Below are 49,658 nucleotides of genomic sequence, written 5' to 3'. Positions count from 1 at the left end.
TTTCACCCGCCCCGCCCCCGCGCTGGGGCACGATGATTAGCGCAAGTGGCGCAAATCTATGATCCCGCCCCAAGCTTATGTCATCATCGGCATCAAGAAGTCAGATCATCGCGCGCGACTGCCCAAAGCCGCGACGTGCTACAATAGGGTCAAAAGCGCGTTGCCGGATTGCGGCACGTCGCGGCTTGCAACGAGTCAACAGCATGTCGCGGGCATGGCGCCTTGGGAACCGGGCTAAACAGTGACGCGCCCCGTTCCGGGGCAGGACGCAGACGGCGCATCAGTCGAATAATCATGCGCCACCATCACGGGCGCGGTCGGTCTTTTGGCGCGCGGATCGGCGTTTCATCACGCGGGAACCAGTGGCGCGTGCGGTTGGCGAACCACACAAGCGACAGCATCACCGGCACCTCGACCAGCACCCCCACCACAGTGACCAGCGCAGCAATAGAGTTCAGGCCGAACAGGCCAATTGCCACCGCCACGGCCAGTTCAAAGAAATTCGATGTGCCAATCATCGCGCAGGGCGCCGCCACCTTATGGGGCACGCGCCACGCTTTTGCCGCCCAATAGGCGACAGCAAACATGCCGTAGGACTGGATCAGCAGCGGAATGGCGATGATCACAATAATCAAAGGCCGATCAAGGATCACATCACCCTGAAAACCGAACAACAGCACAACTGTAGCCAGAAGCCCCAGCACTGAGAAGGGTTTGACCCGCGCGGTAAACACCCCCACGGCCGCCTCGGCCTGGGCAGGGGCGCGCGCGCCGCGTGTCAGCCACAGCCGCGTCAGCACCCCCGCGCCCAGTGGCACCACGACATATAGCACCACCGACAGGACCAGCGTTTCCCACGGAACGGCTATGTCGGTGACGCCAAGCAAAAGCGCCACGATGGGCGCATAGGCAAAAACCATGATCACATCATTGAGCGACACCTGCACCAGCGTATAGTTCGGGTCCCCCCTGGTCAGCTGCGACCAGACGAATACCATGGCCGTGCACGGGGCCGCGCCCAACAGGATCATGCCCGCGATATACTGGCCGGCTGTGCCCGGTTCGATGAAGGGCGCGAAGAGATGCTCGAAAAACAGCACCCCCAGCGCCGCCATGGTGAAAGGCTTGATCAGCCAGTTGACTGCCAGCGTGATGATCAGCCCCTTGGGGCGTTCATGCACCCGCGCCAGGGACGTAAAATCAACCCCCACCATCATCGGATAGACCATGAACCAGATCAGCACCGCGACCACAAAATTGACCGAGCCGTATTCAAGCGCCGCAAGAAAAGCCACAAGCCCCGGCGCAATCTGGCCAAGCCCCAGCCCCGCAAGAATGGCAAGGGCAACCCAGACGGACAGGTAGCGCTCAAATACAGGCATGATGGTCTTCTTCTTTTTGTTCTTTTCAAGGACGGCAGCGGTTCAGGACCTCAGCATGCGGGTTCAGCCCCGCCAGCGCAAGCGCACTCAGACCTCCCCCCAACGCCGAAGCATCCAATACCATTGGTCGGGGTTCGCCATGATCCGCGCAGACAGGCTGTCATTGAATGCGCGGGTCATGGAAACCGCGTCAGTATGGGGGATTGGGGGTTCAAATTCCACCCGAAAGCTGTTCCCGTCATCCGCGCGAATTCCATATGCCGGGATCATGGGCAGGCCATATTTCAGGGACAATTGCGCGGCCGACAGGGATGTGAAGGCATCATGCCCCAGAAACGGCAATCTGATTCCTTCGGCGTATTTTTCATCCAGCAGAATGGACACAATGCCACCGCTGCGCAAATGCCGCACCAGCGCCATGGTTCCCACGCGGCCAGTGGCCAGAATGGGCTTGCCGCCCGCTTCGATACCAGCGCGCAACCGGCGCTCATAATGGCGGTTTTTGTTGGGACGATACACTGCGCCACTTTCCATCCCGTGCATCTTGATTACGGCGCGCACCGCTTCCCATTGCCCGAAATGGCCGGACACGATGATTGCCCCCTTGCCAGCGGCATGCGCCTGTTTCAGCGCCTCCAGTCCGGGGCCAGAGGCGTGGAATTTATGGTGCTGGGTCTGGAATTCGGCATCATGGTAAATCTCAAACAGGGTCCGGCCCATTTGCTTGCCCATCTCCTGCCCAAGCTTTGCGCGTTGGGCGCGCGGCATGTCGGGGAAAACCCGTCTGGCCTCGCGGTCAAAGCGCCGTCTGGCCGGGGGAAACCAGCGCATGACCACGCCCAATGTGGTCCCCAACCCGCGCGAACGCATGTCAAAGGCCCGCCACCGCAGAACAGTCAACGCCGACCACAGCGGGAAGTAGCGCACATGATGCAAAACTGATTTCAGGGATGTCGAGAACATGGCCTTATATGATCTGGTTTTGGGACAAAACCAACCCCAAACCCCACATCGCGCACAGGCAGTGCAAGCTAGGGCAATTCGTCTGACGCAATGACCGGAAAGAACACCCCGCCCGACCACAGCCCGAACCAGCGCGCGTCCTCATGCGTGGTATGGGTGCACAGGTCCACCATCCGGTAGAAACTTTTGCGGTCGATCAGGGCCTCCAGCCCGTTGCGGACCATGACATAGGGGGCGGGTTCGCCCGTTTCGCGGTCGCGCGCCATGCGCAATGGATGCGCCGCGCCCGCACTCAGCACATCCCCCACATTGGTGGTAAAGACCAATTCCTGATCCCTGCCCGCCCCTTCTACGCTGAAATCCACCGCGACAAACGGGGCGTCATCAACGGTGATTCCCACCTTTTCAACAGGGGTAACAAGGAAATATTTGCCATCTTCCAATTTCAGGATGGTCGAAAACAGCCGCACCAAGGCAGGCCGGCCAATGGGCGTGCCTTGATAAAACCATGTCCCGTCGCGGGCGATCCGCATGTCCAGATCCCCGCAAAACGGCGGATTCCACAAATGCACAGGGGGCAAACCCGCCCCGTTGCTGGCCGCTTGCGCGGCCTGCGCCAGCGCAGTTGCCGACGGGGTCACGCTATTTTGTTCATCAGATGTTTTTGTCATTGGCCGCCTATGCGATATGTCACATTCTGATAGATAGTAGTTTCACACGAAAAATCACCCGCAAGGAGCGCCCCGATGAGCACAGAAACAGACCTGATCGCCGCGATCGAGGCTTTGGGCGACAAACTGGCGCAGGCGCGGTCCAGCATCAACACCCGTTTTATTGGCCAGAAAAACGTTGTTGACCTAACGCTTACGGCAATGCTGTGTGGCGGGCACGGGCTGTTGATTGGCCTGCCGGGCTTGGGCAAGACGCGGCTGGTGGATACATTGTCCACTGTCATGGGCCTGAAGGGCAACCGCATCCAGTTCACCCCCGACCTGATGCCTGCCGACATTCTGGGGTCCGAGGTGCTGGACATCTCCGAGGATGGCAAACGCGCCTTTCGCTTCATCGAGGGGCCGATTTTTTGCCAGTTGCTGATGGCAGATGAAATCAACCGCGCCAGCCCCCGCACCCAGGCCGCGCTGTTGCAGGCCATGCAGGAAGGCGAAGTCACAGTGGCGGGCGCGCATCACAGGCTGGAACGCCCCTTCCATGTGTTGGCCACCCAGAACCCGATTGAACAAGAAGGCACCTACCCGCTGCCCGAAGCGCAGCTTGACAGGTTTCTGGTGCAGATTGATGTTGTCTATCCCGACCGCGACACGGAACGCGATATCCTGATGGCCACCACCGGGCTGCAGGATGGCACGGCCCATCAGGTGTTCAGCGCGGCTGAATTGCTGGACGCGCAGGCGCTGTTGCGCCGCATGCCCGTGGGCGCGGGCGTGGTGGATGCCATCCTTGATCTGGTGCGCGCCTGCCGCCCTGACGAACCCGAAGCCCATGACGCCGTGCGCGATTGTGTCAGCTGGGGGCCGGGGCCACGCGCGGCACAGGCCCTTATGCTGACGGTGCGCGCGCGCGCCCTGCTGGACGGGCGGCTTGCCCCCGGTCTGCATGATGTCGCAGCCATGGCGCGCCCGGTGCTGTCGCACCGCATGGCGCTGGGCTTTGCTGCGCGGGCGCGCGGGGAAAACCTGGGGGCCATCATTGACCGCGTCGCCGCAACCGCCACCCGACTGGAGGACGCGGCTTGACCGGTCCCCAAACCGAAACCCCACAAGCCATCCTGCGCAGCCGTGCCGAAGGGCTGGCCGCCCCGCTGCCTGCCCTGCTGGCACAAGCCGAACATCTGGCGCAATCCGTCCTGCCCGGTGCCCATGGGCGCAGGCGCGCGGGCGCAGGCGATGAATTCTGGCAATACCGGCCTGCAACTGCGTCCGATTGGGGCGCAAGGATCGACTGGCGGCGCTCGGCGCGGTCAGATACGCATTTTGTGCGCGAAACCGAATGGCAGGCCGCGCAGGCCGTCACCCTATGGGTGGACCAGTCGCAGGCCATGGCGTTCTCGGGCCACAAGTCCCGCGCGCCAAAGGCTGATCGCGCAAGGGTTCTGGCGCTTGCGCTGGCTGTGCTGTTGCTGAAAGGGGGCGAACGCGTGGGGCTTATGCCCGACATGCCGCCGCGCGCAGGGCGCGCGCAGCTTGACCCGCTTGCCGCGCATCTGGCGGGCGACACTGTGACCGATGACTACGGCACCCCGCCCATGTCCGTGCTGCCCGCCCACAGCCAGACCGTGTTCCTGTCCGACTTTCTGGGCGACCCCGCAGGGGTGCAAAGCGCCGTCGGGCGCGCAGCAGATCGCGGCGTGCGCGGCGCGCTGGTGCAGATTCTGGACCCGGCCGAGGAAGCGTTTCCCTATCAGGGCAGGTCCATCTTCACCTCCATGGGGGGGGGGATGCGGCATGAAACTCTGCGCGCTGCGGATTTGCGCGCCCGCTACCGCGACAGGCTGGCCGAACGCAAGGATATGCTGGCAGGGCTGGCGCGTGCGACTGGCTGGCATATGTTGACCCATCACACTGACCAGCCCGCAGGCCCGGCCCTTATGTGGCTGTGGCAACAGCTGGACGCAAGGCGGGCCATGTGATGGTGACATTTGGCCCGATCGGGTTTGCCACCCCTGCCCTGCTGCTGGCGTTGCTGGCACTTCCGCTGCTGTGGTGGCTGTTGCGCGCGGTGCCGCCTGCGCCCGTCATCCGGCGGTTTCCCGGCGTGGCGCTGCTGATCGGACTGAAGGACGAAACATCCGAAAGTGACCGGACACCGTGGTGGCTGCTGGTGCTGCGGGCATTGGCCGTAGCCGCGCTGATCCTTGCCTTTGCCGGCCCGGTGCTGAACCCGCAACCCGCGCGCGACGGCACCGGGCCTGTGTTGGTGCTGACAGATGCAAGCTGGGCCAGCGCGCGGGACTGGCCGCAGCGTCAGGCGCGCATGCGCGACATTGTTACCGAAGCAGGCCGCACGGGCCGTCCGGTGGCCGTGGTGGCGCTGACCGACCTGCCAGCGGGCGCATTGACCTTTCGCGCCGCAGATCACTGGCTGGAACGCCTGCCCGCGCTTGCGCCCGCGCCCTTCATCGCCGATACGGAAAACCTGCAGGCATGGGTTGATGCCCTGCCGGACATATTCGACAGCTATTGGCTGTCGGACGGGCTGGACCACGCCTACCGGCCCGCGCTGCTGGACGCGCTGCAGGCACGCGGCGATGTGACAGTGTTTGAAACATCGCGCCCCGTGCTGGCGCTGGCCCCGCCTGTGCTGCAAGATGGCGTGGTGCAGATTACCGCACACCGCCCCGCTGCCATGGGCGAACAGGACATCCAGATCACCGCCACCGGACGCGACCCTGCGGGGGTGGAACGGGTGCTGGCCACCGGCACAGCCCGCTTTGACGAGGACAGCACCACAGCCAAGCTGGACCTGACGCTACAGCCGGAATTGCGCAACCGGATCACACGTTTCCAGATCGCGGGCGAACGCAGCGCAGGCGCTGTGGCCTTGACTGATGATGCGCTGCAACGGCGCAAGGTTGGCTTGCTGACCGGCCGCGAAGGCCGCGAGGGGCTGGACCTGTTGTCGCCCTTTTTGTATCTGCGTCAGGCCCTTGGCCCCGTATCGGAACTCATCGAAAGCGCGTCTGTCGACGATCTGCTGCTGACGGCCCCCGATGCGCTGATCCTTGTCGATATTGCGCAATTGTCCGAAGTTGAATCCGCGCAAGTGCTGGATTTTGTCAATGATGGCGGGTTGCTGCTGCGCTTTGCGGGGCCGCGACTGGCGGCAAGTGATGTCGCGCGCGCCGATGAGGACCCGCTTTTGCCGGTGCGCCTGCGCATTGGCGGGCGCACAGTGGGCGGCGCCATGAGTTGGGGGGAACCCCGCCGTTTGCGCGATTTCGCGGCGGAATCGCCTTTTGCGGGGCTGTCTGTCCCTGATGATGTGACCATCAGCGCGCAGGTTCTGGCCCAGCCCGACCCCGGTCTGGCCGAACGCACCATCGCATCGCTTGCCGATGGCACACCGCTGGTGACGCGAAAATACAGTGGCAGCGGCCAAGTGGTGCTGATCCATACCACCGCCAATGCAGACTGGTCCAACCTGCCCTTGTCGGGCTTGTTTGTCGACATGCTGGAACGGCTTGCGCTGTCCACCCGCCCCGCTGCGCCCAGCGCGCAGGATCTGGCAGGCATGGACTGGCAACCCGCGCGCGCGCTGGACGGGTTCGGACAGGTGCATGACGCCAGCACCGCCCCCGTGGTGGCGGGCACTGCACTGGCGGCGCGTGCCTTCGGGCCGGACCTGCCCCCCGGCGTATATTCCAGCGCGGCGGGCAGTTTCGCGCTGAATATCGGCGCGCAGGACATGACCCTTCCCACCAGTCGCTGGCCCGCCTCGGTGGTGCTGGAACGCGACAGCGTGGCGCAGGAACGCGACCTGAAAGCGTGGTTTCTGCTGCTGGGGATCGGGGTCTTATGGCTGGATATTCTGGCCGCGCTGTGGCTTTCGGGGCGCTTGCGGCGCGGCAGCGGGGCAATAGCGGCGCTACTTGCGGGGGCGGTGTTGGCCATAATGTCCCCCCACCAGGCCAGCGCTGACGATGACCGGCTGGCACTGGCGGCCACATCGGATGTGGTGCTGGCCCATGTGCTGACGGGCGATGCGCGCATCGACACAGTTGCGCAGGCGGGCTTGCGCGGGTTGGGCCGGGTGTTATTCCAGCGCACATCTGTTGAACCGGCCAGCCCCATCGGGGTGGATCTGGAACGCGACGAACTGACCTTCTTTCCCTTCATCTACTGGCCCATCACAGAAGACACGCCCATTCCGTCAGACGCGGCCTATGCGAAACTGAACCGCTATTTGCGCGGCGGCGGGATGATCATGTTCGACACGCGCGATGCCGAACTGGCCGGGCTGACACGCACCACCCCCGAAGCGCGCCGCCTGCAGGCCATCGCCCGCCCGCTGGACATTCCGCCGCTGGAACCTGTGCCCGATGACCATGTGCTGACGCGCACCTTCTATCTGTTGCAGGAATTTCCGGGCCGCCATACCGGGCGCGATGTCTGGGTGGAAGCCGCCCCCCCCGATGCTGAACAGGCCGACGGCATGCCGTTTCGCAACCTCAATGACGGGGTGACACCGGTTATCATTGGCGGGCATGACTGGGCGTCGGCATGGGCTGTGGATGAAGCAGGCCAGCCGATGTTCCGCATTGGCATGGGCATAACCGGCGAACGGCAACGCGAGATTGCCTATCGCTTCGGGGTCAACCTGATTACCCATGTGCTGACCGGCAACTATAAATCCGATCAGGTGCATGTGCCCGCCCTGCTGGAAAGGCTGGGGCAATGACGGGCGGCGCGCAGGAAATCATCTTCGACCCGCTGGTGCCGGTGCTGGCGCTGTGGGTGCTGGCCGGGCTGGCCGCGGCGCTGGTTGCGCTGGCGCTGTGGCAGGGGTTGCGCGGCTGGTGGTTGCGCGGGCTGGCGGCGCTGGCGGTGCTGGCGGCGCTGGCCAATCCCTCCTTGCAGGACGAAACCCGCGACGCCTTGTCCGACATTGCATTGGTCATGGTGGATGACACAGCGTCAAACAGGATCGGGGGCCGCGATGCCCAGACCGAAGCGGCGCTGGCGCATCTGGAAGCCCGGTTGGGGGAACTGGCCGTGGATACACGCATTGTGCGGGTTGCGGACAGCACGGGCAACGCGGGCACGCAATTGAACACCGCCCTGGCCGAAGCGCTGGCGGACCTGCCACGCGACCGGCTGGCCGGTGTCTTTATCGTGTCTGACGGGCAGGTGCATGACGCAGACCTGCCGCTGTCGATGCCCGCGCCCGCACATTTGCTGCAAACTGGCCGCGCCAGCGACTGGGACCGCAGGCTGATCATTCGCAATGCGCCTGCATTTGCCATTATCGGGGAACCCGTCACCCTGACGCTGCGGATCGAGGATCAGGGCGCAGTTCCCGCCACCACTTCGCGCTTTACAACCCTGCGCTACGCCATTGACGGCGCCCCCGCACAGACCGCGACAGTGCCCACAGGCGAGGATCTGGAACTGACCGTCACGCTGGAGCGTGGCGGCATGAATGTCATCCAGTTCGAACTGGATGACGCGCCGGGCGAACTGACGGACCGCAACAACGCCGCCATTGTTCAGATCAACGGCGTGCGCGACCGGCTAAGCGTGCTTCTGGTGTCGGGCGAACCCAATGCAGGCCAGCGCACCTGGCGCAACCTGCTGAAATCCGACCCTGCCGTTGATCTGGTGCATTTTACAATTCTGCGCCCGCCGGACCGTCAGGACGGGGTGCCGGTTGATGAATTGTCGCTGATCGCCTTTCCTACACGCGAACTGTTTGTCGAGAAAATTGATGATTTCGACCTGATCATCTTTGACCGCTATCGTCGGCGGGGCATTCTGCCAAATGCCTATTTCAGCAATATCGCGCGCTATGTGGAAGAAGGCGGCGCGCTTTTGGTTGTGGGCGGGCCGGAACTGGCGGGCGCAGAGTCAATCTGGCGGTCCCCATTGGGGGATATATTCCCCGGCCAGCCCACGTCGCGGGTGATAGAACAAGGGTTCCGCCCTGAAGTGACGGAGCTGGGCCAGCGCCACCCTGTGACTGCGGGCCTTGAAGACCTGGCCCCTGTATCAGAGGATGGCACCCCCGCATGGGGGCGGTGGTTCCGTCAGGTTGAACTGGACCCGCAGCGCGGTCAGGTGGTCATGTCCGGTGTCGCGGACCGCCCGCTGCTGATGCTGGACCGCGTGGGCGCGGGCCGGATGGCGCTGCTGGCTTCCGACCAGACATGGCTTTGGGACCGGGGGTTTGAAGGGGGCGGGCCGCAACTGGAATTGCTGCGCAGGCTGGCCCACTGGATGATGGGTGAACCCGAACTGGAAGAAGAAACCCTGACCGCAACCGCCGAAGGAAACCGCATCACTGTTTTGCGCCGCAGCCTGCGCGACAATGTGGGGGCCGTCACGGTCACGGCACCGGACGGCACGCAAACTGTTCTGGACCTGACCGAGGATGCGCCGGGCGAATACCGCGCGCAACTGGACGCGCCGGAAACCGGGCTATACCGGCTGGATGACGGGGAACTGGACGCAGTGGTGGCCCTTGGCCCCAGCGCCCCAAGGGAATTTGAGCAAACCATCGCAACCGCCGAGCCGTTGCGCCCGGTGATTGATGCGCAGCGCGGCGGCGTTGTGCGGCTGGAAGATGGCGTGCCTGATTTGCGACTGGTGCGCGAAGGGCGGCTGGCTGCAGGGCGCGGATGGCTGGGGCTGACACCGCGTGACGCCTATATCACAACCGAATTGCGCAACACGGCCTTGTTGCCTGCTTGGCTGTGGCTGGCGTTGGCGGCGGGATTCGCGCTTGGCGCATGGCTGCGCGAGGGGCGCACTTAATCCGGGGGTGAATTATGGGAATTTGTGCTTAAACAGCCACAATTTCCATGCTGCGGGCTGTATTCCCTGCCCACTGCCATGGTGACGCTGCACGACGCCCGCTATATGGGGGGGCGAAGAACAGGTTCCGGACAACCGCAAACATATCAGGGGGCGTTCATTTGGCCGAGGCACCACCGATTGGTGAGAACGCGCGCACAGGCAGCGCCAAGCCTGCTTTCGGGCTGGAACAACAGGGCGATATCTGCGTTTTGCGCGGCGAACTGACCGTGCGCACCCTTGGCGCGGCCCTGCCCCGGATTCTGGCGCTGAAAGGTGATGCGCTGGTGCTGGACCTAAGCGGGCTGACACGGTTTGACACCTCTGGCGCGTGGGCATTGCTGAAGCTGCGCGAACAGCAGCAATCGGCGGGGCATGATGTCACGCTGCACGCCCAAAGCGCCGAACAAGAAGCGCTTATCACGCGCGTCGAACAGGCCATTCCCGACATGCCCGCCCCGGACAGCACACGGCACGGCATCCAGCATTACCTTGCGGTTGTCGGCAAGGCTGTGGTCGGTGTGGGCCGGTTTCTGGCGGAAATTCTGGCCATGCTGGGGGTGTTTCTGGCACGTCTGGCCTATCTGGCGCGCCATCCGTCGCAATTCCGGCTGACAGCGCTGATTTATCATGCCGATCAGGTGGGCTTGCGCGCAGTGCCCATTGTGTCGCTTATGGCCTTTCTGATCGGGGTTGTGCTGGCGTTTCAGGGGGCGGTGCAGTTGCGCCAGTTCGGCGCTGAAATTTTCGTGGTCGACCTGATTGCAATTTCCATCCTGCGCGAATTGGGCATTTTGCTGACCGCCATCATTGTGGCGGGGCGCACGGCGTCCAGCTTTACTGCCGCCATCGGGTCCATGAAAATGCGCGAGGAAATCGACGCCATGAACACGCTGGCCATCGACCCGGCCACAGTGCTGTTTGTGCCGCGCATTCTGGCACTTTTGATCACCCTGCCGATTTTGGGAATGATCGCCAATGTCATGGGCCTGTTTGGCGGAGCGCTGATGTCATGGATTGAACTGGGCATATCCCCCGCCATGTTCCTGACGCGCCTGATTGAGGATACCAGCATGGACCATGTGCTGGTGGGCTTCGTCAAAGCGCCGGTTTTCGCGCTTATCATCGGGGTGATCGGGTGCCATGCGGGCACGCAGGTGGGCGGCAATGCCGAAAGTCTGGGCCAGCAGACATCGGCCGCCGTGGTGCGCGCGATTTTTGCCGTCATCGTGGCCGATGCGCTGTTTTCCGTATTCTTCGCGATGATGGATATCTGATGGAACGTGACGTGGTCATCCGCCTTCGGGGCATACGCACGCAGTTTGGCACGCAGGTTGTCCATGATGACCTGAACCTTGATGTCTATCGCGGCGAGGTGTTGGGCGTTGTGGGCGGGTCGGGGACCGGTAAATCCGTGTTGTTGCGCTGCATTGCTGGACTGCGCCCGCCCCAGGCAGGGACGATCAGCATTTTCGGACAGGATGCGCTGCATTGCACGGAATCCCAGCGCCGCGCCATTGACCAGCGCATGGGCGTCATGTTTCAGGATGGCGCGCTGTTTTCCAGCCTGACCGTGCGCGAAAATGTGGAAGTGCCCATGCGCACAGTGCCGGGGCTAAGCGCGGATATGCGGCGCGACCTTGCAGACCTGAAAATCTCCATGGCGGGGTTGCCGTATATTGCGGGGGATAAATTCCCGTCCGAATTGTCCGGCGGCATGCGCAAACGCGCCGGTCTGGCGCGCGCGCTGGCGCTGGACCCCGAAATCGTGTTTCTGGACGAACCAACCGCCGGGCTGGACCCCATCGGCGCATCGGCTTTTGATGAATTGATAAACGGGCTGTCCCAAAGCATGGGGCTGACCGTGTTTCTGGTCACCCATGATCTGGACACGCTACATGCCACATGCGACCGGATTGCCGTTCTGGCCGAAAAGAGGGTGATGTATACCGGCACGATGTCCGATATGCTGAACGTTGACCACCCGTGGGTGCACGAGTATTTCCACGGGCCGCGCGCACGCGCCGCGCTGGATACGAAAGAAAGGATCGCCTGACGCATGGAAACGCGGGCAAATTACGTTCTGATCGGGGCTTTCGCGCTTGCGGGTTTTTTCGGTATTCTGGGGTTCTTTCTGGCGTTCAGCAAATACCAGTTCGACCGCCAGTTCGCCTATTACGAGGCGAATTTTGAAGCCGTCTCAGGTTTGTCGCGGTCTGCGGATGTGCGCTTCGCGGGGCTGCCGGTCGGGCAGGTTCTGGATGTCAGTCTGGCCCCTGACGGCCGCGTGCGCGTGATGCTGGAAGTGGACCGCACCACGCCCGTGCGCGCGGATTCCGTTGCCATTGTGGACAGTTCGGGCATTACCGGCGTGGCATTCGTGGCAATTTCCGCCGGTTCCCCGACGGCCCAATTGATCAACGACCGCGATGATGTGCCCCAATTACAGGTCGGGCGCTCCACCATCCAGTCGCTGACCGAAACCGCCCCGCGCATTCTCGAAGAAGCGCTGACCGTTGTTGAACAGGTCAACCAGTTGCTGGGCGATGAAAACCAAAGCCGCGTTGCAGGCATTCTGGACAACATAGAACGGTCTTCAAGCGATCTGTCTGCCGCGTTGGACAGCTTCGCAGGGTTTACCGACACCGTCGCGGCGGCCACGGAAACCTTCGCAGAATTCAGCGACAATCTGGCCCCCATCCTGCGACAGGCTGAAAATACGCTGGAAAGTCTGGAATTCGCCATCGACGAAATTGCCCTTGTCGCGACTGAAGCCCGCTACACTTTTGAGGCGGGAACCCAGACGCTGAATACCGCCGACACATTTGTGGCCGGTGAACTGACAGCCCTTGTGGCCGAACTGAGCGAAGCGGCCGCGTCAGTGCGTGCAGAACTGGAAGGGTTCAGTCAGGAAGCACAGGTCATGTTCGGCGAATTCACCCGCACCAGCAGCGCCGCGACCCAACGCATCGAGGCCCTGGACCCTGCCCTTGCACGGCTGGACCCGCTGCTTGCACGTGCCGACACCACCTTGCAAAGCGTCGAACGCATGTCCGACAATATTGACGGGCTGGTGACCGGCGACGGGGCCGCGCTGGTGGCGGAAGCGCGTGAAATGGTGGCCATCGCGCGCGATGCGACCACCGCCATTGCACGCGCTGCAGAAACCGACCTGCCCCTGATCATGGCCGATATTCGCGCCGCCACCGAAGAAATTCGCGGGGTTGTGGCCAATGTGGGCGACGACCTGTCCAGCGCGTCGGGGCAGATTGACGCCTTGTCGGGGGCGGGGCTGCGCACATTGGATCAGGTGACCGACACATTTGCCAATGCCAACACCACGCTGGACGCGATCAATCGCGCCTTGGCCACCGGCGAAAGCACCCTGCAAGCGGCAGAACGCGCCTTCGTGGGGGCCGACCGCGTGATCAACGAAGATATCAGCCAGATCACGGACGATCTGCGCGATGTTCTGGGCAGATTGGGCCGCGCAGTCGATTCGGTGGCCGAGGATATTCCCGGCGTGACCGCCGATTTGCGCCGCACTGCCGAAAGTGCTGCGCGCGCCTTCGATGATCTGGGGGCGATCATTCGTGACAGCGGCGCACCCGTGCGCGAATTCACCACAACGGGCCTGCCCAATATCAGCCAGCTGGCCCGCGAGACACGCGGTCTGATTTCGAATTTGGACCGGCTGACGCGCCAGATAGAACGTGACCCGACACGGTTTTTCCTGAACCGTCAGACACCGGAGTTCAGAAGATGACATTTTCCCGCAGACATATGCTGACCAGCACGCTTGCACTTACATTCCTGTCAGGCTGCGGGGCGGTTTCGGCGCTGAATCAGGCAACCACCCCGCTGGATGCCTATGATTTGCAAGCACCGCGCAACCTGCCGCAAGCGGGCCGGACGCTGGCGCGGTCACTGAGCATTGAACCGCCGACCACTTCGGGGGGGCTGGACACAGACCGCATCCTGATCAAGCCCAACGCGGTGCAGTCGCTGTATCTGCCGGGGGTCCGCTGGTCCGAGGATACGCCCCAGATGATGCAAACGCTGCTGCTGCGCGCCTTCGAGGACACGGGCGCGCTGTCCTATGTCGGGCGCCGCCCGCTGGGGGCAACGGGTGATTTCGCCCTGATCAGCGAGATCACGGATTTTCAGGCCGAACTTGGCGCAGATGGCACCAGCGTGGCAACACGCCTGCGGCTGACGGCGCGCATGGTGCGCGAAACCGACGCGCGCGTTCTGGCGCGGCGCAGCTTCACAGCCACCGCCCCCGCGCGGTCCAGTGACACATTGGACATTGTCGAAAGCTTCAACACTGCATCTGATGAATTAATCACCGATCTGGTGCGCTGGGGCCTGGAGGCTGTCGGCATACGCTTGCCAGCGGCGCAATAATTTTGCATGCCTGCGTGGGGGCTTCCTGCCCCCACCCCCCCGGGGATATTTTTCCCAGAATGAAAGAGCATCACGCCTGTGTTGAAATCCCTATATGACTGGACCTTGTCCCTTGCACGCCATCCGCATGCGTTATGGGCGCTGGCAATCGTGGCGTTTATCGAAAGTTCGGTATTCCCAATACCGCCAGATGTATTGATGGTTGCCATGATCGTGGCGCACCCGTCGCGGGCTTTTGTTATTGCGGGGGTGGCCACGGTTGCATCAGTGGCCGGCGGGATGGCCGGATATTTCATCGGCTATGGCGCGTTCGAGACGCTGGGCCGACCCGTGTTGGAATTTTATGGCAAGGACGCCTATTTTGAGGAGTTTCAGGCACGCTATAATGAATGGGGGGCCTGGGCGGTGCTGATCGCGGGGGTGACGCCCTTTCCCTACAAGGTGATCACCATTTTGTCAGGGGCGACCGCGCTTTCGCTGCCGGTGTTCATTGTGGCCTCGATTGTCGCGCGGGCGTTGCGGTTTTTCATCGTTGCGGCGCTGCTGTGGAAATTTGGCGCACCGATCCGTGATTTCATTGAACGCCGTCTGGGGCTTATGTTCACCTTGTTTGTGGTGCTGCTTCTGGGGGGCTTTCTGGTGGTGAGATATCTTTGATGCAAAGGCGGGTGCAGCTTCTGGCGCTGGGGGGATCCCTGGGATTGTTGCTGGGGGCCCTGGCGTTCCAGTATATTGGCGGCATGGCCCCTTGCGCGCTGTGCATCTGGCAGCGCTGGCCGCATGTTGTGGCGCTATTGGGCGTGGGCACGCTGGTCTGGCCCAACCCGGTATTGGCCCTGGTCGGGGCGGCGGGGGCGGCCACGTCTGGTGCGATTGGCGTCTACCACACAGGGGTTGAACGCAGCTGGTGGGAAGGCCCGTCAAGCTGCACCGCGGGGGGCGATTTGTCGGGGATGAGTGCGCAGGAGTTGCTGGACCAGATCATGGCCGCGCCCGTGGTGCGCTGCGACGAGGTGCCCTGGGACATGCTTGGCCTGTCCATGGCAAGCTGGAATGCGCTGTTGTCCTTTGGGATTGCCGCGCTGTGGCTGGCCAGTCTGCGGCTGCGCAGCTGACGCGCCAAAGCGTTTCACACAGGTGGCAGCGCATGCTGCAGGCGTCTGATGTTTTGCGGGGGCGCGAGAACGCCCTTCAGGTTATGCGCTGGCGGCGTGTTGGGAATTCGCCCACCCGGAATTCCCCCACGACATGGCGCCATTCCCCCGCACGCAGCTGTTTGCGATGGGTGAAGCGCACGCAATGCAGCGGGCCATCGATGCTGGCTTGCCAGAATTCGATGAAGTCAAACAGGCGCGGATAGTCCGGCGCAAGGTCATACTCCTGCCAGACAAAAGTGTTGAGGACATGCATATGGTCAGGCATGCGATAGATCATTTCCGCAGTGGTCAGGCCGTAGCCTTTGAGCATGAGTTCGACGGGGGATGTGTCCATTTCAGGCCTCTTGGTGTTGCCGATAATAAAATCATGCCAAGAGAATAATAATAATCAATAAAAACATGCTGTTGTCAGTGTCTGGGGGCGGCTGCCAAGGGGGGCGGCTTTGCGGCATTGCACCCCACATCATGGTTCTGGTAAGGTGGCATCACCGAGATATAGTGAAGACCCAAACCGCGCGAGGATCAGGTGAGCGATAGCCCCGAAACCCCTGAAAATATTGACGAAACCCCAGACGGTGGCCATAGCGGCCCAAGTGTTTCGATCACGCAGGAAATGCGCGCGTCCTATCTTGATTACGCGATGAGCGTGATTGTCAGCCGGGCCATTCCCGATTTGCGGGATGGGTTAAAACCTGTGCACCGGCGTATTTTGTATGCCATGCATGACACTGGCAACACCCATGACAAGCCTTATCGCAAATCTGCCCGCGCCGTGGGCGAGGTGATGGGCACCTATCACCCGCATGGGGACAGCGCGATTTATGACGCATTGGTGCGCATGGCGCAGCCGTTTTCCATGTCGCTGCCGCTGCTGGACGGGCAAGGCAATTTCGGGTCCATGGATGGTGATAACGCCGCCGCGATGCGCTATACCGAAGTGCGCATGGACAAGGCTGCAGGCGCGTTGCTGGCCGATATTGACAAGGACACTGTCGATTTTCAGCTGAACTATGACGGGCGCGACAAGGAACCGACTGTGTTGCCCGCGCGCTTTCCCAATATGCTGGTCAATGGCGCGGGCGGTATTGCCGTGGGCATGGCCACGAATATTCCGCCGCATAATCTGGGCGAGGTGGTGGATGCCACGCTTGCGCTGATTGACGACCCTGACCTGTCATCCGAAGCGTTGATGCAATATATTCCGGCGCCGGATTTCCCCACAGGCGGGCTTATTCTGGGGCGGGCAGGTGCGCGCAAGGCTTATCTGGAAGGGCGCGGGTCCGTGGTCATTCGCGCCAAGACCCATATTGAGGAAGTGCGCAAGGACCGTTTCGCCATTATTGTGGATGAGATCCCCTATCAGGTGAACAAATCGACCATGGTCGAGAAAATTGCCGATGCGGTGCGCGAAAAGAAGATCGAAGGCATTTCGTCTGTTGCGGATGAATCCGACCGTATCGGTGTGCGGGTTGTCGTGGAACTGAAGCGCGATGCCACGCCTGATGTGGTGCTGAACCAGTTGTTCCGCTTCACGCCCATGCAAACCAGTTTCGGCTGCAACATGCTGGCGCTGAATGGCGGGCGGCCAGAACAGCTTATGTTGCGCGACTTCCTGACCGCCTTCATCGGGTTCCGCGAAGAAGTGGTGACGCGCCGCACGGCCTATGAGTTGAACAAGGCGCGCGAACGCAGCCATGTGCTGTGTGGTCTGGCCGTGGCCGTGTCCAATGTAGACGAGGTGGTGGCAACCATTCGCGCGTCTGCCGACCCCGCCGAGGCCCGCGAGAAGCTGATGACGCGGCGCTGGCCTGCGATGGATATTGCGCCCTATATCCGCCTGATTGACGACCCCAGTCACACGATGAACGAAGACGGCACCTATAACCTGTCGGAAATTCAGGCCCGCGCCATTTTGGAACTGCGCTTGCAACGCCTGACGGCCATGGGCGTCAAGGAAGTGACCGACGAGTTGGAAAGCCTTGCGGCCAAGATCAAGGATTATCTGGATATTCTGCGATCCCGCGCGCGGGTGATGGAAATTATCGGGACCGAATTGCGCGACGTGCGCGAGGCGTTTGCCGTGCCGCGCCGCACCGAGATCGTCGATTGGGCCGGCGATATGGATGACGAAGACCTGATCGAGCGTGAAGACATGGTCGTGACCATCACCAGCGGCGGCTATATCAAGCGCACGCCTTTGGCCGATTTCCGCGCGCAGCGGCGGGGCGGCAAGGGCCTGTCGGGCATGGCCACGAAGGATGATGATGTCGTCACGCAGTTGTTTGTGGCCAATACCCACACGCAGCTTTTGTTCTTCACCACGGACGGCATGGCCTATAAGCTGAAGACATGGCGCCTGCCGCTGGGGGGGCGCACAACGCGCGGCAAGGCGATGGTCAACATCCTGCCGATTGCCACAGGTGTCAGCATTGCCGCCATCATGCCGGTGGAACGCCCGGAAGAAGAATGGGAAAACCTGCAAATCATTTTTGCCACTTCGGACGGGTCCGTGCGGCGCAATGCATTGTCGGATTTCGTGAATGTCATGCGCAACGGCAAGATTGCCATGAAACTGCCCGAAAGTGTCAGTCTGGTGAACGCGCGGATTTGCGATGAAGATGACGATGTCATGCTGGTGACCGCATCAGGCCGGGCAATCCGGTTCCGCACCACAGAAGTGCGCGTGTTCAAAGGGCGCGATTCAACCGGCGTGCGCGGTGTCCGGCTGGGCGATGGGGACAGCGTTGTGTCCATGGCCGTAATCCGCCATTTCGAGGCCAGCCCGGAAGAACGCGCCACCTACTTGAAAATGCGCCGCGCCATGGCAGGCGTGACCGAGGATGACGGCGATGATGACGATGAAGACGCCGCTGAAGGGGCGCTGTCACCCGAACGCTATGCCGAAATGTCAGCCTGCGAGGATTTGATCCTGACCATTTCCGAAAAAGGCACCGGCAAGTTATCCTCCAGCCACAATTACCCTGTGCGTGGACGGGGCGGCATGGGGGTTGCGGCGATGGACCGCGCCATGCGCGGGGGCGCGCTTGTGGCGTGCTTCCCTGTCGATGCGCATGACCAGATTATGCTGGCCACGTCGAAAGGGCAGTCCATCCGCGTTCCGGTGCAGGGCATTTCCTTCCGCTCACGCGCGGCCGGGGGGGTCAAGGTGTTCAACACCTCGAACGGCGAACTGGTGGTGTCGGTGGCGCGCGTCGCCGAAACGGGCGACGAGTCCGACGACACCGGCATCGCACAGGGCCCAGAGGATGCTCAGGAAACTTGAAGCTGCGCTGGACGACTGCGCAAGGCAACGCATAACCCGGACCTATGGGCAACTGGCCGAACAGTTACAAATTGACGGTCCGGGCCGGATTGCCAAACTGACGGCGGCTTTGGAAACCCTGATGGAAAAGGATGCGAAAGCCCTGCAACCGCTGCGCGCGGCGCTGGTTGTGGGGCGCACCACGGGGGGGCTGCCTGCGCGGGGTTTTTTCCAGAAAGCGCAGGCGCTTGGCCTGTGTGAAAACCCGCTATCCCCTGTGTCCGCGCAGGCGTTCCACGCCCGACAAGTGCACGATCTGTTTGCAATAGCTGCCGACTGGCCGCCAAAAGCATAAGATTTCAATAAAATCCGATGTAACCTGCATTGCGTTGACGTGGGCCTGCCGCAAAGGTGACATGATGCGCTGGCTTGCTGCGCTGCAAGACATGCCGAAAGGCTGGCAAGGCAGAAAGCAAAAGGGTTTTCGTGAGATGTATCCTAAGTATATGAAAAAATTCATATTTTGTGAATCCGGCGCAGTCACGGTGGATTGGGTGGTGTTGACGGCGGCACTTGTCGGACTGGGCGTTTCCGTCATTGCCTATGTGTCAACCGGCACGCTTGATCTGGCCGAAAAAATTGAACAGGACCTGACACCGCAGGAATAGCACCACGGCCCCCGGAACGGGCGCACGCCCTGCGCAAAGCTTTGTTAGGAACTTCATGCCAGTATGCGCAGACGTAATTAAGGGGGTGGATATGAACCATTATATTTGCATGATAGACTTGAAACCGAACGCGCATCCGCTGGCCTTTGCGCGGGCGGCGGAACAATGGTTTGAACGCTTAAAAGATGCTGGAAAAATTGCGGGCTGGTCGCTGATGCGCCGAAAACTGCGGCTCGCTGGCCCCGGATACGGGGACTTCATACTGATGGTGGAACTGGCCGATCTCGCGCAGCTTGATCTTGCTTTTGGGCACCTTGCCGACGGGGACCATGACGCGGCACGCGACTATGAGCAAATCCATGGAATGATTGACAGGGTCGAAGTGGGCTTGTTCCGCCCCTATCCCGATGAGGCACAGGTGGAACGGCTGGCGATTATCTGACCCATGCATCACCGCGCGTGCCCAAATGGCGCGACAGCGCACCGGTCAACAACAAGCCGCCGACTGCACAGAACACCATAGGAGGCCAGCCTTGATGCGGCTGTTCGCCCCCGGCCTGCCTGCGGGCCGTTGCCGAACAGGCCCATACGCCTGACCTGTCCCGGCGCAACAATCGCACAGACTCAGACCTGCCGTGCATCAACAAGACGGCGCGCAACAAGCCAGCTTACCGCCGCCATGGCGCCCGCCGTCGCAAGACATAAAGGCAGCCCCCCGACCTGATAGCTGATCCCTGACAAAAGCGTGCCAACCAAGCGCCCCGCCGCATTGGCCATATAATAGAACCCCACATCGCGGGTGATCCGGTCTGCCGCGCCAAACGCCAGAATAAGGTAGGAATGCACCGCCGAGTTGACGGCAAAAACAAACCCGAAAACCAGCAGCCCCCCCACCAGAAGACTGGTCAGCCATGGTGACGGCCCATCAGCCAGCACAGCCGCAAGCGCAAGCGCCACAGGTACGGGCACCAAAAGCCCCGCCCAAAAGCTTGCCTTGCGCGCAATCGCTGTTTCCGATTGCGCCTTGCCGCCCAACAGGCGCGGTGCGAAAGCCTGCACTGCACCATAGCCGATAATCCACAGGGCCATGAAACTGCCCACCAGAAAGAACGCCTCGCGTCGCCCTTCGGCGGTGCCATCAGACAAAACGGCCTGAAAATAGATCGGAATGCCCACCACGAACCACACATCGCGCGCCCCAAACAGGAACAGGCGCGCAAGGCTTAGACAATTTACCCGCGTGTCGCTTGACCGCCAGCCCGCCCATGTATCTGCCCCCGTCATGCGGCCCGGCAACCCATCTGGCAAGAAGACAAGAACCGCCAACAAGATGACCGCCAGCACCCCCGCCATGCCCCAGACCGCCGCCTGAAACCCCGCCAGCGCCAGCAAGGCCGCACCCAGCAAAAACCCCGCACCCTTGACCGCATTTTTCGACCCTGTGAGCACCGCGACCCACTGAAACAGCGCCCCCGCGCGCGCAGGCGCCAACAGCTTGACGGCCGATTTTGACGACATCTTAGCCAGATCCTTGGCCACACCCGACACCCCCTGAACCGCCATCACGAACATCACCGAAGCGGGAATTGTCCAGCCGGGGTCAAGCTGCGCCAACGCTGCAAGCGCCACGATCTGCAAACCCAGCCCCGCATACAGCGTTGCCGCCAGCCCGAAGCGCGCCGCCAGCCACCCCGCTGCAAGGTTGGTCAAGATCCCTGCCACTTCATATAGCACAAACAACCATGCCAGCTGCACCGGCGAAAACCCAAGCGCGTTGAAATGCAGCAATACCAGCATCCGCAGCGCCCCATCAGAAAGCATGAAGGCCCAATAGGCGGCCGTAACCGCCATATAGGCGCGCAAGGGGGGGGAAGCGGTCATCATACGGGCACCTTTTGTTGGACAAGGTGGGGGGCTGTCTGCCCCCCACACCCCCCGAGGATATTTGGACCAGACTGAAAGAGGCAGGCGCAGGACCACTCAGAGGGTGCGGGCGACCATGCGGGTGACATCGCCAAGGCGGCAGGCATAGCCCCATTCATTGTCATACCAAGCGTAAAGCTTCAGCTGGGTTCCGTTAATGACCATGGTTGAAGGGCCATCAATAATGCACGACCGCGGGTCATTGGTGTAATCGGATGACACAAGCGGGCGGGATTCAAAGCCCAGAATACCCTTGAGCGGGCCATGGGCAGCGTCCTTGAACAAGGTGTTGACCTGTTCGGCAGTGGTGGGGCGGTCCAGTTCAAAAACACAATCGGTCAGCGAGGCATTCAGCAATGGAACGCGCACGGCATGACCGTTGAGCCTGCCCTTGAGGTCTGGATAGATCAATGTGATGGCAGTGGCGCTGCCCGTTGTAGTGGGGATCAGGTTCATCAGGGCAGAGCGCGCGCGGCGCATATCCTTGGCGGGGCGGTCCACAATGGTCTGGGTGTTGGTCACATCATGGATGGTGGTGATGGAGCCGTGACGGATGCCCAGCGCCTCATGAATGACCTTGACGACAGGGGCCAGGCAATTGGTGGTGCAACTGGCCGCAGTGATGATGTCGTGTTGCGCGGGATCGTAGAGATGATGATTGACGCCGTAAACAAGGTTCAGGGCGCCTGCGTCCTTGATGGGGGCGCTGACCACGACCTTGCGCACACCCGCGCTGGTATAGGGCGCAAGTTTTGCGACAGTTTTGAACACGCCGGTGCAGTCCACCACCAGATCAACACCCATTTCGGCCAGCGGCATGTCTTCGATCCGGCGCGCATGGGTCAGGCGGATGCGCTGGCCATTCAGCACCAGCGCATCGTTGTCATGCGCCACCGGGATACCCCACCGGCCATGGATGCTGTCAAATTCCATCAACAGCGCGTGTTGTTCGGCATCGCCAATAGGGTCGTTCACCAACACGATGTTTCCGCCCGCGCCCGTGTTGATCAGGTCGCGCAGAACGAGCTTTCCAATGCGCCCGAGGCCATTGAGTGCTATGCGGGGGGGACGGACGGGATGTGCAGGCATGTGTCAGCTTTCCTGTTGGATCAAGGCAATCGCGTCGATACGGCTTTGCAACGCAGCCCGGTCCGGCATGGTCACGGGCAGCGCAACGAAGGCCGCGATTTTGCGGCGCAGCGCAGTGTAGGTGCGCGCGAAGGCAGGCAGGGCCGCGTCCTGTGCGCTTTGCGCCAGAACGGGGTCGGGCACGCCCCAATGGCTGGTCATCGGGTAGCCCTGCCATGGGGCGCAGTCATCGGCAGCGGACATGTCGCAGACCGTAAAGACGAAATCCATCTTCGGGGCGGCTGCTGTCTGGAATTCGCGGATATGTTTGGACCGCAGATGGCGCAGGTCATGCCCGTTTTGTTGCAGCACCTGCAATGCAGCCGGGTTTGGCGCGCTGGCTGGACGGGTGCCTGCGGAACAGGCGTTGAACCGGCCCGCGCCAAGATCCCGAAGCAAGGCTTCTGCCATGATGGATCTGGCGGAATTGCCAGAGCAGACGAACAGCACATTCACTGTGTTTTGCCCATCTGCGCCCCGGTATGGGATTGGCCTGCCGGAGGTCAGGGGCGCAAGCAGGTCAGGGCGCGCGCGCCCCACATCCAGCGCCAGATAGCCGATCAGCGCTTCCGCCATGTTCAAATCCGCGCAATAATACAGCGACCTGCCCTGCCGCGTGACCCCAATCATACCGCAGGCGACCAGATCCCGCAAATGATGAGAGAGTGTGTTCTGCTTCAACCCCAAAGCCTGCGCGATTTCGGTCGGACGTTGCCCCCGCGGGGCAAAGCGCATCAGCAACCGGAAGACCGACAGCCGGTCAGGGTGGCCCAGTATTGAAAAGATATCTGCGGCGGATGATATTTCCATATTTCATGAATATTGGAAATATCAGACTCTGACAAGGGGTTTCCGGGTGGCACTGCCAGAAAAACACCACCCCTGCCCGCAGGGAGAAGGTGGCAAGGCGCAACGCGGGCCGGACCCGTGCTGTCCTTGCAGAAGGCAAACCCTGTCAGCGCAGGTCAGTCCAGCGAGGTGACCCAGAGGATTTCCGCATCCTCGCGCGACAGGGAAATCACGTTATGGCCCATGGTCGCGTCATAATAAGCGCTGTCGCCGCGCTTCATGTCGACAGGGGCATAAAATTCGGTGAACAGCCGGATCTCGCCCGTCAGGACATACAGGAATTCCTCGCCGCCATGGCGCACCCAGCCGTCAAAATCCTGCATGTCGCGGGCGCGCACACGGGCCTGATAGGGCAGCATCTTCTTGGCGGTCAGTTGTGCCGCCAGCAAGCGGTGGTCATAAGTAGGCGTCGGGTGGGCCGTGCCTTCGTTGCGCAGGGTCAGCGCCATGCGCCCGCTGGCGCGCGTGGTTTCGGGGGGCGTAAACAATTGCGGAACAGTTATTTCCAAGCCCCCCGCCAGTTTTTTCAGCGCGTCATAGGTGGGGGACATTTGGGCGTTTTCGATTTTGGAAAGCGTCGAACGCGCCAGCCCTGCCGCCTTGGCGGCCTGTTCCAATGTCCAGCCCCGTTCACGACGCAGCGCCCTGACCCGTTCAGCCAGATCAATGGGCTGGGCGGGTTCGACATCACCGCCCGCGCGGGCAATGCGAATAACGCTGGCGTTTTCAGGATCACTCATGGCGGTTCTCTTTACGCAAGCGCGGTTGGACTTGCAACTGTCACAACGCGGGCATAAATCCATGCACATGTTATCCATCACCACCCCAGACATAGCAGCCCCCTGCGCCGCCGCCGCCGCCCCAGCGTCATTCAATATGGCGCGCTATGTGCTGGATGCGGGGACGAAAACGCCGGACAAGATCGCGTTGCAGATTGTGCGCGCCGCCGGGGCGGAACGCTGGTCTTATGGGCGCCTGATCGCGGCGGTGCGGGGCACGGGGCTGGGTTTGCTGGATGCGGGCCTGTCCCCCGGTGACCGCGTGCTGTTGCGGCTGGGCAATAGTGTGGATTTTCCAGTGGCCTATCTGGGGGCCTTGGCGGTGGGGCTGGTGCCGGTGCCGACATCCACACAACTGACCGCGCCGGAAATCACACGCATTGCCGCGCAAGTGGACCCTGCGCTGGTGCTGGCCGCCGATGGGGTGGCCTTGCCGGACCATCCCGCGCCGGTGCTGAGCATGACCAGATTGCGCGCCATGCACGAATTGCCCCCCTGCGACTGGCATATGGGACCGTGCGACAGGGCGGGGTATATCATCTATACATCAGGCAGTGGCGGCACCCCGCGCGCTGTGGTGCATGCCCATCGCGCCATCTGGGCACGGCGCATGATGTGGGGTGGCTGGTATGACCTGCGCGCAGATGATCGCGTTTTGCATGCGGGCGCGTTCAACTGGACCTATACGCTGGGCACGGGGTTGATGGACCCATGGGCCATTGGGGCTACTGCGCTGATCCCCGAAGCGGGCGCGCCATTGGCGCTGATGCTGAAACGCTTTGATGCGACCATATTCGCAGCTGTGCCCGGCGTTTACCGTCAGGTATTGAAGGACGGGCGCAAACTGGCGCTTCCATGCCTGCGCCACGGGTTGTCTGCGGGCGAAAAACTGCCCGATGCGACGCGGGCGGCATGGTCCGACGCCACAGGAACCGCAATTTATGAAGCGCTGGGAATGTCGGAATGTTCAACCTATGTATCGTCCAGCCCTGCGCGGCCAGCGCCCGCGGGCGCAGCGGGCTATGCGCAGACTGGCCGCAGTGTCGCTGTGCTGGGCGCGGATGGCCAACCCCTGCCGCGCGGCCATGACGGGATGCTGGCCATCCATCGCAGCGATCCGGGCCTGATGCTGGGCTATCTGGGCGCAGGCCACCGCCCGGAATTGCCACTTAGCGGGGATTGGTTCGTGACCGGGGACCGCGCCAGCATGGCCGATGATGGCGCAATCACCTATGTCGGGCGCGATGATGACATGATGAATGCGGGCGGCTTCCGCGTTTCCCCGCTGGAGGTGGAGCGCGCCCTGGCGCAGCACCCCGGCATCACCGACATTGCCTGCACCGAGATCGAGGTGAAAGCGGGTGTCACTGTGATTGCCGCCTTCTATACCGGCCCCGAACACCTGCGTGTGGCGCAGTTGGAAAGCTTCGCCGCCGCCCGTCTGGCACGTTATAAACAGCCACGCCTGTATCACCATTGCGACAGCCTGCCGCGCGGTGCCAATGGCAAACTGTCGCGCCGCGCCCTGCGCACCCTTCATAAGGCCCCGTCACCATGATTGCACTGGACATATATTCCGACCCCATCTGCCCGTGGTGCTTTATTGGCAAGGCCCGGCTGGACCGCGCGTTGGAAAACCGCCCCGACCACCCGTTTGACATTCGGTGGCACCCGTTCCAGCTGAACCCCGACATGCCCGCCCAAGGCATGGCGCGCGACACCTATATGGCTATGAAATTCGGGGACGAGCAGGGAATCATGCATGCCTATGGTCCCGTCATCGAAGCGGCGCAAAACACGGGCCTGACGCTGGACCTGCCCGCGATCACGCGCACGCCCAATACGTTGAATGCCCATCGCCTGATCCATTGGGCGGGCCTTGAAGGCCGGCAAACCGCCATGGTCAGCACCTTGTTTCGCGCCTATTTCCAGCAAGGGCAGGATATCGGGGACAGCGCCACCTTGCTGGCGCTGGCAAAAACCGTGGGGCTGGATGCCACGCTGGTGGCGCGCCTGCTGGACAGTGACGCCGACCGCGACCTGATTGCGCAGGCCGACAGCAACGCCCGCGCGCGCGGCATTTCCGGCGTGCCGTTTTTTATTGTCGCACAGCAATATGCCATTTCCGGCGCGCAATCCCCCGAAACATGGCGCAACGTCATCGATGAACTGGACCCGCGCCCATGATGCCCTTTACCCCCACCAAACCCCTGCGTTTCGGGGAATTCGTCGCATTGATGGCGCTGATGTCGGCCATGGTCGCCTTTTCCATAGATGCCATGCTGCCCGCCCTGCCCGTCATCGGTGTGGAACTGTCCCCGGCCGTGCCCACGCGGGGGCAGTTGGTAATCCCTGCCTTCATGCTGGGGCTGGGATTGGGCATTCTGGTTTGCGGGCCGGTGTCAGACGCCTATGGGCGCAAATCGGTGCTGTTGGTGGGGCTGGTGCTGTATATTGGCGGGGCGCTTCTGGCGTCCAAGGCCGCCACGATCGAGGGGCTTTTGGGTGCGCGTGTGCTGCAGGGGCTGGGCGCCGCCGCGCCGCGTGTGGTGGCCACCGCAATGGTGCGCGACCTGTATCAGGGCCGCGCCATGGCGCGCGTCACATCCATCATCATGACATTGTTTGTGCTGTTCCCGGCAATCGCGCCATCCATCGGGGCGGGAATTATCCTGCTGGCGGACTGGCGCGCGATTTTCTATGCCTTTGTGGTGTTGGGACTGGTCAGCGGTGTCTGGCTGATGTTGCGCCAGCCTGAATCCCTGCCGCCCGCGCGCCGCAGGGCGCTAAGCCTGCGCGCCATCGGCAGCGCCATCGCTGAAATCACGACCAACCGCACGGTTATGGTGTATGTCGGCGCGCTGATCTTTTCCTTCGCGCCCCTGTTCACATGGTTGTCAAACCTGCCCGTCATTTTTGATGATGTCTATGACCGTGCCGCAAGCTTTCCCCTGTGGTTTGGCGCCACAGCGCTGATTGCGGGCAGTGCCAGTATGGTAAATGCACAGCTTGTCATGCGCATGGGCATGCGCAAACTGGCGACATTCGCCTTTGGCTGGCAGGTTGCAGTTTCGGCGCTGTTTGTGGTGCTGCTGCAGATAGACCTGCCTGATCCATGGAATTTCGGCCTGTTCTTCGCGTTCATGTGCTCAACATTCTTCACCATCGGGCTGACCTTCGGGAACCTGAACGCGCTGGCGCTGCAACCTTTGGGCCATATCGCGGGGATTGGTGCATCGGTGGTGATGTCGATTTCCACCATCGGGGCGGTGGCCGTGTCGGTGCCGGTGGCGCTGGCCTATGATGGCACGCCGCTGACGCTGGTGGCGGGAAACCTGGCCTTCGCGGGCTGCGCGTTGGGGTTGGTGTTGTATTCACGCCGGTTTGCCGCCGCCGATATGGCTTGAACCCTGCGCTGTTTCGCGCGACGATGCACCAGCAGCGTAATCGGAACAAAGGCGTGTATCATGGAACTTCTTCTGGCGCTTGTCGTCTTGTTGGTGCTGATTGTCATCATGGGGCTGAAAATTGTGCCCCAATCGCGCAATCTGGTCATCACACGGCTGGGCGCCTATCACCGGACACTGGATGCGGGCGTCAATATCATTGTGCCGTTTCTGGACCGCGTACATGCGAATGTGCCGGTAAATGATCAGGTCCTCAATGATATCGAACTGGAAGTGGTGTCTGCCGATAACGTGGTTTTCGGCGCGCAACTGCTGGTGGTCTACCGGATCGAAAACCCCGAAGCGGCGGTGTTCCGCGTCAACAAGATTGATGATCTGGTCATCGGGCTTGTGCAATCGCTGGTGCGGTCCGAACTGGGCAAGGTGGAACTGGACGCGGTGCAATCTGATCGCGGGTCGTTGAATCTGGCCTTGCTGGAAGCGCTGGAGGATGCCGGTAAAACCTATGGCATTCGCATCAGCCGGTCTGAAATTACCGATGTGCGCCTGAATGAAACCACCCAGAAAGCCATGGCCGAGGTTCTGGCCGCCGAACGCGAACGCCGCGCCGCCATTACCCGCGCCGAGGGGCAGCGCCGCGCTGCCGAACTGAATGCCGATGGCGAACTGTATGAAGCACAGCGCCGCGCCGATGGCATTCGCGCCATCGCCCATGCAAATGCCGAAGCCAACCGCGAAATTGCCGCCTCGCTGGAAGGGGCCAACGCGCAGGAAGCGCTGGTCTTCCAGACGGCGCGCATGCAGATTGAAGCACTGGAAGGGTTGGCGAAATCCAACAATGCCAAGCTGATCATGCTGCCGGGCGGGCCGTCCAACGCCTTCCGGGAAGCAGCGGCCATTCTGAAGGATATCTAGCCTATGGAAAGCCTTGGCCTGCCGGACTGGATGATTTGGGGCATCATCGCCGTGGTGTTGCTGATCGCGGAAATGGTGACAACTGTTTATGTCGCGCTGGGGTTTGCGCTGGCGGCTGTGGCGGTTGCGGGCCTGGTCTGGCTGCTGCCGGGCCTGCCAGTGCTGGTGCAGGCCCTGATCTGGGCCGCGCTGGGGCTTGTGGTCTGGCTGGGCGTGTCGCGCTGGAACAGCGCACGGCACAAAGCCCGCCCTGATATCAATGATTTCGATTCCCTCGATTCCCTGCCGCCATCGGACCGCAGGAAAAACACGCCCCCCACCCCACCGCAGGACTGAGCGACAGAAAAAGGGGCGCGCGCCCCTTTTCCCTGCAAACGCAGGTGTCAGAGTTCGCCGTAAAGCCCTTCATAGATCGGGGTCAGCGTTTCAGTGTCAAACAGCGACGACACGGATGTGCCTTTCCAGGTGTTCAAAATCCCTTGGGCAAACATTGGTGCGGTCGGCACAATGCGAATGTTATGCGCGGATTTCACAGCTTCCGTGGGCGCGATGGAATCTGTGATAACCAGTGATTTCATGACCGAATTGGTAATGCGTTCTACGGCAGGGCCAGACAACACGCCGTGGGTGATGTAGCTGTGCACTTCTGTTGCACCAGCTTCCACCAGCACTTCGGCGGCCTTGCACAGGGTTCCGGCAGTGTCGCAAATGTCATCCACGATGATGCAGCTTTTGCCGCTGACATCCCCGATAACGGTCATTTCCGCAATCTCGCCGGGTTTTTCGCGGCGTTTGTCCACGATGGCCAGCGCACAACCAATGCGCTTTGCCAGTTCGCGCGCGCGCGCCACACCGCCCACATCGGGGGACACAACCGTGACATCGTTCAAGCGGCCCTTGAAATGGTGCAGCACATCCAGCGCGAAAACCGGCGCGGCATACAGGTTGTCCACCGGAATATCGAAGAACCCCTGAATCTGGGCCGCGTGCAAATCCAGCGTCAAAATACGCTCAATCCCCGATTGGGCAATCATATTCGCCACCAGTTTTGCCGAAATGGGCGTGCGCGCCTTGGTGCGGCGGTCCTGTCGGGCATAGCCGAAATAGGGGATGACCGCCGTTATGCGCGATGCCGAAGACCGCTTCAGCGCGTCCGCGATGATCAGCAATTCCATCAGATTGTCATTGGCGGGGTTCGACGTGGATTGGATGATGAACATATCCTCGCCGCGGACATTCTCATAGACTTCGACGAACACTTCCTGATCGTTGAACCGTTCCACCCGCGCATCGACAAGCCCCACACTCATGCCGCGGTGCAACGACATTCGCCGCGCTATGGCCTTGGCAAGCGGTATATTCGCGTTGCCGGAAATCAGCTTGGGTTCAGTGCGGTCGATCATGGGACAATCCTTGACGAAATGGGGCCGGATGGGATTCGGACAAGATTGACACCGCTTACCACCCCGCTACGATCTTGCAAACCGCCCATGGCAAGGAGCAGCCCGGAATGCCACATATTGATTACTACTTCACGCCCCTGTCGCCCTGGACCTATCTGGCCGGACAGCGGCCCGCGCAAATCGCGGCACAGGCGGGGGCCAGCCTGCGCTATAAACCGCTGGACCCCACCGCATTGTTTGCCCGCACAGGCGGACAGGCGCTGGCGGACCGGCACGACAATCGCAAGGCGTATCGGCTGCAGGAACTGCGCCGCTGGTCCGAACGGCTGGACATGCCGCTGACGCTGCGGCCTGCGTTTTTCCCGACCAACCCCGCGCCCGCATCCTATGCCATCATCGCGGCGCAGGAAACGGGCGGTGGCGATATGGCCGAATTGCTGCACAGGCTGACGCGCGCCTGCTGGGCCGAGGATCGCAACATTGCCGATGATGATGTCATCCGTGACTGCCTGTCGGCGGCGGGCTTTGATCCGGCGCTGGCCTTCAGCGGCATGTTGCAGGGCGCCGAGATTTATCCGCGAAATCTGGAAGAGGCCGTGGCCGATGGTGTATTCGGCGTGCCGTTCTTTGTTGTTGGGCAGGAACGCTTCTGGGGGCAGGACAGGCTTGATTTTCTGGCGCAGCATCTTGGGGTCAGCACCTGATCGCCAGAATGTGCCCGCGTTCATTGGCATTCACGCGACCCATTCTAGCCCTTTGGGGTCGCGTCGTGTTTTTGTGCGCAAAACCGGTTGCCACTTTTGCGCAACACGCTGCAGGGGCAGACCCCATGAAAAAACCCTGAACCTGGCAGCAGGTTCAGGGTTTTTTGTGGTTCGCACATGTGCCGTTCAGGCAGCTTCCGCTTCTGCGGCAGCGGCGGCGTTGCGCCGTTCGCTTTCTTCGCGCGACAGGGCAACCGATGTGCGCACGCCCTTGGCCACGAATTCCATCAAGCCAGCGACCACACGTTCATTCGGGTCGATTCCTGCGCAACTCAGCACTTCACGCCCGTCACGCGACCGCGCCCAACGCGCAATCTGTTCGGGGCCGTTGCCATATTTCTTGTCATCCGCAATCGCATCATCCAGCGCAGCCAACACAACGGCTGCGAATAGTTTGCGGGCGCGGGCCCCTTGCTCATGCGTAAAGGCCGTTCCATCCGCTGCATCGAACATATTTCGTTCCTTATTCTTGCTCTTGCATTTACCGCTCGGGCCTGCATACGCGGTTTGTGATGTGATTCGCTACGCTGTTGATGCATACCAGCCATGCATTTTTTGCATGGATGCAGAATTTACGGCCCAGGATCAAGTTCTTGCCTAAGCCCTGTATGCGCGATATAGGGGCGCAAACCAATTATTCAAGGCAAAGCAAGGTAATCCTATGCCCAAAATCAACGGTAACGAGATTCGTCCCGGCAATGTTCTGGAACATGATGGCGGGCTTTGGGCTGCCGTCAAGGTCAACCATGTGAAACCCGGAAAAGGTGGCGCATTTGCACAGGTGGAAATGAAAAACCTGCGCGACGGGCGCAAATTGAATGAACGCTTCCGGTCCGAAGACAAGGTGGAACGTGTGCGGCTGGAACAAAAAGACCAGCAATTCCTGTATGAAACGGATGGCCGTCTGGTCGTGATGGATATGGAATCCTTCGAACAGGTCGAACTGGACGTGGAAATCCTGGGCGAGCGTCGGCCCTTCTTGCAAGACGGCATGACCGTCACCGTTGAATATTACGGCGAAGAAGCCCTGAATATTTCACTTCCGCAAAAAGTGATCTGCAAGATCGTCGAAACCGAACCAGTGGTCAAAGGGCAGACCGCCGCAAACAGCTTCAAACCTGCGGTTCTGGACAATGGCCTGCGCATTCTGGTTCCGCCCTTTGTGGGCCAGGACGAAGATATCGTCGTGAACACAGAAACGTTCGAGTATTCGGAACGCGCCTGAACGGCCTGACAGGTCCCATAAGGCTGGCGCGCGGCCAATACGGGTTGTCGCGCGGGGCATGTATGCGGTAAGCCCTGTTATGGGGCTAACACTGCAGGAGCATGCGATGCGCCTTACCTTTGCTGCGATAGCCGTGCTTGCCACGACCGCGAACGCCGCCGCGCGCGATGTGACTGCAACCCTGCACTGGGAAACACCCGCGCCGCAGGGGGCCGAAACTGTGACGGTCGTTCTGGACTCTGCGGGGCAGGTGCTGGCCGCACAGCGCCATGACACGCGTTCAGGCGATAGCACAGCCGCCCACAGCTTCACGGCATTGCCACGGCAAGCGGGCAGCCTGCAGGCGGGGCTGGTGCTGGACGGGCAGCTGCTGGCGCAAAGCGCGCAACTGCCGCTGGACGGGCGCAGCACAACGCCCGAACTGGACCTGCACCCCATTCTTGCACTTGGGTTCCGGTCTTCCTGGGCGTGCGCGGATGACACGGTGCTGACACTGGCCCCGATGGATGACGGGCTGCGCGCCACATCGCCACGACCGGCGCGGCAGTTTCTGGATCAGGGCGATGGCAGTTTTCTGGCCGCAGATGGCACACGACTGAACGATGATGGGCCGGATGTCACGCTGCTGCCGCCCGATGGCGCGCCCGTGACCTGCGCGCGCATTCCCACGCAGCCAATTCTGCCCATCACGGCCTTTGCCGCGGATGAAAGCTGGCAAATCCAGCTGGGGCTGGAACAGGCCGTCATCACCCTGCCCCGCCCGGACGGCGATCAGGAAATGCTGGACCAGATGACAGCGCGCCGCACTGATGACGGCGCGCTGGTATTCGACACTGACACGATGTCCCTGCGCCTGAGTGATGCCTATTGCCGCCTGCGCGATGGGCACATCCCTTATCCGGTGTCTGCGACACTGACACGCCGCAACGCCCCCGACAGCAGTGCAGGCTGCGCAGGCGCACCGCTGCGCTTGTTGCAAGGCGGCACCTGGTATGTGCAATCGCTGTTCGGCGTCGCGCATGGCGCGCCCAATCCGGACCTGACACTGGCGGTGGCCGATGGCCAGATCACGGGGCGGCTGGCCTGTAACCTGTATGTCGGACAAGCCGCCATTCAGCAGGGCCGCTTGTCCCTGACAGACCTTGGCACAACGCGACTGGCCTGCCCGACAGCGCTGCGCAATCTGGAACGGCGTTTTCTGGACGCGCTGGAACATGCCGACGGGTTTGATATTGGCAACCGGGGCGAGTTGATCCTGCGCAGCGGGCCAATCACTACGCTGACGGCAACGCGCCGCTGACGCCTTCAGAGCGTGTCGCATGTCTTTTGGCACAAAACCGGTTCCCACTTTTGCGCGACATGCGCTAGAACACTGGCTGTTCCCCGGTTTCCTTGACTGCTTCCATCACCACATGTGTTGATGTCGATGTAATATAGGGCAAGCCGGAAATATGTTCGGCCAGAACACGCCTGTAGGACGCGATATCCCGACTGCGCACTTTCAGCAGATAGTCGAACGCCCCTGCAATAAGGTGGCATTCCTCTATTTCAGGGACATTGCGCACCGCATCATTGAACGCCTGCAGCGCAGTTTCGCGCGTGTCCGACATTTTCACTTCGACAAAGGCAATATGCGCCGCGTCAATCTGATGGGGGTCGATCATGGCGCGGTAGCCGTGAATGACGCCCTGTTCTTCCAGCCTGCGCAACCGCGCCTGGGTGGGGGATTTGGTCAAACCAATGCGCGATGCAAGATCGGTCACACTAAGGCGCCCATCCACGGCCAGAATCCGCAAGATGGCGTGGTCAAAACTGTCTAACTTTATACGGGCCATTGTTTCGCTGCACTTGTTTTTTTAAGATATTTTCACTGCCATTATCGCCAAATAAGGCAGAATTCAACCGCAATATATGCCATGCTCGGGTCATATTCCCGAAAATGGTGAACCCTATGACAACCCCACAGCGCCCGCCCTTTCAACTTACAGATATGATCTTGCGCAATGAAGCGGAAACTGTGGCGGGCGCGCGCGACCAAGCGGCGCTCGACCTGCCCGCGCGCACCAAAATCAGCGCGGACGCAGCGCGCCTTGTCACTGATATTCGCACGCAGGCCGCACCGGGGTTGATGGAAGTGTTTCTGGCGGAATACGGGCTGTCCACAGATGAAGGGATCGCGCTGATGTGTCTGGCCGAAGCCTTGTTGCGTGTGCCTGACGCGGCCACCATCGACGACCTGATCGAAGACAAGATTGCCCCATCGGATTGGGGCAAGCATCTGGGACGGTCCTCATCCAGTCTGGTCAATGCCTCCACTTGGGCGCTGATGCTGACGGGGCGCGTTCTGGATGATCGCAGCAAAAGCGCGGCGCAAGTTCTACGTGGTGCTGTCAAACGGCTGGGCGAGCCTGTCATCCGCACTGCTGTGGGCCGCGCGATGAAGGAAATGGGCCGCCAGTTCGTGCTGGGCGAAACCATCACCACAGCCATGGCCCGCGCGGCAAAAATGGAAGCGCGCGGGTATAGCTATTCCTATGACATGCTGGGCGAAGCGGCGCGCACCATGGACGATGCGCAGCGCTACCTTGCGGCCTATCGCAGCGCCATTCGCGCCATTGGGGCGGCAGCCACGGGGGCGGATATTCGCGCCAATCCCGGCATTTCCGTGAAGCTGTCGGCACTACACCCCCGCTATGAACTGGCACAGGCCGACCGCGTCATGGCCGAACTGGTGCCGCGCGTGCGCGAACTGGCACGGCTGGCGGCGGCGCTGGGAATGGGCTTCAACATAGACGCCGAGGAACAGGACCGTCTGGCCCTGTCGCTGGATGTGATTGCCGAAGTGCTGCGCGACCCTGCCCTTGAAGGGTGGGACGGGTTCGGCGTGGTGGTGCAGGCTTACGGCCCGCGCGCGGGCGATGTGATTGACTGGTTGCATGACCTGGCCTGCGCGCATAACCGCAAACTGATGGTGCGGCTGGTCAAAGGGGCTTATTGGGACACGGAAATCAAGCGCGCGCAGGTCATGGGGCTGGACGGGTTTCCAGTGCTGACGCAAAAACCTGCGGCCGATGTCAATTTCATCGCCTGTGCGCGTAAATTGCTGGGCATGACCGCGCGCATCTATCCGCAATTTGCCACGCATAACGCGCATACAGTCGCGGCCGTGTTGCATATGGCAAAGGACATGCAGACAAATCCGCAGGAATATGAATTCCAACGCCTGCATGGCATGGGCGAGGCGCTGCATGATCTGGTGCTGACCCGCAACAAGACGCGCTGCCGCATCTATGCCCCGGTAGGCGCGCATAAGGATTTGCTGGCCTATCTGGTGCGGCGATTGCTGGAAAACGGGGCGAATTCGTCCTTTGTGAACCAGATTGTCGATGAAGATGTGCCACCCGAAACCGTGGCCGCCTGCCCTTTTGCAGCGCTGGACGCGCTGCCTGCGGGGCGCAACCCGAAACTGGCGCTGGGGCCGGGGCTGTTTGGCAAGGACCGGCGCAATTCGCGCGGCTGGGATCTGGCATGCCACAGGGATTTGGCCGCCATTGATGACGCGCGCGCCCCCCATCATATGACCCAACTGCGCGCTGGCCCCTTGCTGGCAACACCCCCTACCCCCGACACCGCGCGCGACATGCACAACCCCGCCGATCTGGCTGAACACGTGGGACAGATCGCGCCCGCCAGCGCGCAGGACGTCAACACCGCATTGGGGGCCGCGCGCGCATGGGACGTGGACAGCGCAACGCGTGCGCGGGTGCTGAACCGCGCTGCGGACCTGTATGAAGACCATTTTGGAGCAATCTTTGCCATACTGGCACGCGAGGCTGGCAAAACCCAACTGGATGCCGTAGGCGAATTGCGCGAGGCCGTGGATTTTCTGCGCTATTACGCGCGGCAGGCACAGGGCCTGGTTGCGCCTGCACGCGGGGTGTTTGCCTGCATCAGCCCATGGAATTTCCCGCTGGCCATTTTCACCGGCCAGATTGCCGGGGCGTTGGCGGCGGGGAATGGCGTTCTGGCCAAACCTGCGGAACAAACCCCGCTGATTGCCCATTTCGCCACCACTTTGTTGCATGATGCCGGTGTGCCGCGCGATGTGCTGCAACTGCTGCCAGGGGATGGCGGCACGGTTGGCGCGGCGCTGACATCGGATGCGCGCGTCAGTGGCGTTGCCTTCACCGGGTCCACGGACACAGCCTTGCGGATACGGCGCGCAATGGCCGACAACCTGTCGCCAGACGCGCCCCTGGTCGCGGAAACAGGCGGGTTGAACGCCATGATTGTGGACAGCACCGCGCTTCCCGAACAAGCCGTGCGCGACATTCTGGCGTCTGCGTTTCAGTCCGCAGGCCAACGCTGTTCGGCGCTGCGGTGTCTGTATCTGCAAGAAGATATTGCGGACAGCCTGGAAAATATGCTGTTTGGGGCCATGGACGAATTGCGCCTTGGCGACCCGTGGCACCTGACAACTGATATTGGCCCCGTAATCGACCGCGATGCGCGCGACCAGATTGCGGCCTATATTGCGCAAGCCCGCAGCCAAGGGCGCGTTCTGCACCAGATCAAAGCGCCCGAAGGCGGGTATTTCATTGGGCCGGTTGCGCTGCGCGTTTCCGGCATAGCGGACCTTGCGCGCGAAGTGTTCGGGCCGGTTTTGCATATTGCACGGTTTCGCGCATCGGATCTGGACGGCGTTATCGATGACATCAACGCCCGTGGCTATGGCCTGACCTTCGGGTTGCACACGCGCATTGACGCGCGCGTGCAGCATGTTGTCGAACGGGTGCGCGTGGGCAATACATATGTCAACCGCAACCAGATCGGCGCAGTGGTGGGCAGCCAGCCTTTTGGCGGCGAAGGGCTGTCAGGCACTGGCCCCAAAGCCGGGGGGCCGCAGTACCTGCATCGCTTCACACAAAACCACGCGGGCCATTCCCAGCAACCAGCCCCGTGCCTGTCACGGTCGGTGCTGGAACAGGCGCTGGCAACCCCCGCAAGTGCCACTGCCGCCCATCAACAGGAACTGGAACTGCCCGGTCCGACGGGCGAAACCAACCGTTTGCGCCATGTCCCGCGCGCGCCCGTGCTGTGCCTTGGGCCACAGCCCGCGCAGGCGCAACACCAAGCCGAGATCGTGCGCGCCCTTGGCGGGCAGGCCATGGCGTTGGCCGGAATTCCCGACGGGCTGGACACTATGGATGGGTTTTCAGCTGTGGTTTTCTGGGGGCCAAAGGACCAGGCGCAGCACATCGCGCGCATACTTGCCCAACGTGACGGGCCCATCGTGCCCCTGATTACCGGCATGCCGGATGCGGGCCATGTGCTGCTGGAACGTCATCTATGCGTGGACACCACAGCGTCGGGTGGCAATGCGCAATTGCTGGCAGAGGTGGGCAGCTAAGATTGTTTCGCGCCACGCCGGTCACGCGTGGTTCAACCTGTGTGCAGGCATGGTGCGGATTTATTGCGCCGCTTGGTCGCTGGCCTTCAGGGCCTCAATCTCGGCGGCGCGGCGTTCGACCTGTTCGACAATATGTTCAATCATGTCGGCATTTGACAGTTTGTGGCTTTGCTTGCCCGCCAGATAGACCATGCCCGACCCTGCGCCCCCCCCGGTAAAACCGATATCGGTCATCAGCGCCTCACCGGGGCCATTGACAACACAGCCGATGATCGACAGGCTCATGGGGGTTTTGATATGGGCCAGCCTGTCTTCCAGCGCGCTGACGGTCTTGATAACGTCAAAGCCCTGACGCGCGCAGGATGGGCAGGAAATAATGCTGACCCCGCGATGACGCAGCCCCAGCGATTTCAGGATTTCATAGCCGATCTTCACTTCTTCCACCGGGTCCGCAGACAGGGACACGCGAATGGTATCGCCAATCCCCATCCACAACAAATTGCCCAACCCGATGGCGGATTTCACAGTGCCCGAAATCATACCGCCCGCTTCGGTAATGCCCAGATGGATGGGCGCGTCGGTGGCCTCGGCCAGCCCCATATAGGCCGCAGAGGCCATGAACACATCAGACGCTTTCACACTGATCTTGAAATTATGGAAATCATTGTCCTGAAGAATGCGGATATGTTCCAGCCCGCTTTCAATCATGGCATCAGGGCAGGGTTCGCCGTATTTTTCCAGCAAATGCCGTTCCAGTGACCCGGCATTCACGCCAATGCGGATGGAACAATCATGATCGCGGGCGGCCTTGATCACTTCGCGCACGCGGGCCGCGTCGCCAATATTGCCGGGGTTGATGCGCAGGCAGGCCGCGCCCGCTTCGGCAGCTTCGATCCCGCGTTTGTAGTGAAAATGAATATCCGCCACGATGGGCACAGGGCTTTCGCGCACCACTTCGCGCAGGGCGCGGCTGGCGTCCGTGTCGGGCACGGACACGCGCACAATATCGGCGCCCGCTTCGGCACAGGCCAGAACCTGCTTGATGGTCGCGCGCGCATCGCTGGAATCAGTGTTGGTCATGGTTTGCACGCTGATGGGGGCACCACCGCCCACAGGCACATTGCCCACCATGATCTGGCGCGACTTGCGCCGTTCGATGTTGCGCCATGGGCGAATATGGTTGTGATCCATGCGAAGACCGCCCTTTGTCAAGAAAACACTTGGGGATAGATAAACCACATGACTGCGCGCGGCAACCTGCCGTTACCGCGCGCAGTCGAATTGCGAAACCGCAAGGTCACGGTGCGATTTGCGCGAAATCAATGAAATTCATCAGATCGCTGTCGCCTGTCAGGTCGGCCACATCAAAGCGTTCCGACACGGCATCCGGGGACAGCCGCACCTGATCAACAACTTGTGCACCCGGTGCCGTGGGGCCAAAAGGCTGCCCATCCACAAGCATATAGACGGACCCGGAATTTCCGGCGCGCAGGATCGGGGGTTCTTCAGATTGGGGCACGATGTAGCGTTCGCCCGCATCAAGAATACGCTCGAACAACACAGTGCCATCCGCCGCACGCACACGCACCCAGCTGGGCCGAACGGCCAGAATTTCAACTTGTGGCGGCCCGTCACCTGTCACGCGCACGCCGGCTGTTTCCGGCGTATCGGGTTGGGCAATAATACCCCCCGACGCATCAGCCAACGCGCGTTCGATCGCGCTGCGTGTCAGGTCTTCGCGCTCTGCCGCCGGCGTCGCGGCGTCACGCGGGTTGATGGCCGCAATCGGGCCATCACGCGACACCATGACTGGTGCGTCCAGCGCTTCGGGGCGGTAGGCGCGCACAACACCTTGCGCATTCGCGGTGATCGTGTCCTGATTGCCAATGCGCAAATCATCAGCGCCGCTCTCAGAGACACGCGGGGCGGCACCTGACATGACAGGGTCGAGATCGGCCATCACCTCGGGCGGTTGATCGGCCGGAACAAGGTTCACGCGCTGCACTTCTTTCAGCACGGTCCAGCCGCCATATCCAAGACCCACAATCAGGGCCAGCAGAACGGTAATCGACCCCAAAGCCGCCATGTCCAGCCTGCGCCAGAACGGTTCGGGTTCCGCGGCCAGCCGGGTGCGCGACAGCATCCCCAATTGGAAATCGCGGTTAACCGGCACATCTGGCCGCTTGGGCGCAAGCGCTTTTTGCAAGTCAGGGCTGATGGAAAAATTGGTTTCGGCGCAGAATTTCGCATAGCACCAATCCGGGTCCATGCCCAGATAGCGCGCATAGGACCGCACATACCCCGCGACAAAACTTGTGGCCTCAAAGGCGGACAAATCCCCCGCTTCGATGGCCGATATATATGTTGCCCTGATGTGCAATTCCCGCTGCACATCCAACAACGATTTGCCCATGGTGGCGCGTTCGCCACGCATCAGGTCACCCAGTCGCACCTCGAAATCGTCAAAGCCCACAGCACCAGTCTGTGTTTCAGCCTCTGCCTCGGGTTTGCTGCCAAACCACTTCATTCCCGCCCCTTAACACAGATATTGTTGCTCAAATAACACTCTCTCGACATGGATTTCTTTCGATCCATTGACGAATGGTTACAGTATACGGGTTTTCACGTCGAATTGAAGCGTTAAGATTTATCAGGCAGAGATTTCGGCACGATTTAGCGCACAATGCGCCCAAAGCCCGTCCATCGCACGAACAAGGTCATCAATCATGCGCGGCTTATGCACCGGTGACGGCGTGAAGCGCAGGCGCTCGGTGCCGCGCGGCACCGTCGGAAAGTTGATGGGCTGGACGTAAATTCCGTTTTGTTCCAGCAACATATCCGAAATCGCCTTGCAATGGACAGGGTGGCCCACATGCACGGGCACAATATGGCTGCCATGATCAATGATCGGCAGGCCAAGCCCGCGCAGGCGCATTTTCAGAATGCGTGCGTTTTCCTGTTGCTTGTCGCGCAAATATTGGGCTGTTTTCAGATATTCAACCGAAGCGACCGCACCAGCCGCCACGGCGGGGGGAATGGACGTTGTGAAAATGAAACCCGGCGCATAGGACCGCACGGCGTCACACATCTTGGCAGATGCCGCGATATAGCCGCCCATCACGCCATAGGCCTTGGCCAATGTGCCGTTGATAATGTCGATCCGGTCCATCAACCCGTCGCGTTCGCACACACCGGCACCACGCGGGCCATACATGCCAACGGCGTGCACTTCGTCAATATAGGTCAGCGCGCCGAATTCATCGGCAAGATCGCAGATTTCCTTGATGGGGCCAAAATCCCCGTCCATGGAATAGATGGATTCGAAGGCAATCAGCTTGGGCGCGGCAGGATCATCCGCTGCCAGCAATTCACGCAGATGCGCGACATCATTATGGCGGAAAATACGCTTCGCACCGCCATTGCGACGCACCCCTTCAATCATGGACGCATGATTCAGGGCGTCAGAATAGATGATCAGGCCCGGAAACAGCTTCGGCAAGGTCGAAAGCGTGGCATCATTGGCAATATAGGCAGAGGTAAAGACAAGCGCCGCTTCCTTGCCGTGCAGATCAGCAAGCGAGGCTTCCAGCCGTTTGTGATACACTGTCGTGCCGGAAATATTGCGCGTGCCCCCCGACCCCGCGCCGGTCGCGTCCAGCGCTTCATGCATGGCCTGCAACACAACAGGGTTCTGGCCCATGCCCAGATAATCATTGCCACACCAGACAACGATTTCCTGTTGTTCACCGTCCGGACGGGTCCACATGGCATGCGGAAACTGGCCCTGACGGCGTTCGATATCGATGAAGGTCCGGTAGCGGCCTTCGTCATGAAGCCTTTGAATGGCGGTATCGAGCGCGGCGTTATAATTCAAGACCCTCTCCCTCGCGGCTGCTGGGTACATATTCATCTATAGCGATCCGTTGTCAGTGTCCAACACTGCCGAAAGGACCGAACCGCCCCATTGATAGGCCAGGGGCGCGGTATTGCCTTTGACCTAAATCAAACATGCGATTAGAACAAATCAAAATTGAAGCGACCTATTGTCGCGAAAAGGTTGCTGGTGCCTGCCCCTCAGCGCGGCGCGATTTCAAGCACAACCTCGCAGGCGCGGCCACCGCTGCGCAGCGTGTTGCATTCCGCAACAGCCGCCGCTTTTGCGCCGTCCATATCGGGCAATTCCGACAACGCCACCGCAGAGGGGGCAGGCATGCCGTCACGAATAAACCCGTCAGCAGGCGCAACCGCCAAGGCCCCGAAGCCCCCCGCGCCCTCGGGCAGGAACAACGCAAGCGCGTCTTCGTTCTGGCCGACAAGGCGCAAAACGGTCAGTTCCTCATCCGTCAGGAAATCATGCAAATGAAGGGTGATGCGCGACTCGCCCAGTTCAAAATGCTCTGACGTGGCAGGGTCAGCCACAGCCATTGACCCCGAAATGGCGATGGCCGCTGCAGTAGACAGACCAAAGATGTTGCAGAATTTCATGTCGTCTTCCATCCGAATCAATCATGGTGTTCGGGACCGTTATAAACGCTGATACGGGGCTGGACAGCCCGACATGCTTTGATAGGCTGCCGCAGACCTGAAATCCGGAGAAGCAAGATGACACCTGACCTGAACAGCGTTCTGGACCATATTGACCAGGATTTGCCCAACGCCCTTGAACGGCTGCAGGATTTGCTGCGCATCCCGTCCATTTCCACCGACCCCGCCTTCGCGCCGGATGTGGACCGCGCCGCGCAATGGCTGGTTAATGACCTGAACACGCTTGGCTTTTCTGCCCGCAAGGATGACACGCCGGGCCACCCTATGGTTGTGGCGACAGGGGGCGCGCCCGACGCGCCGCATTTGCTGTTTTACGGGCATTATGACGTGCAACCCGTGGACCCGCTGGAGCTGTGGGACCACGACCCGTTTGCGCCCTTGATCGAAGACACCCCCAACGGAAAAGTGATCCGCGCGCGCGGCGCGTCTGACGACAAGGGCCAGTTGATGACCTTCGTTGAGGCGTGCCGGGCATGGCTGGCGGTGCATGGAACCCTTCCGGTGAAACTGACCTTCTGCATGGAAGGCGAAGAAGAAAGCGGCTCGCCGTCGCTTGTGCCCTATCTGCAGGCAAACCGCGACGCGCTGCGCGCCGATCTGGCGCTGATATGCGACACGGGGCTTTTTGATGCGCAAACGCCCGCTGTCACCACCATGTTGCGCGGCCTGCTGGGCGAGGAAATCATCATCCATGGCCCGACCCGCGACCTGCATTCAGGTTCCTTCGGGGGGGCGGCCATGAACCCCGCCCGCGTTCTGGCGCGCATTCTGGCGGAATTGCATGATGATCAGGGCCGCGTAACAGTGCCCGGTTTCTACGATGATGTGCCCGATCTGCCCGACGATTTGCGCGCGCAATGGGACGGGCTGGGCTTTGACCCTGACGCATTTCTGGGGTCGGTGGGGCTGAAACACCCCGCTGGCGAAGCCGGGCGCAGCGTGCTGGAAATGATCTGGTCGCGTCCGACATGCGAAATCAACGGGATGACGGCGGGTTACACTGGCGCCGGGTTCAAAACGGTCCTGCCCGCGCAGGCCTCCGCCAAGGTCAGCTTCCGGCTGGTAGGCCAGCAAGACCCCCATAAATTGCGCGCCGCGTTCCGCGATTTCGTGCGCGCCCGCATTCCCGCCGATTGCCGCGTGGAATTTCTGGACCATGGCGCGTCGCCCGCATCGGTCATGGCAACGGACCACCCGGCATTCGAAGCGGCGCGCGCAGCCCTTAGCGATGAGTGGCCGCGCCCGGCGGCATTCGTCGGTGCAGGCGGGTCAATTCCCATTGCGGGATATTTCAAATCCATCCTTGGCATGGATTCCATGTTGATAGGCTTTGCCAAGAATGACGACCAGATCCATTCCCCGAATGAAAAATATGATCTGGACAGCTTTCATCGCGGAATCAGATCATGGGCGCGTATTCTTGACGCAGTGTCCAAGGTCTGACGCAGGGCATATGACCTGCTGGGCAGACGCCACACCAGGCCCGCGCACCCGGTGCGCGGGCAGATGCATAAAAAGGCGCGACAACAGAACTGGCGCTGCCCCCTTCCCCTTGCACCTGCGCGGGATATGTTCCACAGACTAGGCAATCGCGCGCTTCTTGCGCATCAGACGACACTTTCAGGCGGGAAATGACACTATGACGGCACCAATGAAACCGACCGAAGAAATCCATGTGCGCGATGTGTTCGGCATTGACAGCGACATGACGGTCAAGGGCTTTGCCGAAGCGACAGACCGCGTTCCCGCATTGGACCCGACCTATAAATTCGACCCTGACACGACATTGGCCATACTTGCCGGTTTCGCCTATAATCGGCGCGTCATGGTTCAGGGCTATCATGGGACGGGCAAATCCACCCATATTGAACAAATCGCGGCGCGGTTGAACTGGCCATCCGTGCGGGTGAACCTTGACAGCCATATCAGCCGGATCGACCTTATCGGCAAGGACGCCATCAAGCTGAAGGACGGCGTGCAGGTCACCGAATTTCAGGAAGGCATTCTGCCTTGGGCGCTGCGCAATCCGGTTGCGATTGTGTTTGATGAATATGACGCAGGCCGCCCCGATGTGATGTTTGTTATCCAGCGTGTTCTGGAACATGACGGCAAGCTGACGCTGCTGGACCAGAATGAAATCATCACCCCGCATCCCAGTTTCCGGCTGTTTGCAACGGCCAATACTGTGGGTCTGGGCGACACGACGGGCCTGTATCACGGGGTTCAGCAAATCAACCAGGCGCAGATGGACCGCTGGTCACTGGTGGCAACGCTGAACTATCTGTCCCATGATGCCGAAGCCGCCATCGTCCTGGCCAAGAACCCGGCCTATAACACCGCCAAGGGGCGGCAGGAAATCAGCCAGATGGTGACTGTGGCCGACCTGACGCGGACTGCGTTTATGAATGGCGATCTGTCCACGGTCATGTCCCCGCGCACCGTCATCAACTGGGCGGAAAACGCGCGTATTTTCCGGTCCATCGGCTATGCGTTCCGCCTGTCCTTCCTGAACAAATGCGACGAGTTGGAGCGCCAGACAGTGGCCGAATTCTATCAGCGTTGCTTTGACGAGGAACTGCCGGAATCTGCGGTCAGCATGGCCCTTGGCTAAGCACGAAACGCCGCGCGCCCTGACCCAAATGCCCTGCAACCCGAATATGGCGTTGCAGGGCATTTTGTTCGGTGGGTGCAATAAAAATTTACCTTTCGCCCTTATGGTGCCTTGAAGCGCCCCAATTCAGGCCCCCACCACAAGGGACGACAGGTGAAAGATATTGCACAGACACAAACGCCCGTGGGCCAGCGCATTTCGCTGGAAACGATTTCGGCACAAAGCAATGAAGCCACGCGCTATGCCAGCAAAAGTATTGCCAGCATAAGCAAGATTACTGTCCAGATGAAAATGCTGGCAATCAACGCCAAAATCGAAGCAGCACGCGCCGGTCAGGTTGGGCGCGGGTTTGGTGTTGTCGCGGATGAAGTGAGCGCTGTGGGCACGGAAATCAACGCCATCGCTCAGGATATTCAAGCCCAGTTGCACCGCCGATTGTCCGACCTGACGGCAATGGTGGCTGCAATGGAACGCGAAAGCACCGGCGAAAGGCTGGTTGATCTGGCTTTCACCGCCGTCGATACCATTGACCGCAATCTGTATGAACGCACCTGCGATGTTCGCTGGTGGGCGACCGATGCGGCCTTTGTGTCGGCGCTGGCCGATACTGACCAGCGCAGTCTGGACAGGGCGACCAGGCGTCTGGGTATCATTTTGGACGCATATAATATTTATCTGGATTTATGGATTGTAGACCGCAACGGGCGCATTCTGGCCAATGCACGGCCAAGGGAATTCGATGTCATAAACAAATCAATCGGGGACCTGCCGTGGTTCGGCACAACGCTTGCACAACGCTCAGGCGATGAATTCACCGCTGGCGAAGTCGTGCGCTCTGCCTATCTTGGCGACCGGCAAACCATCTCCTACGCCTGTACCATCCGTGAAAATGGCGACAAGAACGGGCGGGTCTTGGGGGTTATGGCAACCAGTTTCGACTGGGAAGCGCAAGCGCGCGCGATTGTGGGCGCGTTGCGGATGGATGACAGCATGGCCAGACGCAACACCCGCGCTTTGCTGGTCGACCGCCACGCGCGGGTGATCGCATCATCAGACGGGACGGGTTTCCTGTCAGAGAAAGTCGTCATCCCCGACGGGATGGACCCCAAATCAGGCTATTTCGTCGCGAATAACAAGCTTGTATGTTACCATACTACCGAAGGTTTCGAAACATATCGCGGGCTTGGCTGGAAAGGGGTTGTCATTCAGGACATTGCCTGACGCCATACCCCTGTCATGGCGGGTATATGCACATTTTGCGGTCAGACCCCGCTATAGCACGCCATTGGTGCGGCTGGGCCATTCCAACTGCAAAACTATCCAACCCTTTAAGGCGGGCAGCAGGTGCCCCGCGCAACCGAACACATATCTACAATCTGTAGCGATCACGTGGGAACTGGCTTGGCACATAAAAACACGCGACCCACAAAGGGTCAGGGTGGGTCGCGGCAACGTCAATGAACGCGGGCACAGCGTGGTGCCTTCACAAATGTCGGGGCGCGCGGGAATCACATATCGCACTCCTGCGCCCTGACAAGGTTTAACCGCGTGCCGCCATGGTTGCGCGGGTCCACCAGTCCAGCTCATCCAGCATCGCATCAGCGGAGCCGCCAATCGACCCTTCAATGTCTGACATCGGTTTGGACTGGCCGCCCAGCGGGTGCACCGCGAAGAAGTCACCGCCACCGATATGCACTGCCGAACGGGTTGACGCCATCTGCAATTCAATCCCGATGGTGCGCAAATGTTCCGCCGCGCGTGTGCCGCCCACAGACCCGTAGCTGACAATCCCGAATGCCTTGCGGTTCCATTCGACATAGGCTTGGTCCAGCGCGTTTTTCAGCGCCCCGGTGATGGACCTGTTATATTCCGGCGTCACGAAAATGAAGCCGTCGAACTGGCCAATTTTTTCTTGCCACGCTTTGGCTTTGGTGTCTTCGGACGGCATCCACGCATTGGACGCCACTTCGTTAAACAACGGCAGGTCAAAATCCTTCAGGTCCAGATATTCGACATCCCACCCGGCGCGCGCCTGTGCGCGTTCAAGGATCCATTTTGCGGGTGTTTCGCCAAAACGGGAATCACGGGTGCTGCCCAGGATCACGGCAATACGAGGAGTTGCAGACATAATGCGCCTTTTCAAGTTGGTTATAGGTTACACCACCCCACATAACCATCCACACCGCGTTGCAAACACGGAGTTTTGCACAGCATCTGTGCGATAATGTTCAGCGCCAAACTGTCCTGAAAAAAGTGCCGGATTGCAGCACCGATTGTTTCCAAATTTTCATCACTGCGCCAAGTTGACCGCTATTTACCCCAATTTTGGACATATTCCTCGGGCATTCACACATTAAGTATTTATTAACCACGAGGGCAAAGGCCATGTCGCGCGCAGTCATTATTTCATGTTTTGCACTTACGCTTATCGCTGCGTGCAGTAACGAAGGGGCCACCGGATTTGGCAATCCGCCCACGCACCAAACCACCGCGTCGACAAGCGCCGCCCCGCCCAACACATTGCCCCAATCCGGCCAAGGCAATTCCGGCGGCGTGCTGGCCCGCAACGGGCAAGACCCCGCTGCGGGGCTGGAAGCGACGATGGCCTATAACACCTTGGACATCGGCGCCCGCGTGGATTTTCACAATGGTCCCCTTGTGGGGGTCAGCGTGGTGTGCGACCGCGCCGGTGGCGGCGCGGTGGTGCCGGAATGCGCGGTCGCCAACGCCAAAAGCGCGTATCTGGTCAATGAATTGCGCGCGGTGCATTCCTATGCGGGGGCATTCGCGGTGAACGGCTACGGACCGGACCAGGATAAGGACGGGTTTGCAGCCCTGCATTCCGGGCCAGGTTCTTCCGACCGGGTGCACCTGCCCGGATCATCCGCGACATATACCGGACAGTTCCAGTCAGGCGCCAGCATCACCGCCGACGGCACCAGATATGCCGGGCGCGCATCAGGCATCACACAACTGGATGTGGATTTTGCGGCAGGCCAGTTATCCGGGCAATTCAACGGCACCTTGCGCGATGACGCAAGCGGCCAGTCCACAGCGCTAACCGCCGGCTTCCAGAATGCCGCCATCGACCCTAATGCGCGGTTTTTCAACACCGTCGATACGACCTTCGACTATGGTGGACAACAAGCCTGGGGCGAGTTGGACGGCGCATTTTACGGACCAAATGCCGAAGAAGCCGCCGGAACATTCGGCTTTGGCAATACCCTTGGCGGCATGAGCGGTGTGATGATTGGTTGTTCGGAATATACCGGGACAAATTGCATCGCCCCCAGCCCCAGATTTTGACCCATCTTTTGACGGGCCCAACGCTTTCTTTTCCGCGTGCTCTGGTCTATCTCTTGGCAAGGACCCCAAAAACCAAGAGCACGCCGCCGCATGACCCGCACCGACAACCCTGCCGACCCGTTCAAGAAGGCGCTGTCTGACGCGACACGCACGATGGCGGATGCCCGTGATATGACCGTGACCTATTCGGTGGACCCGCCCGGCGTCAGTGGTGATACCATGCGCCTGCCGCAGGTCACGCGCCGCATGACCCGCGACGAAGTGCTTCTGGCGCGCGGCACCGCCGATACGCTGGCCTTGCGCCTGCGTTTCCACGATGACGCCACCCATACCCGTTACCTGCCACAAGGGCAGATGGCGCGCGACCTGTATCAGGCCATGGAAGATGCCCGCTGCGAAGCAGTCGGCGCGCGCCACATGCCCGGCACCGCGAAGAATATTGACGCGCGTATTTCCCATGACGCCACCCGCAAAGGCTATGCCCAGATCCGCGACCGGCAGGATGCGCCGCTGCCGGTTGCGGCCAGCTACATGATTCGCGAACTGGCGACAGGCCGCACCCTGCCCCAAGGGGCCGATAATGTGCTGAACCTGTGGCGCGATTTCATCACCGACCGTGCAGGCGGCACGCTGGACGGGCTGGAACAGGTGCTGGCCGATCAGACCGCCTTCGCCCGGTTCGCCCGCAAGATGATCGAGGATCTGGGCTATGGCGACCAGCTGGGCGATGACCCCGACGATACCGGCGATCAGGACGACAGCACCGACACCGAGGCCGAGGACCAGCCAGAAGAACAGGACACCCCCGACAGCACCGGACAGGACGAACAATCCGATCAGGACAGCGACGACGACAGCCCCGCGCAAGACAGCGCGCAGGCGGATGCGGCCCTTGATCAGGACGCCAGCGACGAAATGTCCGACGAGGCCGAAATGCCCGAAGGCGAAGCGCCGCTGGAGCCGCCACCACCCCCCCCCCATTCAGAAGCAAATGCCGAATACAAGGTGTTCAGCACCGCCTTTGACGAAGAAATCCGTGCCGAGGATCTGGCCGACCCTGCGGAACTGGAACGCCTGCGCGCCTATCTGGACCAGCAACTTGATCCGCTGAAAGGGGCTGTGTCACGGCTGGCCAATAAGCTGCAGCGCCGCCTGCAGGCGCAACAAAACCGGTCCTGGCTGTTCGATCTGGAAGAAGGCATCCTTGATGCGGGCCGTTTGGCGCGGGTGGTCGCCAACCCCACCACGCCGCTGTCCTTCAAGCAGGAAAAAGACACCGAATTCCGCGACACGGTGGTGACGCTGTTGCTGGACAATTCAGGGTCCATGCGCGGGCGTCCCATTTCCATTGCCGCCATTTGCGCCGATGTTCTGGCCCGCACGCTGGAACGTTGCAACGTCAAGGTCGAAATTCTGGGCTTCACCACCCGCGCCTGGAAGGGCGGGCAGTCGCGCGAACGCTGGCTGGGCGAAGGGCGCAGCGCGCAACCCGGCCGCCTGAACGACCTGCGCCACATCATCTACAAACAGGCCGATGCGCCGTGGCGGCGGGTGCGCCCCAATCTGGGCCTGATGATGAAAGAAGGGTTGCTGAAGGAAAATATCGACGGCGAAGCGCTGGAATGGGCGCACAGGCGCATGCTGGCAAGGCCCGAAGCGCGCAAAATCCTGATGGTCATATCCGACGGGGCACCGGTAGACGATTCCACCCTGTCGGTGAATGCGGCCAACTATCTGGAACGGCACCTGCGCGATGTCATTGCACTGGTTGAACGCCGCCGCGCCGTGGAATTGCTGGCAATCGGGATCGGGCATGATGTGACACGCTACTACCAGCGCGCGGTTACAATTACCGATGTTGAACAACTTGCGGGCGCGATGACCGAACAACTTGCCGCGCTATTCGACAAGGACCCGCGCGCAAGGGCCAGATTTGGCGGGATAAAGCGCGCCATGTAGCGCGCCACCACCCCGAAACAGCGCTACCCGCCGATGGCATATCCTGCGCCGCGGACAGTGCGGATGGGC

44 protein-coding genes are annotated in these 49,658 nt (G+C 61.1%); 28 read left to right on the top strand and 16 right to left on the bottom strand.

The genetic code is table 11. The features are described 5' to 3' along the window. Positions 1–305: 305 nt before the first annotated feature. From arsB to ACTZWY_RS15665, 3 genes are all read right to left on the bottom strand, one after another. Complete coding sequence (arsB, locus tag ACTZWY_RS15675; protein ID WP_444791645.1) at positions 306–1,382, bottom strand: ACR3 family arsenite efflux transporter; 1,077 nt, start codon at positions 1,380–1,382, stop codon at positions 306–308. 87 nt (positions 1,383–1,469) lie between these two features. Next, on the bottom strand, positions 1,470–2,345 hold the full coding sequence (locus tag ACTZWY_RS15670; protein WP_444791644.1) for a lysophospholipid acyltransferase family protein: 876 nt from the start codon (positions 2,343–2,345) through the stop codon (positions 1,470–1,472). A 68-nt stretch (positions 2,346–2,413) separates the two neighbouring features. Further along, positions 2,414–3,016: a DUF1285 domain-containing protein gene (locus tag ACTZWY_RS15665; protein ID WP_444791643.1), complete on the bottom strand. Its 603-nt coding sequence runs from the start codon at positions 3,014–3,016 to the stop codon at positions 2,414–2,416. Positions 3,017–3,091: 75 nt separating this feature from the next. Between ACTZWY_RS15665 and ACTZWY_RS15660 the strand changes: the two genes are divergently transcribed. The 10 genes from ACTZWY_RS15660 to ACTZWY_RS15615 all read left to right on the top strand — a co-directional run bounded on the left by ACTZWY_RS15660 (position 3,092) and on the right by ACTZWY_RS15615 (position 15,393). Then, positions 3,092–4,099: an AAA family ATPase gene (locus ACTZWY_RS15660; RefSeq protein ID WP_444791642.1), complete on the top strand. Its 1,008-nt coding sequence runs from the start codon at positions 3,092–3,094 to the stop codon at positions 4,097–4,099. After that, on the top strand, positions 4,096–4,992 hold the full coding sequence (locus ACTZWY_RS15655) for a DUF58 domain-containing protein (protein ID WP_444791641.1): 897 nt from the start codon (positions 4,096–4,098) through the stop codon (positions 4,990–4,992). The genes ACTZWY_RS15660 and ACTZWY_RS15655 overlap by 4 nt, the downstream gene beginning before the upstream one ends. After that, positions 4,992–7,760, top strand: a complete 2,769-nt coding sequence (locus ACTZWY_RS15650; RefSeq protein WP_444791647.1) for a DUF4159 domain-containing protein — start codon at positions 4,992–4,994, stop codon at positions 7,758–7,760. The genes ACTZWY_RS15655 and ACTZWY_RS15650 overlap by 1 nt, the downstream gene beginning before the upstream one ends. Beyond that, entirely contained in the window at positions 7,757–9,832 is a 2,076-nt protein-coding gene (locus ACTZWY_RS15645) for a hypothetical protein (protein WP_444791640.1), read from the top strand. Before ACTZWY_RS15650 ends, ACTZWY_RS15645 begins: the two co-directional genes overlap by 4 nt. Positions 9,833–9,993: 161 nt before the next feature. Next, positions 9,994–11,148 (top strand): ABC transporter permease, encoded by a 1,155-nt coding sequence (locus ACTZWY_RS15640; RefSeq protein WP_444791639.1) that lies wholly within the window; start codon positions 9,994–9,996, stop codon positions 11,146–11,148. Then, entirely contained in the window at positions 11,148–11,927 is a 780-nt protein-coding gene (locus tag ACTZWY_RS15635) for an ABC transporter ATP-binding protein (protein WP_444791638.1), read from the top strand. Before ACTZWY_RS15640 ends, ACTZWY_RS15635 begins: the two co-directional genes overlap by 1 nt. 3 nt (positions 11,928–11,930) lie before the next feature. Beyond that, complete coding sequence (locus tag ACTZWY_RS15630) at positions 11,931–13,637, top strand: MlaD family protein (protein WP_444791637.1); 1,707 nt, start codon at positions 11,931–11,933, stop codon at positions 13,635–13,637. Further along, the gene (locus tag ACTZWY_RS15625) at positions 13,634–14,278 is read left to right on the top strand and encodes an ABC-type transport auxiliary lipoprotein family protein (RefSeq protein ID WP_444791636.1); all 645 of its coding nucleotides are present in this window, start codon (positions 13,634–13,636) and stop codon (positions 14,276–14,278) included. The genes ACTZWY_RS15630 and ACTZWY_RS15625 overlap by 4 nt, the downstream gene beginning before the upstream one ends. A gap of 78 nt (positions 14,279–14,356) precedes the next feature. After that, on the top strand, positions 14,357–14,935 hold the full coding sequence (locus ACTZWY_RS15620; protein WP_444791635.1) for a YqaA family protein: 579 nt from the start codon (positions 14,357–14,359) through the stop codon (positions 14,933–14,935). Beyond that, a complete protein-coding gene (locus ACTZWY_RS15615; protein ID WP_444791634.1) occupies positions 14,935–15,393 on the top strand; it encodes a disulfide bond formation protein B in 459 nt (152 codons plus the stop codon). The genes ACTZWY_RS15620 and ACTZWY_RS15615 overlap by 1 nt, the downstream gene beginning before the upstream one ends. Before the next feature lie 76 nt (positions 15,394–15,469). Here the strand turns inward: ACTZWY_RS15615 and ACTZWY_RS15610 are convergent, their stop codons facing one another. Continuing rightward, positions 15,470–15,769 carry an usg protein gene (locus tag ACTZWY_RS15610; RefSeq protein ID WP_444791633.1) on the bottom strand — a complete coding sequence of 100 codons (300 nt, stop codon included), beginning with the start codon at positions 15,767–15,769 and terminating at the stop codon, positions 15,470–15,472. A 192-nt stretch (positions 15,770–15,961) separates the two neighbouring features. Here ACTZWY_RS15610 and gyrA point away from each other — a divergent pair, with 192 nt between their 5' ends. The 4 genes from gyrA to ACTZWY_RS15590 all read left to right on the top strand — a co-directional run bounded on the left by gyrA (position 15,962) and on the right by ACTZWY_RS15590 (position 19,807). Next, the gene (gene gyrA / locus ACTZWY_RS15605) at positions 15,962–18,718 is read left to right on the top strand and encodes a DNA gyrase subunit A (protein WP_444791632.1); all 2,757 of its coding nucleotides are present in this window, start codon (positions 15,962–15,964) and stop codon (positions 18,716–18,718) included. Further along, a complete protein-coding gene (locus ACTZWY_RS15600) occupies positions 18,702–19,052 on the top strand; it encodes a hypothetical protein (RefSeq protein WP_444791631.1) in 351 nt (116 codons plus the stop codon). Before gyrA ends, ACTZWY_RS15600 begins: the two co-directional genes overlap by 17 nt. 151 nt (positions 19,053–19,203) lie before the next feature. Then, positions 19,204–19,365 (top strand): hypothetical protein, encoded by a 162-nt coding sequence (locus tag ACTZWY_RS15595; protein WP_444791630.1) that lies wholly within the window; start codon positions 19,204–19,206, stop codon positions 19,363–19,365. 91 nt (positions 19,366–19,456) lie between these two features. Next, a complete protein-coding gene (locus ACTZWY_RS15590) occupies positions 19,457–19,807 on the top strand; it encodes a DUF6614 family protein (RefSeq protein ID WP_444791629.1) in 351 nt (116 codons plus the stop codon). A 182-nt stretch (positions 19,808–19,989) separates the two neighbouring features. On the opposite strand, the gene arsJ is transcribed toward ACTZWY_RS15590, so the two are convergent. From arsJ to ACTZWY_RS15570, 4 genes are all read right to left on the bottom strand, one after another. Continuing rightward, positions 19,990–21,246, bottom strand: a complete 1,257-nt coding sequence (gene arsJ, locus ACTZWY_RS15585) for an organoarsenical effux MFS transporter ArsJ (protein WP_444791628.1) — start codon at positions 21,244–21,246, stop codon at positions 19,990–19,992. Between the two features lie 99 nt (positions 21,247–21,345). Then, positions 21,346–22,377 carry an ArsJ-associated glyceraldehyde-3-phosphate dehydrogenase gene (locus ACTZWY_RS15580; RefSeq protein WP_444791627.1) on the bottom strand — a complete coding sequence of 344 codons (1,032 nt, stop codon included), beginning with the start codon at positions 22,375–22,377 and terminating at the stop codon, positions 21,346–21,348. Positions 22,378–22,380: 3 nt separating this feature from the next. Then, positions 22,381–23,226, bottom strand: a complete 846-nt coding sequence (locus ACTZWY_RS15575; RefSeq protein WP_444791626.1) for a metalloregulator ArsR/SmtB family transcription factor — start codon at positions 23,224–23,226, stop codon at positions 22,381–22,383. 155 nt (positions 23,227–23,381) lie between these two features. After that, positions 23,382–24,005 carry a helix-turn-helix domain-containing protein gene (locus ACTZWY_RS15570; RefSeq protein ID WP_444791625.1) on the bottom strand — a complete coding sequence of 208 codons (624 nt, stop codon included), beginning with the start codon at positions 24,003–24,005 and terminating at the stop codon, positions 23,382–23,384. 67 nt (positions 24,006–24,072) lie between these two features. Between ACTZWY_RS15570 and ACTZWY_RS15565 the strand changes: the two genes are divergently transcribed. Genes ACTZWY_RS15565 through ACTZWY_RS15545 form a run of 5 tightly spaced genes read left to right on the top strand, consistent with a single transcriptional unit; the run spans position 24,073 to position 28,702 of the window. Further along, the gene (locus ACTZWY_RS15565) at positions 24,073–25,602 is read left to right on the top strand and encodes a class I adenylate-forming enzyme family protein (protein WP_444791646.1); all 1,530 of its coding nucleotides are present in this window, start codon (positions 24,073–24,075) and stop codon (positions 25,600–25,602) included. Beyond that, positions 25,599–26,231 carry a DsbA family oxidoreductase gene (locus tag ACTZWY_RS15560; protein ID WP_444791624.1) on the top strand — a complete coding sequence of 211 codons (633 nt, stop codon included), beginning with the start codon at positions 25,599–25,601 and terminating at the stop codon, positions 26,229–26,231. The genes ACTZWY_RS15565 and ACTZWY_RS15560 overlap by 4 nt, the downstream gene beginning before the upstream one ends. Continuing rightward, the gene (locus tag ACTZWY_RS15555; protein ID WP_444791623.1) at positions 26,228–27,451 is read left to right on the top strand and encodes a multidrug effflux MFS transporter; all 1,224 of its coding nucleotides are present in this window, start codon (positions 26,228–26,230) and stop codon (positions 27,449–27,451) included. The genes ACTZWY_RS15560 and ACTZWY_RS15555 overlap by 4 nt, the downstream gene beginning before the upstream one ends. Positions 27,452–27,511: 60 nt before the next feature. Next, a complete protein-coding gene (locus ACTZWY_RS15550; RefSeq protein WP_444791622.1) occupies positions 27,512–28,366 on the top strand; it encodes an SPFH domain-containing protein in 855 nt (284 codons plus the stop codon). Positions 28,367–28,369: 3 nt separating this feature from the next. After that, entirely contained in the window at positions 28,370–28,702 is a 333-nt protein-coding gene (locus ACTZWY_RS15545) for an NfeD family protein (RefSeq protein ID WP_444791621.1), read from the top strand. A gap of 47 nt (positions 28,703–28,749) precedes the next feature. Here the strand turns inward: ACTZWY_RS15545 and ACTZWY_RS15540 are convergent, their stop codons facing one another. Beyond that, on the bottom strand, positions 28,750–29,769 hold the full coding sequence (locus ACTZWY_RS15540) for a ribose-phosphate pyrophosphokinase (RefSeq protein WP_444791620.1): 1,020 nt from the start codon (positions 29,767–29,769) through the stop codon (positions 28,750–28,752). Positions 29,770–29,876: 107 nt separating this feature from the next. Between ACTZWY_RS15540 and ACTZWY_RS15535 the strand changes: the two genes are divergently transcribed. Continuing rightward, on the top strand, positions 29,877–30,473 hold the full coding sequence (locus ACTZWY_RS15535; RefSeq protein WP_444791619.1) for a 2-hydroxychromene-2-carboxylate isomerase: 597 nt from the start codon (positions 29,877–29,879) through the stop codon (positions 30,471–30,473). Between the two features lie 186 nt (positions 30,474–30,659). Here the strand turns inward: ACTZWY_RS15535 and ACTZWY_RS15530 are convergent, their stop codons facing one another. Then, positions 30,660–30,986: a DUF6280 family protein gene (locus ACTZWY_RS15530; protein WP_071469852.1), complete on the bottom strand. Its 327-nt coding sequence runs from the start codon at positions 30,984–30,986 to the stop codon at positions 30,660–30,662. A gap of 208 nt (positions 30,987–31,194) precedes the next feature. Between ACTZWY_RS15530 and efp the strand changes: the two genes are divergently transcribed. Both efp and ACTZWY_RS15520 read left to right on the top strand, forming a co-directional pair. After that, on the top strand, positions 31,195–31,758 hold the full coding sequence (gene efp, locus ACTZWY_RS15525) for an elongation factor P (protein ID WP_444791618.1): 564 nt from the start codon (positions 31,195–31,197) through the stop codon (positions 31,756–31,758). Positions 31,759–31,864: 106 nt separating this feature from the next. Beyond that, positions 31,865–33,058, top strand: a complete 1,194-nt coding sequence (locus ACTZWY_RS15520) for an META domain-containing protein (RefSeq protein WP_444791617.1) — start codon at positions 31,865–31,867, stop codon at positions 33,056–33,058. A 64-nt stretch (positions 33,059–33,122) separates the two neighbouring features. Here the strand turns inward: ACTZWY_RS15520 and ACTZWY_RS15515 are convergent, their stop codons facing one another. Further along, positions 33,123–33,593 (bottom strand): Lrp/AsnC family transcriptional regulator, encoded by a 471-nt coding sequence (locus ACTZWY_RS15515; RefSeq protein ID WP_444791616.1) that lies wholly within the window; start codon positions 33,591–33,593, stop codon positions 33,123–33,125. Between the two features lie 116 nt (positions 33,594–33,709). Between ACTZWY_RS15515 and putA the strand changes: the two genes are divergently transcribed. Beyond that, positions 33,710–37,168: a bifunctional proline dehydrogenase/L-glutamate gamma-semialdehyde dehydrogenase PutA gene (gene putA, locus ACTZWY_RS15510; protein WP_444791615.1), complete on the top strand. Its 3,459-nt coding sequence runs from the start codon at positions 33,710–33,712 to the stop codon at positions 37,166–37,168. A gap of 60 nt (positions 37,169–37,228) precedes the next feature. Here putA and ispG read toward each other — a convergent pair whose 3' ends face one another. The 4 genes from ispG to ACTZWY_RS15490 all read right to left on the bottom strand — a co-directional run bounded on the left by ispG (position 37,229) and on the right by ACTZWY_RS15490 (position 41,653). Then, positions 37,229–38,359, bottom strand: coding sequence for a flavodoxin-dependent (E)-4-hydroxy-3-methylbut-2-enyl-diphosphate synthase (gene ispG, locus ACTZWY_RS15505; RefSeq protein ID WP_444791614.1), 1,131 nt, complete (start codon positions 38,357–38,359; stop codon positions 37,229–37,231). 106 nt (positions 38,360–38,465) lie between these two features. Then, positions 38,466–39,695 carry a helix-turn-helix domain-containing protein gene (locus ACTZWY_RS15500; RefSeq protein ID WP_444791613.1) on the bottom strand — a complete coding sequence of 410 codons (1,230 nt, stop codon included), beginning with the start codon at positions 39,693–39,695 and terminating at the stop codon, positions 38,466–38,468. Positions 39,696–39,818: 123 nt separating this feature from the next. After that, positions 39,819–41,042: a 5-aminolevulinate synthase gene (hemA, locus tag ACTZWY_RS15495; protein ID WP_444791612.1), complete on the bottom strand. Its 1,224-nt coding sequence runs from the start codon at positions 41,040–41,042 to the stop codon at positions 39,819–39,821. A 200-nt stretch (positions 41,043–41,242) separates the two neighbouring features. After that, positions 41,243–41,653 carry a hypothetical protein gene (locus ACTZWY_RS15490; protein WP_444791611.1) on the bottom strand — a complete coding sequence of 137 codons (411 nt, stop codon included), beginning with the start codon at positions 41,651–41,653 and terminating at the stop codon, positions 41,243–41,245. A gap of 117 nt (positions 41,654–41,770) precedes the next feature. Between ACTZWY_RS15490 and ACTZWY_RS15485 the strand changes: the two genes are divergently transcribed. From ACTZWY_RS15485 to ACTZWY_RS15475, 3 genes are all read left to right on the top strand, one after another. Next, positions 41,771–43,156, top strand: coding sequence for a M20/M25/M40 family metallo-hydrolase (locus ACTZWY_RS15485; protein ID WP_444791610.1), 1,386 nt, complete (start codon positions 41,771–41,773; stop codon positions 43,154–43,156). A 208-nt stretch (positions 43,157–43,364) separates the two neighbouring features. After that, on the top strand, positions 43,365–44,324 hold the full coding sequence (gene cobS, locus ACTZWY_RS15480; protein ID WP_444791609.1) for a cobaltochelatase subunit CobS: 960 nt from the start codon (positions 43,365–43,367) through the stop codon (positions 44,322–44,324). Positions 44,325–44,477: 153 nt separating this feature from the next. Further along, the gene (locus ACTZWY_RS15475) at positions 44,478–45,545 is read left to right on the top strand and encodes a methyl-accepting chemotaxis protein (protein WP_444791608.1); all 1,068 of its coding nucleotides are present in this window, start codon (positions 44,478–44,480) and stop codon (positions 45,543–45,545) included. Positions 45,546–45,864: 319 nt separating this feature from the next. On the opposite strand, the gene ACTZWY_RS15470 is transcribed toward ACTZWY_RS15475, so the two are convergent. Further along, complete coding sequence (locus ACTZWY_RS15470) at positions 45,865–46,452, bottom strand: NADPH-dependent FMN reductase (RefSeq protein ID WP_444791607.1); 588 nt, start codon at positions 46,450–46,452, stop codon at positions 45,865–45,867. A gap of 257 nt (positions 46,453–46,709) precedes the next feature. Between ACTZWY_RS15470 and ACTZWY_RS15465 the strand changes: the two genes are divergently transcribed. Continuing rightward, positions 46,710–47,630, top strand: coding sequence for a transferrin-binding protein-like solute binding protein (locus ACTZWY_RS15465; protein WP_444791606.1), 921 nt, complete (start codon positions 46,710–46,712; stop codon positions 47,628–47,630). A 90-nt stretch (positions 47,631–47,720) separates the two neighbouring features. After that, positions 47,721–49,589 (top strand): cobaltochelatase subunit CobT, encoded by a 1,869-nt coding sequence (gene cobT, locus ACTZWY_RS15460; protein WP_444791605.1) that lies wholly within the window; start codon positions 47,721–47,723, stop codon positions 49,587–49,589. The last annotated feature ends 69 nt before the right edge of the window (positions 49,590–49,658 follow it).

Origin of the sequence: Roseinatronobacter sp. NSM, from assembly GCF_052379845.1 — a bacterium.
Lineage (GTDB): Bacteria > Pseudomonadota > Alphaproteobacteria > Rhodobacterales > Rhodobacteraceae > Roseinatronobacter.
Note: the sequence above shows the minus strand (reverse complement) of the source record. Positions and strands in the feature narration are given on the sequence as shown.

What these genes read in the sequence shown, in the direction of transcription:
- arsB (WP_444791645.1), bottom strand. Translation starts at nt 1,382, where the DNA reads ATGCCTGTATTTGAGCGCTACCTGTCCGTCTGGGTTGCCCTTGCCATT.
- ACTZWY_RS15650 (WP_444791647.1), top strand. Translation starts at nt 4,992, where the DNA reads ATGGTGACATTTGGCCCGATCGGGTTTGCCACCCCTGCCCTGCTGCTG.
- ACTZWY_RS15540 (WP_444791620.1), bottom strand. Translation starts at nt 29,769, where the DNA reads ATGATCGACCGCACTGAACCCAAGCTGATTTCCGGCAACGCGAATATA.
- ACTZWY_RS15615 (WP_444791634.1), top strand. Translation starts at nt 14,935, where the DNA reads ATGCAAAGGCGGGTGCAGCTTCTGGCGCTGGGGGGATCCCTGGGATTG.
- ACTZWY_RS15600 (WP_444791631.1), top strand. Translation starts at nt 18,702, where the DNA reads ATGCTCAGGAAACTTGAAGCTGCGCTGGACGACTGCGCAAGGCAACGC.
- ACTZWY_RS15580 (WP_444791627.1), bottom strand. Translation starts at nt 22,377, where the DNA reads ATGCCTGCACATCCCGTCCGTCCCCCCCGCATAGCACTCAATGGCCTC.
- ACTZWY_RS15625 (WP_444791636.1), top strand. Translation starts at nt 13,634, where the DNA reads ATGACATTTTCCCGCAGACATATGCTGACCAGCACGCTTGCACTTACA.
- ACTZWY_RS15665 (WP_444791643.1), bottom strand. Translation starts at nt 3,016, where the DNA reads ATGACAAAAACATCTGATGAACAAAATAGCGTGACCCCGTCGGCAACT.
- ispG (WP_444791614.1), bottom strand. Translation starts at nt 38,359, where the DNA reads ATGGATCACAACCATATTCGCCCATGGCGCAACATCGAACGGCGCAAG.
- ACTZWY_RS15515 (WP_444791616.1), bottom strand. Translation starts at nt 33,593, where the DNA reads ATGGCCCGTATAAAGTTAGACAGTTTTGACCACGCCATCTTGCGGATT.
- ACTZWY_RS15560 (WP_444791624.1), top strand. Translation starts at nt 25,599, where the DNA reads ATGATTGCACTGGACATATATTCCGACCCCATCTGCCCGTGGTGCTTT.
- ACTZWY_RS15485 (WP_444791610.1), top strand. Translation starts at nt 41,771, where the DNA reads ATGACACCTGACCTGAACAGCGTTCTGGACCATATTGACCAGGATTTG.
- ACTZWY_RS15595 (WP_444791630.1), top strand. Translation starts at nt 19,204, where the DNA reads ATGAAAAAATTCATATTTTGTGAATCCGGCGCAGTCACGGTGGATTGG.
- ACTZWY_RS15635 (WP_444791638.1), top strand. Translation starts at nt 11,148, where the DNA reads ATGGAACGTGACGTGGTCATCCGCCTTCGGGGCATACGCACGCAGTTT.
- ACTZWY_RS15630 (WP_444791637.1), top strand. Translation starts at nt 11,931, where the DNA reads ATGGAAACGCGGGCAAATTACGTTCTGATCGGGGCTTTCGCGCTTGCG.
- ACTZWY_RS15570 (WP_444791625.1), bottom strand. Translation starts at nt 24,005, where the DNA reads ATGAGTGATCCTGAAAACGCCAGCGTTATTCGCATTGCCCGCGCGGGC.
- ACTZWY_RS15490 (WP_444791611.1), bottom strand. Translation starts at nt 41,653, where the DNA reads ATGAAATTCTGCAACATCTTTGGTCTGTCTACTGCAGCGGCCATCGCC.
- ACTZWY_RS15555 (WP_444791623.1), top strand. Translation starts at nt 26,228, where the DNA reads ATGATGCCCTTTACCCCCACCAAACCCCTGCGTTTCGGGGAATTCGTC.
- cobS (WP_444791609.1), top strand. Translation starts at nt 43,365, where the DNA reads ATGAAACCGACCGAAGAAATCCATGTGCGCGATGTGTTCGGCATTGAC.
- ACTZWY_RS15575 (WP_444791626.1), bottom strand. Translation starts at nt 23,226, where the DNA reads ATGGAAATATCATCCGCCGCAGATATCTTTTCAATACTGGGCCACCCT.
- putA (WP_444791615.1), top strand. Translation starts at nt 33,710, where the DNA reads ATGACAACCCCACAGCGCCCGCCCTTTCAACTTACAGATATGATCTTG.
- ACTZWY_RS15670 (WP_444791644.1), bottom strand. Translation starts at nt 2,345, where the DNA reads ATGTTCTCGACATCCCTGAAATCAGTTTTGCATCATGTGCGCTACTTC.
- ACTZWY_RS15500 (WP_444791613.1), bottom strand. Translation starts at nt 39,695, where the DNA reads ATGAAGTGGTTTGGCAGCAAACCCGAGGCAGAGGCTGAAACACAGACT.
- ACTZWY_RS15565 (WP_444791646.1), top strand. Translation starts at nt 24,073, where the DNA reads ATGTTATCCATCACCACCCCAGACATAGCAGCCCCCTGCGCCGCCGCC.
- arsJ (WP_444791628.1), bottom strand. Translation starts at nt 21,246, where the DNA reads ATGACCGCTTCCCCCCCCTTGCGCGCCTATATGGCGGTTACGGCCGCC.
- ACTZWY_RS15590 (WP_444791629.1), top strand. Translation starts at nt 19,457, where the DNA reads ATGAACCATTATATTTGCATGATAGACTTGAAACCGAACGCGCATCCG.
- ACTZWY_RS15545 (WP_444791621.1), top strand. Translation starts at nt 28,370, where the DNA reads ATGGAAAGCCTTGGCCTGCCGGACTGGATGATTTGGGGCATCATCGCC.
- ACTZWY_RS15530 (WP_071469852.1), bottom strand. Translation starts at nt 30,986, where the DNA reads ATGTTCGATGCAGCGGATGGAACGGCCTTTACGCATGAGCAAGGGGCC.
- ACTZWY_RS15535 (WP_444791619.1), top strand. Translation starts at nt 29,877, where the DNA reads ATGCCACATATTGATTACTACTTCACGCCCCTGTCGCCCTGGACCTAT.
- ACTZWY_RS15645 (WP_444791640.1), top strand. Translation starts at nt 7,757, where the DNA reads ATGACGGGCGGCGCGCAGGAAATCATCTTCGACCCGCTGGTGCCGGTG.
- ACTZWY_RS15550 (WP_444791622.1), top strand. Translation starts at nt 27,512, where the DNA reads ATGGAACTTCTTCTGGCGCTTGTCGTCTTGTTGGTGCTGATTGTCATC.
- ACTZWY_RS15465 (WP_444791606.1), top strand. Translation starts at nt 46,710, where the DNA reads ATGTCGCGCGCAGTCATTATTTCATGTTTTGCACTTACGCTTATCGCT.
- cobT (WP_444791605.1), top strand. Translation starts at nt 47,721, where the DNA reads ATGACCCGCACCGACAACCCTGCCGACCCGTTCAAGAAGGCGCTGTCT.
- ACTZWY_RS15520 (WP_444791617.1), top strand. Translation starts at nt 31,865, where the DNA reads ATGCGCCTTACCTTTGCTGCGATAGCCGTGCTTGCCACGACCGCGAAC.
- ACTZWY_RS15470 (WP_444791607.1), bottom strand. Translation starts at nt 46,452, where the DNA reads ATGTCTGCAACTCCTCGTATTGCCGTGATCCTGGGCAGCACCCGTGAT.
- ACTZWY_RS15610 (WP_444791633.1), bottom strand. Translation starts at nt 15,769, where the DNA reads ATGGACACATCCCCCGTCGAACTCATGCTCAAAGGCTACGGCCTGACC.
- efp (WP_444791618.1), top strand. Translation starts at nt 31,195, where the DNA reads ATGCCCAAAATCAACGGTAACGAGATTCGTCCCGGCAATGTTCTGGAA.
- ACTZWY_RS15660 (WP_444791642.1), top strand. Translation starts at nt 3,092, where the DNA reads ATGAGCACAGAAACAGACCTGATCGCCGCGATCGAGGCTTTGGGCGAC.